Annotated in this window: 44 protein-coding genes and 5 pseudogenes; 29 read left to right on the top strand and 20 right to left on the bottom strand. The window is 71.5% G+C overall.

Translation table 11 applies throughout. The annotated features are described in order from the left end of the window. Positions 1 to 243: 243 nt before the first annotated feature. The 7 genes and pseudogenes from AB0G32_RS28430 to AB0G32_RS28460 all read left to right on the top strand — a co-directional run bounded on the left by AB0G32_RS28430 (position 244) and on the right by AB0G32_RS28460 (position 8,113). Positions 244 to 1,389, top strand: a complete 1,146-nt coding sequence (locus tag AB0G32_RS28430) for an NUDIX hydrolase (protein ID WP_361169255.1) — start codon at positions 244 to 246, stop codon at positions 1,387 to 1,389. Positions 1,390 to 1,436: 47 nt separating this feature from the next. Further along, positions 1,437 to 2,915: an NUDIX domain-containing protein gene (locus tag AB0G32_RS28435; RefSeq protein WP_361169257.1), complete on the top strand. Its 1,479-nt coding sequence runs from the start codon at positions 1,437 to 1,439 to the stop codon at positions 2,913 to 2,915. 65 nt (positions 2,916 to 2,980) lie between these two features. Further along, entirely contained in the window at positions 2,981 to 4,174 is a 1,194-nt protein-coding gene (locus AB0G32_RS28440) for a M15 family metallopeptidase (protein ID WP_361169261.1), read from the top strand. Between the two features lie 123 nt (positions 4,175 to 4,297). Continuing rightward, a complete protein-coding gene (locus tag AB0G32_RS28445; RefSeq protein ID WP_361169264.1) occupies positions 4,298 to 5,200 on the top strand; it encodes an NUDIX domain-containing protein in 903 nt (300 codons plus the stop codon). A 29-nt stretch (positions 5,201 to 5,229) separates the two neighbouring features. Then, positions 5,230 to 6,340, top strand: a pseudogene (locus AB0G32_RS28450) (bifunctional class I SAM-dependent methyltransferase/NUDIX hydrolase). Then, entirely contained in the window at positions 6,340 to 7,260 is a 921-nt protein-coding gene (locus AB0G32_RS28455) for a PIG-L deacetylase family protein (RefSeq protein WP_361169267.1), read from the top strand. The pseudogene AB0G32_RS28450 and the gene AB0G32_RS28455 overlap by 1 nt, the downstream one beginning before the upstream one ends. A 199-nt stretch (positions 7,261 to 7,459) precedes the next feature. Beyond that, positions 7,460 to 8,113 (top strand): GNAT family N-acetyltransferase, encoded by a 654-nt coding sequence (locus AB0G32_RS28460; protein ID WP_361169270.1) that lies wholly within the window; start codon positions 7,460 to 7,462, stop codon positions 8,111 to 8,113. A 143-nt stretch (positions 8,114 to 8,256) separates the two neighbouring features. On the opposite strand, the pseudogene AB0G32_RS28465 reads toward AB0G32_RS28460, so the two are convergent. From AB0G32_RS28465 to AB0G32_RS28490, 6 genes and pseudogenes are all read right to left on the bottom strand, one after another. Next, positions 8,257 to 8,527 (bottom strand): annotated as a pseudogene (locus AB0G32_RS28465) (IS5/IS1182 family transposase); the annotation flags it as partial. A 119-nt stretch (positions 8,528 to 8,646) separates the two neighbouring features. Further along, positions 8,647 to 8,858: pseudogene (locus tag AB0G32_RS28470) on the bottom strand (aldo/keto reductase); the annotation flags it as partial. 172 nt (positions 8,859 to 9,030) lie between these two features. Continuing rightward, positions 9,031 to 9,288, bottom strand: a complete 258-nt coding sequence (locus AB0G32_RS28475) for a phosphopantetheine-binding protein (RefSeq protein WP_361169273.1) — start codon at positions 9,286 to 9,288, stop codon at positions 9,031 to 9,033. Further along, on the bottom strand, positions 9,285 to 10,856 hold the full coding sequence (locus AB0G32_RS28480) for a tryptophan 7-halogenase (RefSeq protein WP_361169276.1): 1,572 nt from the start codon (positions 10,854 to 10,856) through the stop codon (positions 9,285 to 9,287). Before AB0G32_RS28480 ends, AB0G32_RS28475 begins: the two co-directional genes overlap by 4 nt. A 69-nt stretch (positions 10,857 to 10,925) precedes the next feature. Further along, positions 10,926 to 12,542 (bottom strand): AMP-binding protein, encoded by a 1,617-nt coding sequence (locus AB0G32_RS28485; protein WP_361169279.1) that lies wholly within the window; start codon positions 12,540 to 12,542, stop codon positions 10,926 to 10,928. Between the two features lie 130 nt (positions 12,543 to 12,672). After that, positions 12,673 to 13,761: a methyltransferase gene (locus AB0G32_RS28490; RefSeq protein WP_361169282.1), complete on the bottom strand. Its 1,089-nt coding sequence runs from the start codon at positions 13,759 to 13,761 to the stop codon at positions 12,673 to 12,675. 273 nt (positions 13,762 to 14,034) lie between these two features. Between AB0G32_RS28490 and AB0G32_RS28495 the strand changes: the two genes are divergently transcribed. Further along, positions 14,035 to 15,486 carry an MFS transporter gene (locus AB0G32_RS28495; RefSeq protein WP_361169285.1) on the top strand — a complete coding sequence of 484 codons (1,452 nt, stop codon included), beginning with the start codon at positions 14,035 to 14,037 and terminating at the stop codon, positions 15,484 to 15,486. A 1-nt stretch (position 15,487) separates the two neighbouring features. Here the strand turns inward: AB0G32_RS28495 and AB0G32_RS28500 are convergent, their stop codons facing one another. Continuing rightward, positions 15,488 to 16,264 carry a TetR/AcrR family transcriptional regulator C-terminal domain-containing protein gene (locus AB0G32_RS28500; RefSeq protein WP_361169288.1) on the bottom strand — a complete coding sequence of 259 codons (777 nt, stop codon included), beginning with the start codon at positions 16,262 to 16,264 and terminating at the stop codon, positions 15,488 to 15,490. A 377-nt stretch (positions 16,265 to 16,641) separates the two neighbouring features. On the opposite strand from AB0G32_RS28500, the gene AB0G32_RS28505 reads away from it, so the two are divergent. The 6 genes from AB0G32_RS28505 (at position 16,642) to AB0G32_RS28530 (ending at position 26,453) form a co-directional block, all read left to right on the top strand. After that, entirely contained in the window at positions 16,642 to 18,246 is a 1,605-nt protein-coding gene (locus AB0G32_RS28505; protein WP_361169291.1) for a radical SAM protein, read from the top strand. 256 nt (positions 18,247 to 18,502) lie between these two features. Beyond that, entirely contained in the window at positions 18,503 to 23,122 is a 4,620-nt protein-coding gene (locus tag AB0G32_RS28510; RefSeq protein WP_361169294.1) for an amino acid adenylation domain-containing protein, read from the top strand. After that, positions 23,119 to 23,886 (top strand): alpha/beta fold hydrolase, encoded by a 768-nt coding sequence (locus tag AB0G32_RS28515; RefSeq protein WP_361169297.1) that lies wholly within the window; start codon positions 23,119 to 23,121, stop codon positions 23,884 to 23,886. The genes AB0G32_RS28510 and AB0G32_RS28515 overlap by 4 nt, the downstream gene beginning before the upstream one ends. A gap of 20 nt (positions 23,887 to 23,906) precedes the next feature. Beyond that, entirely contained in the window at positions 23,907 to 24,353 is a 447-nt protein-coding gene (locus AB0G32_RS28520; RefSeq protein WP_361169300.1) for an SDR family NAD(P)-dependent oxidoreductase, read from the top strand. Between the two features lie 258 nt (positions 24,354 to 24,611). Then, complete coding sequence (locus tag AB0G32_RS28525) at positions 24,612 to 25,853, top strand: isochorismate synthase (protein WP_361169303.1); 1,242 nt, start codon at positions 24,612 to 24,614, stop codon at positions 25,851 to 25,853. A gap of 180 nt (positions 25,854 to 26,033) precedes the next feature. Continuing rightward, entirely contained in the window at positions 26,034 to 26,453 is a 420-nt protein-coding gene (locus AB0G32_RS28530) for a hypothetical protein (RefSeq protein WP_361169306.1), read from the top strand. Positions 26,454 to 26,789: 336 nt separating this feature from the next. On the opposite strand, the gene AB0G32_RS28535 is transcribed toward AB0G32_RS28530, so the two are convergent. After that, the gene (locus AB0G32_RS28535) at positions 26,790 to 27,674 is read right to left on the bottom strand and encodes a helix-turn-helix transcriptional regulator (RefSeq protein WP_361169309.1); all 885 of its coding nucleotides are present in this window, start codon (positions 27,672 to 27,674) and stop codon (positions 26,790 to 26,792) included. A gap of 211 nt (positions 27,675 to 27,885) precedes the next feature. On the opposite strand from AB0G32_RS28535, the gene AB0G32_RS28540 reads away from it, so the two are divergent. The 3 genes and pseudogenes from AB0G32_RS28540 to AB0G32_RS28550 all read left to right on the top strand — a co-directional run. Further along, positions 27,886 to 28,902, top strand: coding sequence for a zinc-dependent alcohol dehydrogenase family protein (locus AB0G32_RS28540; protein ID WP_361169311.1), 1,017 nt, complete (start codon positions 27,886 to 27,888; stop codon positions 28,900 to 28,902). A gap of 26 nt (positions 28,903 to 28,928) precedes the next feature. Then, on the top strand, positions 28,929 to 29,339 hold the full coding sequence (locus tag AB0G32_RS28545; RefSeq protein ID WP_361169314.1) for a cupin domain-containing protein: 411 nt from the start codon (positions 28,929 to 28,931) through the stop codon (positions 29,337 to 29,339). A gap of 31 nt (positions 29,340 to 29,370) precedes the next feature. After that, positions 29,371 to 29,508, top strand: a pseudogene (locus tag AB0G32_RS28550) (dehydrogenase); the annotation flags it as partial. A gap of 149 nt (positions 29,509 to 29,657) precedes the next feature. Here the strand turns inward: AB0G32_RS28550 and AB0G32_RS28555 are convergent. Further along, positions 29,658 to 30,356 carry a TetR/AcrR family transcriptional regulator C-terminal domain-containing protein gene (locus AB0G32_RS28555; RefSeq protein ID WP_361169317.1) on the bottom strand — a complete coding sequence of 233 codons (699 nt, stop codon included), beginning with the start codon at positions 30,354 to 30,356 and terminating at the stop codon, positions 29,658 to 29,660. Positions 30,357 to 30,468: 112 nt separating this feature from the next. Here AB0G32_RS28555 and AB0G32_RS28560 point away from each other — a divergent pair, with 112 nt between their 5' ends. Both AB0G32_RS28560 and AB0G32_RS28565 read left to right on the top strand, forming a co-directional pair. Next, positions 30,469 to 31,611, top strand: a complete 1,143-nt coding sequence (locus AB0G32_RS28560) for an NAD(P)/FAD-dependent oxidoreductase (protein WP_361169320.1) — start codon at positions 30,469 to 30,471, stop codon at positions 31,609 to 31,611. 47 nt (positions 31,612 to 31,658) lie between these two features. Continuing rightward, positions 31,659 to 32,858: a GDSL-type esterase/lipase family protein gene (locus AB0G32_RS28565; protein WP_361169323.1), complete on the top strand. Its 1,200-nt coding sequence runs from the start codon at positions 31,659 to 31,661 to the stop codon at positions 32,856 to 32,858. Positions 32,859 to 33,132: 274 nt separating this feature from the next. On the opposite strand, the gene AB0G32_RS28570 is transcribed toward AB0G32_RS28565, so the two are convergent. Continuing rightward, on the bottom strand, positions 33,133 to 34,335 hold the full coding sequence (locus AB0G32_RS28570; protein ID WP_361169326.1) for an MFS transporter: 1,203 nt from the start codon (positions 34,333 to 34,335) through the stop codon (positions 33,133 to 33,135). Positions 34,336 to 34,428: 93 nt separating this feature from the next. On the opposite strand from AB0G32_RS28570, the gene AB0G32_RS28575 reads away from it, so the two are divergent. Next, positions 34,429 to 35,034: a TetR/AcrR family transcriptional regulator gene (locus AB0G32_RS28575; RefSeq protein WP_361169329.1), complete on the top strand. Its 606-nt coding sequence runs from the start codon at positions 34,429 to 34,431 to the stop codon at positions 35,032 to 35,034. A 509-nt stretch (positions 35,035 to 35,543) separates the two neighbouring features. On the opposite strand, the gene AB0G32_RS28580 is transcribed toward AB0G32_RS28575, so the two are convergent. Beyond that, the gene (locus tag AB0G32_RS28580; RefSeq protein WP_361169332.1) at positions 35,544 to 36,404 is read right to left on the bottom strand and encodes a helix-turn-helix domain-containing protein; all 861 of its coding nucleotides are present in this window, start codon (positions 36,402 to 36,404) and stop codon (positions 35,544 to 35,546) included. A 222-nt stretch (positions 36,405 to 36,626) separates the two neighbouring features. Here AB0G32_RS28580 and AB0G32_RS28585 point away from each other — a divergent pair, with 222 nt between their 5' ends. Together AB0G32_RS28585 and AB0G32_RS28590 are read left to right on the top strand one after the other, a co-directional pair. After that, a complete protein-coding gene (locus AB0G32_RS28585) occupies positions 36,627 to 37,544 on the top strand; it encodes an alpha/beta hydrolase (RefSeq protein WP_361169335.1) in 918 nt (305 codons plus the stop codon). Between the two features lie 344 nt (positions 37,545 to 37,888). Further along, the gene (locus AB0G32_RS28590; RefSeq protein WP_361169338.1) at positions 37,889 to 39,352 is read left to right on the top strand and encodes a DUF4041 domain-containing protein; all 1,464 of its coding nucleotides are present in this window, start codon (positions 37,889 to 37,891) and stop codon (positions 39,350 to 39,352) included. A 62-nt stretch (positions 39,353 to 39,414) separates the two neighbouring features. Here AB0G32_RS28590 and AB0G32_RS28595 read toward each other — a convergent pair whose 3' ends face one another. The 7 genes from AB0G32_RS28595 to AB0G32_RS28625 all read right to left on the bottom strand — a co-directional run bounded on the left by AB0G32_RS28595 (position 39,415) and on the right by AB0G32_RS28625 (position 47,593). After that, the gene (locus AB0G32_RS28595; protein WP_361169341.1) at positions 39,415 to 40,296 is read right to left on the bottom strand and encodes an anchored repeat-type ABC transporter permease subunit; all 882 of its coding nucleotides are present in this window, start codon (positions 40,294 to 40,296) and stop codon (positions 39,415 to 39,417) included. Beyond that, positions 40,293 to 41,042 (bottom strand): anchored repeat-type ABC transporter ATP-binding subunit, encoded by a 750-nt coding sequence (locus AB0G32_RS28600; protein ID WP_361169343.1) that lies wholly within the window; start codon positions 41,040 to 41,042, stop codon positions 40,293 to 40,295. The genes AB0G32_RS28595 and AB0G32_RS28600 overlap by 4 nt, the downstream gene beginning before the upstream one ends. Further along, a complete protein-coding gene (locus AB0G32_RS28605) occupies positions 41,035 to 42,627 on the bottom strand; it encodes a TIGR03773 family transporter-associated surface protein (RefSeq protein WP_361169346.1) in 1,593 nt (530 codons plus the stop codon). The genes AB0G32_RS28600 and AB0G32_RS28605 overlap by 8 nt, the downstream gene beginning before the upstream one ends. Continuing rightward, positions 42,624 to 44,150 carry an anchored repeat ABC transporter, substrate-binding protein gene (locus tag AB0G32_RS28610; protein ID WP_361169349.1) on the bottom strand — a complete coding sequence of 509 codons (1,527 nt, stop codon included), beginning with the start codon at positions 44,148 to 44,150 and terminating at the stop codon, positions 42,624 to 42,626. The genes AB0G32_RS28605 and AB0G32_RS28610 overlap by 4 nt, the downstream gene beginning before the upstream one ends. Before the next feature lie 69 nt (positions 44,151 to 44,219). Beyond that, positions 44,220 to 45,905, bottom strand: a complete 1,686-nt coding sequence (locus tag AB0G32_RS28615; protein WP_361169352.1) for a choice-of-anchor M domain-containing protein — start codon at positions 45,903 to 45,905, stop codon at positions 44,220 to 44,222. Next, positions 45,902 to 46,546: a choice-of-anchor M domain-containing protein gene (locus AB0G32_RS28620; protein WP_361169355.1), complete on the bottom strand. Its 645-nt coding sequence runs from the start codon at positions 46,544 to 46,546 to the stop codon at positions 45,902 to 45,904. The genes AB0G32_RS28615 and AB0G32_RS28620 overlap by 4 nt, the downstream gene beginning before the upstream one ends. Positions 46,547 to 46,675: 129 nt before the next feature. After that, positions 46,676 to 47,593, bottom strand: a complete 918-nt coding sequence (locus tag AB0G32_RS28625; RefSeq protein WP_361169358.1) for a chlorophyllase — start codon at positions 47,591 to 47,593, stop codon at positions 46,676 to 46,678. A 136-nt stretch (positions 47,594 to 47,729) separates the two neighbouring features. Here AB0G32_RS28625 and AB0G32_RS28630 point away from each other — a divergent pair, with 136 nt between their 5' ends. Then, positions 47,730 to 48,359, top strand: a complete 630-nt coding sequence (locus AB0G32_RS28630; RefSeq protein WP_361169361.1) for a TetR/AcrR family transcriptional regulator — start codon at positions 47,730 to 47,732, stop codon at positions 48,357 to 48,359. Here the strand turns inward: AB0G32_RS28630 and AB0G32_RS28635 are convergent. Next, positions 48,348 to 48,803 (bottom strand): MarR family transcriptional regulator, encoded by a 456-nt coding sequence (locus AB0G32_RS28635; protein WP_361169364.1) that lies wholly within the window; start codon positions 48,801 to 48,803, stop codon positions 48,348 to 48,350. The genes AB0G32_RS28630 and AB0G32_RS28635 overlap by 12 nt on opposite strands. Positions 48,804 to 48,967: 164 nt before the next feature. On the opposite strand from AB0G32_RS28635, the gene AB0G32_RS28640 reads away from it, so the two are divergent. From AB0G32_RS28640 to AB0G32_RS28660, 5 genes and pseudogenes are all read left to right on the top strand, one after another. Beyond that, the gene (locus AB0G32_RS28640; protein ID WP_361169366.1) at positions 48,968 to 49,312 is read left to right on the top strand and encodes a hypothetical protein; all 345 of its coding nucleotides are present in this window, start codon (positions 48,968 to 48,970) and stop codon (positions 49,310 to 49,312) included. Between the two features lies 1 nt (position 49,313). Then, a complete protein-coding gene (locus tag AB0G32_RS28645) occupies positions 49,314 to 50,201 on the top strand; it encodes an amidohydrolase family protein (protein ID WP_361169369.1) in 888 nt (295 codons plus the stop codon). A gap of 11 nt (positions 50,202 to 50,212) precedes the next feature. Then, positions 50,213 to 51,757, top strand: a complete 1,545-nt coding sequence (locus AB0G32_RS28650) for a long-chain fatty acid--CoA ligase (protein WP_361169372.1) — start codon at positions 50,213 to 50,215, stop codon at positions 51,755 to 51,757. A 51-nt stretch (positions 51,758 to 51,808) separates the two neighbouring features. Then, positions 51,809 to 51,874: pseudogene (locus AB0G32_RS28655) on the top strand (hypothetical protein); the annotation flags it as partial. A gap of 171 nt (positions 51,875 to 52,045) precedes the next feature. Beyond that, positions 52,046 to 52,528, top strand: coding sequence for a VTT domain-containing protein (locus tag AB0G32_RS28660; protein ID WP_361169375.1), 483 nt, complete (start codon positions 52,046 to 52,048; stop codon positions 52,526 to 52,528). A gap of 27 nt (positions 52,529 to 52,555) precedes the next feature. Here the strand turns inward: AB0G32_RS28660 and AB0G32_RS28665 are convergent, their stop codons facing one another. After that, positions 52,556 to 55,645, bottom strand: coding sequence for an AAA family ATPase (locus AB0G32_RS28665; protein ID WP_361169378.1), 3,090 nt, complete (start codon positions 55,643 to 55,645; stop codon positions 52,556 to 52,558). Positions 55,646 to 55,785: 140 nt separating this feature from the next. On the opposite strand from AB0G32_RS28665, the gene AB0G32_RS28670 reads away from it, so the two are divergent. Beyond that, positions 55,786 to 57,465 (top strand): heme peroxidase family protein, encoded by a 1,680-nt coding sequence (locus tag AB0G32_RS28670; protein WP_361169381.1) that lies wholly within the window; start codon positions 55,786 to 55,788, stop codon positions 57,463 to 57,465. The last annotated feature ends 26 nt before the right edge of the window (positions 57,466 to 57,491 follow it).

Below are 57,491 nucleotides of genomic sequence, written 5' to 3' on the forward strand. Positions count from 1 at the left end.
CCGCTACGAACGCAAGCCCGAACACTTCCTCGCCTTCACCGCCATCGCCGCGACCCTCATATGCCACCGCAGACTCACCAAATGAAATGACGTCTAAGCCGTACCTAAGCCGTACCTACGCCCAGCTCACCCGGGACCCGGGCTCTTCCAGTCCCTGTGGGAGCTGCAACGCCGGATGGGCGGTGACACAGTCTGATCCGTGCTGGATACCCGCTCGCCCACCGTGACGAAAGGCCAGGCCACGTGAATTCCCCCGTCTCACCTTCGGATCCTGTCGCACGGAGTGCCGCCTCCTCCGCAGCGCAATACGCCGCGTCTCGGCATGCGGCGTGGCTCGGCGCCGCCGCGATCATCACCGACGAGGTCGGCCGGATTCTGCTGGTGCGCCCCACCTATCGCGAGGACGGCTCGTGGCTGTTGCCTGGAGGCGTCGTCGAAGCCGGCGAACACCCGCACATCACCTGCCGGCGCGAGATCACCGAGGAACTGGGCCTGGATCTGCCCCTGTCGGGCGTGCTCGCCGTCCATTCCTTCTCTCCGCACCACCCGGACCTCCAGCCCGGCACACACTGCCCCGGCGAGGTCCGGTTCGTCTTCGACGCGGGAACGCTGACCGCCGAGCAGGTGCGGGCGATCCGCCTGCCGCGCGAAGAGCTGTCCGAGTACGGCTTTTTGGAGACCTGGGACGCGGCGCAGCGGCTGCGCCCTGCGGACGGGCGGATCATGCTGGCCGCCTACCGTGCCCGACTCGGGAACACCGCGACCGCGCATCTCGCCGACGGCCGGCACCTCTTCGACGTGCCGGTACTGGACCGCCGTGACATCCACGTCCGCTACCGGCCTTCATGGAACAGCCCCCTCAACCGCGGTCCCATTCCCGGGCGGCTGCCCGTGCGGCAAGCCTGGGCGTGGTGCTTCGTCCCCGACGGCCGGGTCGTCGTCGTGGCCGACCCCGGCCCGCGGGGCTCGCTGCCGATGCTGCCCGGCGGCGCCCTGGAAGCGACCGACGCGACGCCGGAGGCCACCCTGCACCGCGGAGCCGCCGAGGAGGCGCAACTCACCCTGGCCGATCCGGTGCGACTGGGCTGGGTGCTGGACAAGACTGGTGAGGTTTACGGCGGAAAGGGTCCCAACGTCCGGCTCGGCCTGGCCGCCCGGGTCACCGGCATCGGGCCGGCGGCCGTCGACCCCGCCACCGGCCGTCCCTTCGCCCGCCTGCTCGCCGCCCCCGCCCAAGCAGCCGCCCTGCTGGGATGGGGCCCGCAAGGAGCCCGGCAAGCCCGACTCGCTGCGGAGACCGCCCGGGAGCGCTGGGCCCTGTCCACCGCTCGCGCCACCGCTGTCGAGGAGATCCCTGCGGAGGGGATGCGGCTGAGCCGACCCGAATGATCGATCCGCCTAGACTCGAGCCGCTCCACGCACCTCCGAGGAACCCCATGCCGTTGTCCCCCGACCACATCCGAATCGCCGTCGAGACGTATCTCGCTCGCCACCCTCACGAGCGCACTCAGCTCGGCGCCCTCCTGGACGCCCTCGACCATCCCACCGACAACACCAGTCGCTCCGCCTTCACCGGGCGCGTCACCTGCGGCGCGATCGTCGTCGACCCGCTCGGTCGGGTGCTGCACGTGCGGCACCTGGCGAGCGGGAAGGTGCGCGTCCCCGGCGGACGCACCGAGCCCTCCGACGAGTCGCTGGCAGACGGGGCGCTGCGGAAGCTGCACGAGGAGACCGGAATCCCGCCCCAGGCCGTGACGCCGTGGCCCGGCCACGAGACTGTGCCGTTCCACATCGACGTCCACCCGGGCGAAGGTGGACTCGGCCGCCAGCACTTGTACCTCCGGTTTCTCTTCCGCCTGTCCGCCAAGGCAGAAGTACCGGTGGTGTCGGAGGAAGAAGGGATCGGCCGCATCGAGTGGCGTCCCGCGGACGCGGTGGCCTTCCCCTTCCTGCGCGAGAAGCTGCTCAAGCTCCCGGCCAGGACCGAACCGGCAACGGCCAACGCCTCCGCGCTGATCTACAACGACTGCGGCGAGTACCTGCTTCACCTGCGCGACTACTTCCCCGGCCGGATCTGGGAGCCGGGCATGTGGTCGCTGCTGGGCGGCGGGCGAGAGCCCCAGGACGCCACCCCGGAGGACACCGTGCGGCGCGAACTGGCCGAAGAAGCCGGCCTCGATATCGCCGACCTGACCCCGTTCGGCACCGAATACGCCTCCGACGACGCCGGCACGAGCGTGCACATCGCCATCTACGCCGGCCGCTGGAACGGCGATCCCAGCGAACTCCATCTGACGGAAGGGGTGATGCTGGCCTGGTTCGCCCCCGGCGACCTCCACCGCCTGCGCATCGCGCCCACCACCAGCGACCTCGTACGGCGACACGCCGCCGGCCACCCGGCCGGCGCTTCCGGCACTGCTTCGCTAAGCGGGCCCGCGTCGTGCGAGGAGCGCCGCCCGGCCGCGCCGCGCGGAACGGTTCCCAACATCGTCGGCGTCCACCTCTACCTGGAGCGGTCCGACGGGACGGTGCTGCTCGGGCTGCGCCACCCTGACTCCGCGTTCGCGCCGTCCACCTGGCACGTCCTGGCCGGCCACTGCGAGCAGGAGAGTGCCGTCACCTGCTTGATCAGGGAGGCGCGCGAGGAAGCCGGCCTGCGCATCGAGCGCCGGAACGTCGAACTCGTCCATGTCATCCACCACGTCGACAAGGCCCGGGACCGGCCCCGCATGAGCCTGTTCTTCCGCGCCCGCGCCTGGAGCGGCGAGCCGGAGCTGCGCGAGCCGGACAAATGCACCGAGTGGAGGTTCTGGGACCCCTCCGCGCTTCCCGACAACCTCGTCTCGTACACCCGGGTGGCCATCGCAAAGATCCAGAACGGGGAGCTGTACAGCGAGACGGGCTGGCCCGCATGACCGGCACACCGAGCCGCGCACACCGTCGCGTGTCGACCGCGGCCGGACGCGAGGACACCCGTCTCGTGGTGATCCGCGGCAACTCGGCGTCGGGCAAGTCAAGCGTGGCCCAGGGACTGCGAGACCGCCACGGCCGCGGTGTGGCGATCGTGAGCCAGGACGTGATCCGCCGGAACGTGCTCAGGGAACACGACACCGCGCGTGGCGCCAACATCGCTCTGCTGGGCAGCATCGCACGCGAGGCACTGAACGCCGGCTTTCACGTGGTCCTCGAAGGGATCCTGTACGCCGACCGCTACAGTCACATGATCACGTCTCTGGTCCGGGATCACCGTGGCTTCTCCCGTTGCTACTACCTGGACGTGCCGCTGGAGGCGACGCTGGTCCGGCACGCGTCGAAGGCGGACGCCGCGTACCTCGCGCAAGTCACCGACCACCACCTCACCTCCTGGTACCGCGAGCTGGATTTGCTGCCCGGCGGTCTGGAGACCGTGATCCCGGCCGGCAGCACGCTGCAGGACACCGTCGCGCGCGTCCTGCGCGAAACCGGCCTGGCCTGTGCCTCCGCCGTCCCGCCACCGCAGTCCGTGCCGTCACAGGAAGACTCGATGAGCACTCCGGTGTTGATGTCCGATCCGCAGGTCGCCGCGGTCCCGGTGCGCGAGTGCGGGGAGCCGCTCGTCGACGTGCGAGATCACAGCTTCCGCGTCGATCCTCGCAAGCACGATCCGCTGGGCGCGTGCGCCCACGTCCGCGAGAGCGTCCTGGCCCGGCTGGAGCACGCCCGCTCGCTCCTGCCCGCCGGCACCGACCTGCTGTTCATCGAGGGCTACCGGCCACCGGCCCTCCAACGGCACTATTTCATCAAGTACCGGGACGAGCTGGCCGCTGCTCACCCCGACTGGACTGCTGAGCAGCTGCACCAGGCCACCAGCCGGTACGTGTCGCCGCCGCAGATCGCTCCGCACTCCGCGGGCGCGGCCGTGGACGTCACCCTCGTCGACCAGGACGGCCACGAACTGGACCTCGGCACTCGCGTCAACGCCTCCCCCGAGGAGAGCAACGGCGCCTGCTTCACTCACGCCCCGAACCTCAGCGATCACGCGCGCCACCACCGCACGCTGCTGCTCAACGCCATGGAGAAAGCGGGGTTCACGAATTACGGAACGGAGTTCTGGCACTTCTCGGCGGGGGACCGCTACGACGCGCTGATGCGGCAGGATCCACACGCGCGCTACGGACCGACCGAACTGCCCTGACGCACCGGCACCCTCGCCGCCCGCGCCGCTTCGAAGCACAGGAGCCCGGCCACCGCTGCCTGGCACGGTCGCGATCCCACATTCGCACCGGACGAAACGCATCGACATCGAACGGAGGCATCCATGCCCGACGACACCCAGCAGGCGAACCCAGCCGTCCCGAGCCCGGCGGCCGGAGACGAACCACGAGAGCACGACATGACCCTGCTCGGGCGCTACTACCGCCAAGTGGAAGCAGGCCGCAAGACGCTCGAAGTGCGGGTGGCCACCCCGCAGAAGAGCGCCGTCGCAGTCGGCGACACGATCGTCTTCCACGACCGGGACAGCGGGCGGGAACTCGACATCACCGTACGGCGGATCACCCGGTACCTCTCCTTCGAGGACCTGCTCAGCTCGGAGGACATCGCGCGCATCGATCCTGACGTGCCGCCCGGACAACTGCTCGCCGGCCTCCGGAGTATCTATCCGCCGGCCAAGGAAGACCTCGGCGTCCTCGTCTTCGCATTCGACCACCGCCCTGCGCGGCCGGGCCGTCCCATGCCGATGACGCCCACGCAGTATGCGCAGACCATTCCCCACCACACGGTGTACGGGTGCTTGTACATCCGCGACGAGGACGACCGGCCGGTCCAGCTGCGCTCGGTCTACGGTTCGCGCCCCTGGCAATTCCCGGGCGGGAATCTCGACGCCCAAGGAGAAGACCCGCTGCAGACCGCCCGCCGCGAGGCGGTCGAGGAGACCGGCCTGGAACTCGGCCTGGAGGCGCCGAGTCTGCTGCTGACGCACTTCCTGCACGCCGGGCCACGCCAGCCGCTGAACAAGGTGGGGTTCGTCTTCGACGGAGGACAGCTGAGCGCGGACCAGCTCGACCGGGTCCGGCTCGACCCCGCCGAACACGACATGTGGGCGGTCCACGACCTCTCCACCTGGCAGGAGCTGATGGCGCCACTCGCCTTCGCCCGGCTCGACGCCATCGAGCGAGCCCGCCGCGGTGTGGGGCCCTCCTACCTCGTCACGCACACCTGACCCCCAAGCACGGCAACCCAGGAGGTTTCATGTCCGCCGAGGACATCAACACCCGAGCATGGCAGGTCTACGGCCGGCGACAACTGGCTCGCGCCGTTACGCCGCCCGTCCCCAGCCAGATCGCCTGGACGCCCTGGAAGGGGGTCGGACCGGGAGCTGAAGTCCTCGGTGACATCGCCCGACGTCGCATTCTGGACATCGGCTCAGGGGCCGGTCACCACGCCGTCCATCTCGCACAGACGCACGGCGCACGCGTCACGGGGATCGAGCAGTCCCCGACCCAGCACGAACGCGCCGTCTCCGCCCACGCGGGCGTTGAGGGTGTGGATTTCAACCACGGGGACGTGGTCGAGTACCTGGCCGGGGCTGAGCCGTTCGACGCCGCGTACGCGATCGGGACGCTGGGATTCATCGACCCGCGCCGATCACTGCCTGCCCTGCGCGACGGACTGCGTCCCGACGCACCCTTGATTCTGTCGCTCCTGCACACCGACCTGCACGGCCGTGGTCCGTCCACGGAGGTGACACCGCGAGAGCAGATGATCCTGCTGCGCGACGATCCGCCTCTGCCGACGCAGATGTGGGTGCTGGCACCGCAGTTGTGGGAGAACCTGCTCACCGAGTACGGCTTCCGCGTCGAGGCCATCGACCTCCTGCCGCACCCCGACGAAAGTGCCTCGGCTGTCCAGCAGCTCATCCGCGCCCGGCGTCTGCACGAGCCGCCGGTACGGGCCTCCAGCCGCATCGTCGCGGAACCCTCGAACTGCCGGGCGGGAGCGTGGAGGCCGGGGAGTCCTTCGAAGCCACGGTCGTCCGCGAACTCGGTGAGGAGACCGGTCTGACCACGCGCACCGAAGACGTCAGGCTCTGGGAACTCTCGTCGACCAGGTCGGTGATGTCCTGCGGGTCACCGTCGGGGCACTCCTCCACGCCTGGCAGGGCGAGCCGACCACGCAGCCGAACGAGAGCGTCGGTGACTGGGCGTGGTACCCACTCGATCAGCTTCCCGACGGCCTGTTCGTGTGCAGCGCCCAGATCCTCACGGCATGGCGGCCCGACCTGGCCATCGACCACCCGCCCGCGCACTTCACGCGCTTCGTCCCCGGCACGTCGGCCCCCCTGGTTGACGGACCGGCCTGATGCCGACGTTTTGCAATGGAGACCGCACCTGGGCGCTCCATGCCGGACAGCAGGCAGTCAGCCTCCCCGCGCCGAGCGACCCAGCAGCGCACTCCGGCCCCGGCCTCGGCCTCGCTCAGAACCCACTCCGTGTCCAGCTGAGGAGACCCGTGCCCCCACAGCCCCCTTCCTTGCTCGCCGTATTCGCCCACCCCGACGACGAGTCCCTGCTCGCCGGCGGTGTACTCGCTCAGCACCGAGCGAGCGGAGCACGCACAGGAGTCGTCACCACCACGTGGAGTCCCGTCAGCCACCGGGCAGATGAACTCCGCGATGCGCTGGCAGTACTTGGTGCCGGCTCCCCTCGCATGCTCGGATACCGCGACGCGCGCAACGAGTCATCTGCACCCGACCGGTCTCGCCTGTGCGACACCCCCGTCGGAGAGGTCGTCGAGGACCTGGTCGTCTGGATCCGCCGCTTCCGCCCCGACGCCGTGGTGACCCACGATGCGCTCGGCCAGATGACCGGACACCCCGACCACCGCAGCACGCACCAGGCCACGGTTCTGGCGGTCGAGGCCGCGGCGATCGGCAGCTTCCTCCCCGAGCACGGACGGCCCTGGCACACCCGGGCCCTGTACTTCGCCACCCACACGGAATCCGGCGCCGACCCGCTGGCCGCAGTGCTGGCCAACGTGGGCAAAAGCACGCTGACCGTCCCCGACGCCTACGCCAGCGTGACCGTGGACGTGAGCGAGTGGCTGCCACTGAAGTGGCAGGCGATCCAGGCCCACCGGAGCCAGGTCGCGGCGGCACGTCCGCTGCCCGGACTTCTGGCAAGGATGCCGTCCGCGCAGCGCGAGGACATCTTGCGCACCGAGGTCTTCACTCGGATGTCCCTTGGCCCCGTGCCGGCGAGTTCCACGGTCCTGACGTGCTGAGGGGCGAAGAAAACATATCGCCCAGCGTTGCCCGTTGGCACTACTTCGTTCCGCCATGTCCGTCTCGGTAGGTGGGCCTTTCGGGAGGGGGTGAGGCAGGGCCTGCTGGTCAGAGAGTTGCCAACTGATGCTTCCTGGCATAGCTGCCCGCGTAACATGCAGTCACATTCTCCACCTATTACGAAAGGAAAGGATCCGGATGGACGCCGAACTCGTACGTTCATGGGTGGAGGGCTGGGTCGTCTCACGCGGAGCCGCACCGCCAGTGGTCGAGCCCTGGGGTCTAACCGTCGACGTCGGGCTGATTGGCCAGGTCACCCGGCACGTGCTGTTCGATGCCGACGAGTCGCTGGTCCGCAAACTTAGCGAGACGGCCACCGCCCCGGGCACCTGGCTCAAGCTCTTCTTGCCACCGCAGACCGTCGCCCCGTGGGTAGTGCCCGGCTGGCGCTTCGGCGACGACGGCTTTCTGATGTCGGTACCACTGCACCCAACCGCCGCCGATGCCCCTGACGGGTACCAGGTCCGCACTTGGGCGCGGGGCGGCGTTACGTGGTTGCTCGTTCTGACTGAGGACGGCGAGTTCGCGGCACGTGGACAGCTCGCTGTGCCCAGCCCCGGGCGTACTGCCGTCGTCGACCAGGTCGAGACATCCCCGGCCCACCGCCGCAGGGGACTTGGCGGCTTCGTCATGCGGACGCTTGAGAACGCTGCCGTTGCCGCTGGCTCCTCGACTGCTGTACTGGCCGCGACGACCGAGGGGCAGGCGTTGTACGAGTCCGTAGGCTGGCGCACCCACGGCCCGCTGACCAGCCTGGTCCGCGACGGTTCACCACAGACAGCGGGAACCTGAGTAGAAGTTCGTGGGCTGATGTTCTTTTCCGGAGCAGAATATGGGCAGGGCAGCTGGTCAGCATGCCGCCGGCTACTGCTTCTTGAAGAGGAGGGGGCTGTGCTCGTAGTCGCGGACCAGGCGCCGGTGCAGTAGACGGTCGCGACGTCGATCCCCAGGTCGGCGCCGTGCGCGACAACCTGGTTCTTGAAGCCCTGATAGACCAGGGCTTTGCGGACGTTTCCGCCGGCGTGCTCGGCGCCCTGGTCCAGCAGGCCGATGCCCGCGGCGTTGTCGTGGGTGATCGCGGCGCGGACGACGACCGCGACGACCAGTCCGAGGACGTCCACGGCAAGACCCCGCTTGGGGGTCGGGTCCTCTAATCGTCCAATCGTCTAATCGTCGGGCGCGATCCCTGACCTGGCAGTGCAGGAGTCGTACGGGGCACGCCGCAGGCGGCCGGAGCGGTGGTCGTCATGTGGCCTCGCCGCGCCGGCCGCTGCCTGCACGATCTCTCTGCACCGCGGCGACGGGCGCACGTACTTGACCACCTACCGGATGTCCTCGGGTGTCACCTTCGACAGGCCGATGTGCCCGATCTTTCCCTCGTCCCGCAGGGCGTGCAGTACGGCGATCTGGTCGTCCCGCGTGGCGATCAGCACGTGCCACGTGCCACGTGCTCGGGGTAGGGGTGGAGCGCCTCGCGGATGAGGTGTTCGACGGTGTGCGGGCCGTAGGCGTCGGTGGTGTCGATGTGGCTGATGCCGTGGCCGTACAGCGATCCGGCCGACGGCTGTGCCCGACACCAGCGGGACGGCGAGCGCGGCGACCGGGACGGTAGTGACCGCGCGGCCCTGGTGGCGCAGCAGTGACATGTCCAATGCGCAGCCGAGGGAGAGCATGAACAGGGAGGACGCTCGCGGAGATCCGCTCTGATTTCACCCCTGCTCCCGCCCGCCGGACAGGCCCAGCGCCTCCCACCAGCCCCCGAGAGTGGGGTTCGCCGAGAGGTCCTGGAGGGTGACCTCGACGCCGTAGCGATGCCACAGGACCATGAGGTGCATCATCCTGATCGAGTCGAGGCCGAGGGAGACGAGGTCGGTGTTCTCGTCGAGTCCTTCGACGTCCTCCTCCAGCGTCTCCGCGAGGTCCCCGAGGACCTGCTCGCGGGTCAGCTGCCGCGCAGGCGACGTCATGCGACCGGGCCTCCGTTCGTGAGGGCCGACCGTGCGGCGTTGTCCGCCTTGGTGGATTCCGCCGACAGCTCGATGCCGTCCGAGGACGGTACGGTCCAGCCGAGACCGTCGGTTGAGGGGACCAGGCCGTCAGGGAAGAGGGGGCGTTCCAGCGCGGTCGCACCGCCGAGCGAGGCGCGGGCCTGGATCTCGTTCATGCCCTGCATCACCTCCGTCACGACGCCGGTGCCGAACAGCTCGCCCATCTGCTCGCCGCTTGCCGTCTGCGCGGGCCCGGTCCTGGTGACGGCGTCCGCCAGGTCGCGGGACGAGCCGGCGAACCGCTCCCTCAGGGCGTCGGCGTCCGTGAGCGCCGATTCGCCGGAGGAGACCCCGCCGACCAGTTCGACGAAGGCGCGCAGGTCGGTGGCCTCGGCCTGGGAGACTTTGCGGGCCTGCCAGAAGTAGGAGTCCTCGCCCTGCTGCATGTCGTAGAAGGCGAGCAGGAATTCGTAGAAGACGCCGTACTCGCGGCGGTAGCGGCGTTCGAACTCGCCGAAGGCGCGCTCCTCGTCGAGGTTGCCCGACAGCGTGCTGTTGATCGAGCGGGCGGCGAGCAGGCCGCCGTAGGTGGCGAGGTGGACGCCGGTGGAGAAGACGGGGTCGACGAAGCAGGCCGCGTCGCCGACCAGCACCATCCCGGGCTGCCAGAAGCGTTGCATGGCGTAGGAGTAGTCCTTGCGGACGCGGAGTTCGCCGTAGGGGCCCTCGGTGACGCGGGTGGCGTCGGAGAGGTAGTCCTTGATCATGGGGGCGCGTTCGATGAACTGGGCCATCGCGGCCTCGGGGTCCCGTGAGAGGGTGCCGGCCTGGGAGCGGTTGACGACGGCGCCGACGCTGGTGAGGGTGTCGGTGAGGGGGATGTACCAGAACCAGCCGTCGTCCCAGGCGCAGCACAGGATGTTGCCGGAGTCCGGCGCGGGGAGCCGTTTGCCGCCCTCGTAGTAGCCGTAGAGGGCGACGTTGCGGAAGAAGTCGGAGTAGTCGCGGCTGCCGACCGTGCGGGCGAGTCTGCTGTTGCTGCCGGAGGCGTCGACGACGAACCGGGCGCTGGTTTCGTGGGGTTGGCCGTCCGAGTCGGTCCAGCGCAGGCCGGTCACCCGGTCGTCCTCGGTCAAGGTGGCTACGGCGGTGCACTGTTCGCGGACGTCGACGCCGACCCGGCGGGCGTTGTCGAGGAGGATCTTGTCGAACTTCATCCGCTCGACCTGGTAGGCGGTGGAGGTGGGTCCGGACATCAGGGGTGAGTAGGCGAACAGGAAGTTCCAGGGTTCCGGTTTGGCGCCCCAGCGGAAGGTGCCGCCGCGCTTGGGCATGAACCCGGCCTTCTCCACTTCCTCGGTGACCCCGAGGAACCGACATATTCCGTGGATGGTCGCGGGCAGCAGGGACTCGCCGATCTGGTGGCGCGGGAAGGACTCCTTCTCCAGGAGCAGGACGCGGTGGCCGGCCATCGCCACCAGGGCGGCCGTGGTGGAGCCGCCGGGGCCGCCGCCGACCACGACGACGTCGTACGAAGGGTTGGGCATGGGCATATGAGCTCTCCCTGGAGCTGGAGGCGGGGGCGGGGGCGTGCGAGGGGGCCTACGAAAGGGGGCCTACGAGGACACCGGGTTCGTTCGCAGGGCCTTCTTGGAGACCTTGCCGACGCCGGTCAGCGGGAAGGCGTCGACGAACTTGAAGCGGTCGGGGACCTTGTAGGCGGCGATGCCGCGCGCGTGCAGGAACGCGGTGAGTTCGGCGGCGCTCGGCTCGACGCCACTGGGGATGACGTAGGCGCAGGAGCGCTCGCCGAGGAAGAGGTCGGGCAGGGCGACCACGGCGGCGTCGTGCACGGCCGGGTGGGCGAGGAGGTGGTTCTCCACCTCCGCGGCGGCGATTTTCTCGCCGCCGCGGTTGATCTGGTCCTTGGCCCGGCCCTCGACGACGAGGTAGCCGTCGGGACGCAGCCGGACAAGGTCTCCGGTGCGGTAGTAGCCGTCCGGTGTGAAGGCCTTGGCGTTGTGCTCGTCGGCCCGGTAGTAGCCGCGGATGGTGTACGGCCCCCGGGCCAGGAGCTCGCCCGTCCCACCCTCGGACACGTCCCTGCCCTCCGGGTCGACGATGCGGAACTCGTCTCCCGGTGAGATGGGTCGGCCCTGGGTGTGCACGACGACCTCCTCGGGGTCGTCCAGGCGGGTGAAGCAGATCAGTCCCTCGGCCATGCCGAACGCCTGCTGCAGGGTGCAGCCCAGCGTGGGCCGGATCCGCTTGGCGAGCTCCGCGCCGCACTTGGCGCCGCCCACCTGGAGGACCCGCAGGCTGGACAGGTCGTGCCGTTCGGACGCGGCTTCCAGCCAGATCAGGGCCAGCGGCGGGACGACCGAAGTGTGGGTGACGCGTTCGGCGGCGATGAGCGCGAACGCCACGTCCGGGCTGGGCAGCGGGGCGAGGACACAGGTCGCGCCGACGGCCACGGCGCCGATGACGCCCGGTGAGACCAGGGGGAAGTTGTGGGCCACGGGGAGGACCGCGAGATAGACGCTGTCCTCGTCGAAACCGCTGGCCCGCGCGCAGGCATGGGCGGTGTAGAGATAGTCGGCGTGGGTGCGGGGGATGAGTTTGGGCAAGGCCGTTGTACCGCCCGAGAGCTGGAGCAGTGCCACGTCGTGCGGTGCGGGGCCCTCTTCGTCCGCCGGTACGGGATCGTCGTACAGCTCGTCCAAGGGGTGACATCGGCCGTCGTCGGGTGCGTCCCCGGCGGCCAGTACCCAGGTGAGGCTTGGTACGGCGGTCCGGACCTGCTCCGCCAAGGCGAGGAAGTCGAACCCGCGGTCCGCGGCGGGCACCACGTAGGCGACCGCCTCGGTGGAGGCGCACAGGTGGGTGATCTCGCTGCTGCGCAGCGCGGGGAGGGCCATCACGGGGACGGCCCCGATGCGGAACAGGGCGAAACACACGTCGTGGAACTCGGCGACGTTGGGAAGCTGGACGACCACCCGGTCGTCCCTGCGCACACCGAGCCGCCGTAGTCCGGTGGCCAACTGATCCGCGCGATGGTCGAGTTCGTCGTACGACACTCTGCGGGTGCCGCAGACCACTGCTGTTTTCGCACCGCGGTGTCGGGCTTGGTCGCGCAGTACCGAACCCAGGGTGTGGTCGCCCCAGAATCCTGCTGATCGGTAGCGCTCGGCGAATTCCTGCGGCCAGGTGGGACAGCCGGGGAGCACTCGCATCACCTCTTGTCCGGACCGCTCCGCACGAGCGGAGCGATGTGGGGCGGACGAGGTCGGCGTCGGCCTCGCGGAGGTGGTGATGGCGAGGGTTACCTTAGCGAGCGCCCTGTGCACGGTCAATGACGGGAAGCTACTTGGCAGGTGCGGGAGTGGCAGCCAAGTCGGGGCTGCATTCGATGAGTTGGCGGCCGGAGGGGGTGCGGCCCACCGTCACGGCGCGTAGCCCCGCAGCCGCCGTCAGCGCGGTGAAGTCGGCGAGTGAACGCTCCCGTCCGCCGAGCGTGACCAGCATGCGCAGGTCCACGTCCGTACGGGGGTAGGCCACCTCCTCGTCGTCCAGGACAGGCTCCACGATCAGCAACTTGCCGGTGTCACCCAGGGCTTGGGCGCAGCGCTGGAGAATCTCCGCCGCCTTCTCGTCGTTCCAGTCGTGCAGCACCCGGGAGAGCAGGTACAGGTCCGCGCCGCAGGGCAGCGGGTCGAAGAAGCTGCCGGGGTGGACGCCGACGCGGTCCGTCACGCCGGCCTCGGCCAGCACGGGGGCGGCCTGGGCGGTCGTCGCGGGCAGGTCCAGGAGGGTGCCGCGCAGCTTGGGGTGCGCTTGCAGAATCGTGGCCAGCTGCCGGCCGTTGCCGCCGCCCACGTCGACCACATGGGTCACGCCGTCCCAGGCGTACGCCTTGGCGACCTCGTCGGCGACCACCCGCAGTTGGGTGCTCATCAGGGCGGCGAAGGCGGCGCCCCGCTCGGGCTCGGCGGCGAGGTCCTGCCAGAAGTCGCGGCCGAACAGCCCGTCGAAGGCCGGCCGGCCGGTCAGAACCGAGTCGAGCAGACCGCTGAACGCCTGGTCCGAGCGGCCGAGCCCGCCCCGCAGGTCGAGCCAGTCCCGCAGCCTCGACGCGTGCCCTGTGCCCAGCAGCTTGCCGAGCGGGGTCATGGCGAAGACGCCGGGCTCGGGTTCGGCCGTGATGCCCCGGGTCACCAGATGACGCAATACCCGCCGCAGCGCGTCCGGTTCGGCGCCGGTCCGGGCGGCGAGATCGTCGGCCGGCGCGCTCCCGCCGTCGAGCAGGTCCGGAATGCGCAGGGTGGCCACGACCCGTACGGCGAAGGGGGTGACGACGTCGGACAGGGCGTAGAGGCGAGCCAGTTGATCGCCCTCGTCGGGGGCGCCGAAGGTGTGGGCGAAACGCTCGCCCGGGTTCTCGTCGGTGGGCATGGCGTGCTCCTCGAAGGTGTCGTGGGGAGCCGAGCCGGCCGGGTCCGGCGCGTCGCGCCAGGGGCGTGGTGAGCGGGGCGGCCTCCGGTGGGCGGTGCGGCGGTGGTTCTCCCGGCCGGGCCGGTGCGGCGAAGTCACACCCTGACCGGGGCCGGTCGTGACGGCAACGGGGCCGGGTGATCGCCCTGGCCTGAATCCCTTCTTGCGGACACTGTCCGCAAGCTCGTAGTCTGTCGGAAGAACCGACAGTCGCACCAGGCCTGAGGAAGTGACGTGACCGCCCAGCAGACACAGGTGGAGAGTCCGGCCGGAGCCGGACCGGGCGGCCGCGCGGTGGTGGCCGCGCTGCTGCTGGCGGCGTTCGGCGCCAGCCTGGCGCAGACGGTGGTGGTCGCGGCCCTGCCCAGCCTGCAGGCCGACCTCGGTACTTCGTCGACGGGCGTGGCCTGGGTGCTGACCTCGTTCATGCTCGCCAGCGCCATCTCCGTGCCGATCGCCGGCCGGCTCGGGGACGCCCGCGGCTACCGGCGGGTACTGGTCGGCTGCCTGGCCTCGTTCGCGGTGGGCGCGCTGGTGGCGGCGCTGGGTACCCATATGGGATCCCTCGGCGTCCTCGTCACCGGGCGGGTGCTCCAAGGCCTGGCGGGCGGTGTCTTCCCGCTGGCGATGGGGATCGTACGGAGTTCGGTCGCCCCGGCCCGGATCCCTCAGGTGGTGGCCGTGCTCAGCGCGATGTTCGGCGTCGGCGGCTCCGCCGGCATGGTGATCGCCGGACCGCTCGTGGAGGCCTTCGGCACGGAGTCGCTGTCGTGGCTGACTCTCGTCCTCGCGGCAGCCGCGCTCGCCGGAGTCCGGTTCCTGCCGGCCGGCAGGGGGGTGTCCGGTGGCCGGATCGACCTGGTCGGTGCCGTGATTCTCTCGGGTGCCCTGGTCTGCCTGCTGCTGGCGATCAGCGAGGGCAACATCCGGGGCTGGAAGTCGGCCGGAATCATCTCCCTGTTCGCCGCCGCCGTCGTCCTGCTGGCGGTGTTCGCCGTGGTCGAACTGCGCTCGGCGGACCCGCTCATCGACCTCCGGCTGCTGAAGGTGCGCGCGTTCGCCGCCGCCAACCTGATCGCCTTCATCATCGGCGCCGCGATGTTCGGCTCCATCACGCTGATCCCGCGCTTCGTCGAGACGCCCGAGGCGAGCGGCTACGGCTTCACCCTCTCCGCCGCCGGCGCGGGCCTCGTGATGCTTCCGGTGGGTGTGTTCACCCTGATCGCGAGCCCGCTGTCCGGTCGGCTGACCGCCCGGTTCGGGCCTCGGCTGCCGCTGTGCGTCGGGGCCGGATGCGCTGCCGTGGCCTTCGCCTGGCTCGCCGCCGCCCACGGCAGCGTGTGGGACTTCTACCTGACCGGCGTGCTCGTCGGAGCGGGATACGGGCTGGCGTTCGCGGCCCTGGGCAACCTGGTCGTCGCCTCCGTGGAGCCCCGTCACACGGGCGTGGCTGTCGGTGTGAACACCATCGTCCGTACCGTCGGCGGCGCCCTCGGCGCGCAGATCGCCTCAGCGTTGCTCGTGGCCTCGCCCTCGCGCCGAATCCCCGGGCTGCCCGACGTGTCCGGCTATACGCACGGATTCGTCCTGTTCGCGTTTGTCGCGGTGGCCGCGCTCGTCGCCACGCTCGCCATGCCTCGCCGGGTTGGTGAAGCGTCACCGGAACCGGAGACGGCACCGGTCTGAATCAGGAGGCCGCGGGGGGCCGGGGACTCTCGCACAACGGACAGCCGACGGGATGGCCGTCCTCCGGGTCGGTCGCGGCGGGGCTGGATCCGGAGCAGCGGTCGCGTCGCTGAGGGGCGGAGCGGAGGCCCCCGATGAGCAGTTCGACCTCTGTCTCGTAGATCTCGTCCGCGGTGACCGTCTGCAGATGCGGACCGACCTCCCGCAGTCGCGGCCACACCTGTGCCGGATGCGCCAGCGCGGCGGCCGTCATCCGCTCGGCCCGCTCCGGGCTGGTCAGAGCGGAGTGCAGCTCGCGGTGGACGCGCCCGACCAGGACGTCCACGACGGACTGGTAGTAGCGGGCCGCCCAGTGCGCGTCGAAGCCCGCGTCGTCGAGGATGGACAGGATCGCCTCGGTCAGCTTCAGCACGCTGGGTCCGCGGTTGCCACGGGTGACGATCAGCTCGGTCAGGCCCTTGTACGCCAGCAGCTGGGAGCGCATCGCGCGAGCCAGCGTGCGCAGCCGTTCCTCCCAGGAACCCTCGTATGCCTCCGGAACCGCCAGGTCACGGTCGGCGATCGCGTCGGCCACCAGGTCGAGCAGATCGTCCTTGTCGGAGATGTGGCGGTACAGGGCCATGCGGGAGACGCCGAGCCGGTCCGCCAGCCGCCGGATGCTGAGTGCCTCCAGGCCCTCGTCGCGGGCGATGCCGAGCGCTGCCACCACGATCTGATCGCGGTTCAGCGTGCCCCAGGGCAGCGGGGATCGAGTGTGCGCGTCTTCCTGCCGGTCCATGACGGGGAACGTACCCGACCCTGCCGGTGCGGGATGACCCCGGGGGCCGTGCGGGTGGGGCCGACGGGTGAACCCGCCCGTCTGGCGGAAGATTCTTTCGAGCGCAACTTGCGGACGGCGTCCACGTCTCGTACATTTGCTCGCGGTGATGGCACACCTTGATCAACTGCACTGTCCCTTACTGCCGCTTTCCGGACGCCTGTCCTGTCGTCCGGTGAAGATACTCCCGAGCGTCGGGGGCGGCGGGTTTCCTGCGGTTGAGTGTCCGCTGCGGGACGGGATGTACCGGATACGCGGCAGATTTTTCCCCTGTTCGCACAGATATTCTGCTCTGTTCTCGCGTTCTTTCGTGCCGTTTTCGATGCGGGGTGCCTGAAATGCGCGTACTCCTCCTGAGCGGGCTCGGTCCTGCCTACATCAACGCAGCCTATCTCCGGGGTTCGCTCTTCGAAACCCAGTGGAATGATCGGGTACGGGAAGTGGTACGCAGGGCCGGTCATTCGGACCTCTCCCTGGACGACCTGGCCTTCACCTACGGCGGAAAGCGGTACGCGCTGCTGCGTTCGCACAACACCTCCATTCCGCACCTCACCACCTTCACCCTCAACTCCATTCTCCAGAACTCCAACCACGAATTCGCGTCGGTGAGCCTCCAGGACGTCTGGCAGCAGCAGGCCGAGGTGCCCTCCGGCGACTTCGACGCCGTCCTGCTGTCGACTACGTACATCTGGAACGCGTCCATCCTGTCCGCTGCCGTGCGCTGGATCACGGAGAACCTCCCGGATGTGCCCGTCGTCGCCGGCGGTCAGTTCACCAACCTCAAGTTCCCGCAGGTCATGAGGGACCATCCGGAGATCGTCGCCGTGGTGCGCGGGGACGGCGAGGAGGCGCTGCCGCGCACCCTCGACGTCCTCGAACGCCGGGGTGGTCTCGCCTCGGTCCCGGGTGTCGTCTGGCGGGACGGCGACCGCGTCCGTGTCAACCCCGTCGCATACGTGGACATCGACGCCTTCCCGTCTCCAGGATTCCCGGGAAGCGCGCCGGTCGTGCCGTACGAATCCATGCGGGGCTGTCCGTTCGACTGCAAGTTCTGCTCCTTTCCCGCAGCCTCCCCGAAATGGCGCTACAAATCCGCTGAGAAGATCCGCGACGACTGGCTCTCCTACGGCGACACGAACGGCGCCCGGATGATCTCCGCCATGGACTCGACGTTCACCATCCCGCCCACCCGGCTGCGGCGGCTCCTGGAAATCCTGCCGGGCTCCGGAATTCCCCGATGGGAGGGATACAGCAGGGCGAACACCATCAGTTCGGTCGGACTCGTGGATGGTCTCGTCAAGTCCAACTGCGTCCAACTGCATCTCGGTTTCGAATCCATGAACGACGAAACCCTCAAACGGATGAGCAAGCGGGTGAGCGTCGGACAGAATCGCCGGGCGATGGATCTGCTCAGTGGCAGCGGGCTGTCGTACGAGATCTTCTTCATCGTCGGGTATCCCGGTGAGACTCCCGAGATGTTCAGGGACACTCGTGACTATCTCGTGGACGAATTCGTCGGATACTTCCAGCTGAGCCGGTTCTCCATCACGGACGAGACGATGCCGCTGTGGCAGGACCGGCAGGAATTGCGGATCGAGGCCGACGATCCCAGCAACCCCGCGTCGGCGTGGTCGCACATCGGGATGGACAGCGCACAGGCCGACCGTCTGCAGGCCGACACCCTGGACCGGGTGCGGCTGCGCAACGACAAGGCGGTGTACCTGCTGTGGCAACGCCAGTACCAGCACGAGCTGATGCCCGACCGCGACCGCTGGACCAACATCGCGGTGGAGAAGGCCGTCGATCGGCTCGCCATGGCGCCCCGGGACCACGACGACCTCGACCGGGCCGCCCACGAGGTGCGCGCCCAACTGGCGCGACTTCGTGACCACGGTGTCGAACTGGTGCCGGACGGCCGCGAGTTGTGCCGCAAGGCGATTTGATCACGGTACCGATCGGACCACTTCCGCGTGCCTCGGCCGCCCCAGCTCCCTGCCCCAGCTCCCTGCCTCAGCTCCTTGCCTCTTGCCGTTCCCGCTCTGCGGCGCGTCCCCGTCCCCCCCCACCCGCCGGCCCGCCGGCCCGCCGCACGGAGCAGTACGGCCTCGTGCCGATGGCGCGTGCCGCCGGGCCGTCGGCACATCCCCCCCCCGTACGCCCCCCCGTACACGTGACTGACGTAACCATGGAGTGACGTAGATGACCGAGAGCATGTCCCGCGACCGGGCCGAATGGGAGGCCGTTGTCCGCCGGGCCGTGGCCGAGTACGTGGACAGCGCGGTCGACGACGTCGGACCCGACGACAGTTTCATCAGCCTGGGTCTGGACTCCCTTGCCATGATGCGGGTGGCCGCGCACTGGCAGAACCAGGGCATCGAGGTGGCCTTCGCCGACCTGGCGGCCAAGCCCACGCCGCGCGGCTGGGCCGAGGTGCTGCACCGGCTGACGAGCGGCGGGGCGCGAGATGCGCGCCAGCAGGGCCTGCAGCAGGACGTGGATCCGGCGGCACCCTTCCCCCTCACGCCCGTGCAGCAGGCGTACTGGATCGGGCGCCGCGACGGCGTCGAGATGGGCGGGGTCGGCTGCCACGCCTACTTCGAGTTCGGCTGCCAGGACCTGGACCCCGAGCGCCTCGACCGGGCGGTGGCCGCGCTGATGGATCGGCACGACATGCTGCGGGCCACCTTCCTCGACGACGGGCACCAGCGGATCCTGCCGCCCGGCCGGTGGCCCGGGCTGATCGTCGACGATCTGCGCGACCTCGAAGAGGCCGAGCGGGCCCAGCGACTGGTGGATCTGCGCGACGCGCTCTCCCACCGGCGCCCGGCGGTGGAGCGGGGCGAGGTCTTCGGCGTACGGCTCGCCCTGCTGCCCAAGGGCCGCAGCCGGCTCTTCGTCGACGTCGACCTTCTCGTGGCCGACGTGCTCAGCGTCCAGATCCTGCTGTCCGACCTGGCGAGCCTGTACGCCGCTCCCGGCACGGAGCTGCCCGAGATCGGCATCACCTTCCCCGCCTACCTGGCGGACCAGCGGACCCGACGCGACCCGGAGCGGGCCCGTGCCTACTGGCAGCGCCGCCTGCCCGCGCTGCCGCAGGCCCCGCAGCTGCCGTTGGCGGTCGACCCCGGCCGGATCACCGAGCCCCGGTTCGTGCGGCGATCGGGCCGGCTGACCGCGGACGAGTGGCACCGCGTGCGCGAGCGGGCCCGCGCCCACGGCCTCACCCCCTCCATGGCGGTCGCCACCGCCTTCGCCCACGTCCTCGCGGCGTGGAGCGGCCGTCCGCGGCTGCTGCTGAACCTGCCCCTGTTCAACCGGCGCAGCAGCCACCCCGGAGTACCGCACATGGTGGCCGACTTCACCGACCTGGTCCTGCTCGACGTCGACCTCGCCGGCGAGGACGGCTTCGCCGACCAGGCCCGGCAGGTGCAGGAACGATTCCAGGAGAACACCGCCCACGCCGACTACTCCGGCGTCGACGTGCTGCGCGACCTGGCCCGCGGTCATGGCGGCGCGTTCACCGCGCCCGTCGTGTTCGCCAGCAACCTCGGCCGGGAACTGGTCGACGAACGGTTCCGCAGCCACCTCGGTGAACTCGACTGGATGATCTCCCAGACCCCGCAGTGCTGGCTCGACCACCAGCTCTACGAGGACGCCGAGGGCATGGAGGCGGTCTGGGACGCGGTCGAGGCGCTCTTCCCGCCGGGCCTTCTCGACGACATGTTCGACGCCTACCTACGGCTCCTGCGGCAGCTGGCGGCCGAGGACGCGGACTGGGACCGACCCGCCGTACCCACCTTGCCGCGGCGGCAGCTGAGGGTGCGCGAGGAGGCCAACGCCACCGCTGCTCCCGTCCCCGCGACGCTGCTGCACGAGGGGGTCCTCGCACAGGCCCTGCGCACCCCCGAGCGGCCCGCCGTGATCAGCGGCGACCGGGTGCTGACGTACGGCGAGGTGGCCGCGCGGGCGGCGGCCGTGGCCGAGGCCCTGCGAGCGGGCGGCTGTGCGCCGGGTGACCGGATCGGCGTCCTCATGGACAAGGGCTGGGAACAGGTCGTCGCGGTGCTCGGCGTCCTCATGGGCGGCGGTGCCTATGTGCCGCTCGGGCCGGAGCAGCCGCCCGAGCGCCGGGACCGGATGCTCACCGACGCCGGCATCAGCCAACTCCTCACCCAGTCCTGGCTCGCCCTGCCCGGCAGCGAGGCGCTGGAGCGATGTTCGACCGTGCCGGTCGACACCCTCGCCCCGGCCGTCCCCGCCACACCCCCCGGCCGCCGATGTTCCCCGGACGACCTCGCCTACGTGATCTACACCTCCGGCTCGACCGGAACACCCAAGGGCGTGATGATCTCGCACCGCAGCGCGGTCAACACGATCGAGGACATCAACCGGCGCTACGCAGTGGGCGAACCGGACCGGGTACTCGGCCTGGCCGGACTCGGCTTCGACCTCTCCGTGTACGACGTCTTCGGTCCGCTCGCGGTCGGCGCGGCCCTCGTCCTGCCCGACCCCGAACGCCGGGGCGACCCCTCCCACTGGGCCGAACTGATAGCCCGTCACGACATCACGCTGTGGAACTCGGTCCCCGCCCAGCTGCAGATGCTCGATCACTTTCTGCTCGACGCACGCGAGCTGCGCCTGCCCAGCCTGAGGCTGGCACTCCTCAGCGGCGACTGGATCCCGGTCGCCCTGCCCGACTCGATCCGTGGCAAGCTGCCGTCCCTCGCGCTCCACAGCCTCGGCGGTGCCACGGAGGCGGCCATCTGGTCGATCGAGTACCCCATCGGCAAGGTCGACCACGACTGGCGGAGCATCCCCTACGGCAAACCGCTCGCCAACCAGCGCTTCCACGTCCTGGACGGCCGCCTGCGGCACACCCCCGAGTGGGTGCCCGGCGAGCTGTACATCGCGGGTGCGGGAGTCGCCCTCGGCTATCTCGGCGACCGGGAGAAGACCGCCGCGCGGTTCCTGGACCACCCTGTCACCGGCGAACGGCTCTACCGCACCGGCGACTTGGGGCGCTATCTGCCGGACGGGACCATCGAGTTCCTGGGCCGCACCGACTCCCAGGTGAAGATCCGCGGTCACCGCATCGAACTCACCGAGATCGAGGCCGTGCTCGAAAGGCATCCGGACGTCGCCGAGGCCCGCCTCGTGGTCGACGGCACGGAGGCCTTCGACCGTCGGCTGGTCGCCTTCGTGACACCGGCACGCGCGTCCGTGGACGCCATGACCGACCTGCCCGGGGCGGCGCACGCCGAAGCCTCCCGAATCGCGCCCCTGACCGGCACCGACGATCTGCACACGTTCGCGCGAACCCTCAAGAAGGCGGTGCTGCTGTCCATCGCCGAGTGCCTGCACCAACTGCTGCCGGGCGCGTTCGCCCCCGGGATGCCCGCTCTCACCAGCGACACCATCGCCGGACGCGCGGGCGCCGACCCCCGCCACCACCGGTTGCTGCGCCGCTGGCTGGCCACCCTCACGCGCGCCGGTGTACTCCATCAGGACGGGACGGAGGGCGGCTACCATTCGCTGCGCGCGGTGGCCGCCGAGGACGTCGAAGTGGCGTGGCAGCGGGTGCTGAGCGCTCCCGACCTGCGGCTGTGGCCCATGGACGTGCTGCGTCTCTTCCACACCAGCGCCCGTCACCTGCCCGCCCTGCTGCGGGGCGAGATCGACCAGGTGCACCTCCTCTTCCCCGAGGGCAGCTCACGGACCGCGATCGCCGCGTTCACCGAGAGCCTGATCGTGCGGTACCTCAACCGGGCGGTGGCCACCGTCCTCGGCGAACTGGCCCGACGCCACCAGGGCCCCGGCCCGCTGCGGATCCTGGAGATCGGCGCCGGTGTCGGCGGCACCAGCGCGGACGCCTTCGAGGCTCTCGACGGCTACGACGTCGAATACCTGTTCACCGACGTCTCGCCGTTCTTCCTCGGCGAGGCCCAACAGCGCTTTACGGACCGGAAGTTCGTGCACTACGCGCTCTACGACATGGAGCAGGACCCCTTGTCCCAGGGGCTGCGGCCGGGCTCCTTCGACGTCGTCGTGGCCGCGAACGTCCTGCACAACACCCGTGACGCCGACGAACTCCTCGTACGAATACGCGACTTGGCCGCCCCGCAGGGGCACCTGGTGTGCACCGAACTCACCGCCGAGATACCGGAGATGCTGATCTCCATGGAGTTCCTCGCCGGGGCCGCGGACCACGGCGGCGACTTCACGGACGTCCGGGCCGGTTCGGACCGCTTCCTGTTCTCCCGCGCCGAGTGGCGCGACCTGCTCGCCGCGGCAGGCGGCACCGAGCTGTTCAGCCTCCCCGCCGAGTCCGACGCCCTGGCCCGGCTCGGCCAGAGCATGCTGGCGGCCCGCTTCAAGGCCGACCGCGCACGGCTGTCGGCGGACGAGTTGCTGGAGCACGTGGCACGGCGACTGCCCGGCCACATGGTCCCCGAGCGGCTGGAGATCCTCGACGCGGTCCCGCTCACCGCCAACGGCAAGGTCGACCAGGCCGCCTTGCGTGCCCGCCTGGGCACCGAGAAGGAAGGCGAGGCCACCCGCGGGCAAACCCCGCCCAGGGGGGACCTGGAGGTCCGTGTCGCCGCACTGTGGGCCGACTGCCTGGGCCTCCACGGGGCGCCCCGCGACCGGGACTTCTTCGCCCTCGGCGGTGACTCACTGCTCGTGACCCGGCTCGTCGGCAAACTGCGCACCGAGGTCCCGGAACTCGCGGGGCACGACTTCGACACGCTGCTGCGGGCACTGATGGACCGCACCACGGTGGCGGGTCTGGCGGCGCTCGGGACGGAGGGCCCGCGATGACCGCGCCGGCCTCCACCGTCCAGCCCCTGCTGACCTGTCACGCCCACCACGGCCCGGCACCGCGGACCAGGCTCGTGTGCTTCCCGCACGCAGGCGCGCCCGGCACCTTCTTCTCGTCCTGGCTCCATGCTCTCCCCGCCCACGTCGAACTCGTGACGGTCCGGTACGCGCCACACGGGCCCGAGGAGAACCTGACCGGCCTCGCCGCTCGTGCCGCCCGGGAGCTGGCCGGGCTCCCCGGGCGCCCCTCCGCGCTGTTCGGGCACAGCATGGGGGCCGTGGTGGCGTACGAGACGGCCCGCGCCTGGGAGGGCCTCGGCCGGCTCCCGCTGCCACTGTTCGTCTCCGGTGCGCCGTCCCCCGGCGGCCACCGTCCCGACGATCTGCATCTGCGCGAGGAGGACGAACTCGTCCGCGTACTGCGCAGGTTGGGAGGGACTGCCGCGGAGATCCTCGACGACCCGGAGCTGCGTGCGGTGTGGCTGCCCGACATCCGCCGGGACTTCCGGCTCCTCGACACCTACCGCCACCTCGAGGGACCGCCGCTGCGCTGCCCGGTGACAGCCCTGACCGGGCGGGAGGATCCCGAGGCGCCGCTCGACAGTGTCCGGCGCTGGCGGTCGTACACCGCGTCCTCCTTCGAGCTGTGCACCTTTCCCGGCGGCCACTTCTACCTGGTCGAGGAGAAGGAGCGCCTCGTGGGCGAAGTGCTGCGCCGGCTGACTCCGGGCGGGGCCGCCTCGGCCGGGCAGACGGCGCCGTGACGGGCGGGGAGGTGCCGCAGGTGAACGGTTCCTGCCGCGAGTTCGCCGGCCGCGTCGTGCCGGCGACCGGCGCGGCCGGTGGCAGCGGCGCCGCGCAGGGCGCACGGGACGCCCTCGCCGGCCGGGACACGTCCGGTCCGGAGGCCCTCGCGGCCGGCCTCGCCCGGGAGGGGCGTATCGCACTGGCCGGTCCGCCGGACCTGCGGAACGCGGACGCCACGGCCGTGCGGGAGACCGCCGCCCGCACCGAGCGCGAGCCCGGCCCCGCCGCCGTCCTCGTGAACGGCGCCGGAGCCCTCGGCGCCCAGCCGGTGGCCGAGACCGGCGAGGAGGACGGGGAGCCCGCCCGGGCCGTCCACGCGACCGGCGTGTTCCACGTCGGCCGTGCCGTGTCCCGGCGGACGACCCCGCGCCACCGTGGCGTGATCGTCACCGTGGCGTGTGGGACGGCGAGCAGGCGCGCGTAGCACCGGCCGTCGCCGGTGACCCGGCCGCGTACCGGACCGGCATCCCCCTCGGGCACGTCGCCACCCCGCGGGACGTCGCCGACGCCGTCCTCTTCGTCGCCACCGCGTGCCCGCCACATCACTCCGCACGACCTGTACGTCGACGGCGGCGCCGGTCCGCGCGCCCGACATGCCGTTCCCGCGCGCCGCCCCGCGCCCCGGAACGGGCCCTCGCACAGCAGGCCGGCATCAGCCGACCGCAACCGGAAAGGGACCCCTGTGTCCGCACCAGGAAAGCCGCTGCCCGGCGACCGCGTTCGAGACATCCGGACCTCTCGCACCGTCACCCCTGCCCGCACGAGCTTCTACTTCGCCTCCCCCGACACGGAGCTGATCGTCGACGAGACCGCGTCGCCCGAGCCCGTCACCGATCGCGTCACCGATTCCGTCTCGACCGGTCTCGTCACCGATCCCGGCGCCGGGTCCGTCGCCGCGGTCGTCGAGCGGCTGCGGGCCGCCGCCGGGTCCGGGCGTCCGGAGACGGCCGCCGTCGGCATGCTGCCCTTCCGCCCCGACACACCGCCCCGGCTCACCGTGACGGCCAACGTCCGCATGTCCCGGGCGGCCACCGCACCCCTGCCCGCCACCGTCTCCGCGCCCCGGCCCCGGTTCCACACCGCTCGGTCCGAACCAGCCGAGGAGCACTACCTCGCCGCCGTCCAGGAGGCACTGCGCAGGCTGGCCGACGGGAAGCTCGACAAGGTCGTGCTGGCGCGGACCCTGCGCCTGATCGCCGACGCTCCCGTGGACCTCCCCGCGCTGGTCGAGTCGTTACGGCGCCACAACCCCTACGGGTACGTCTTCGCCGCCCCGCTGCCGGGGCCCGGGACCCTGGTCGGCGCGAGCCCCGAGCTGCTGGTGGCGAAGAGGGGCCGTACGGTCCGCTCGCACCCGCTCGCCGGCACCGTGGCCCGCAGCGCCGATCCGGCCGAGGACGCGCGCCGCGCCGAGGCACTGCTCGCCTCGGCGAAGAACCTCCACGAACACGCCCTCGTGGTCGAGGCGGTCACCGCCACCCTGCGCCACTACTGCCGGGACGTCGACGCCCCCGCCCGCCCCTCGCTCACGCACACCGAGACGCTGTGGCACCTCGGCACCCCCGTCCGCGCGATCCTGCGCGACCCCGCGACCTCGTCCCTGGAACTGGCCGCCGCGCTGCACCCCACCCCGGCTGTCTGCGGCACCCCCGCCGACCCGGCACGGGAACTGATCAGCGAACTGGAACCCTTCGACCGCGGCTTCTACGCGGGGGCCGTCGGCTGGTGCGACGCGCGCGGCGACGGAGAATGGGCCGTCACCATCCGCTGCGCCGAGGTCGAGGACCGGTCGCTGCGGCTGTACGCCGGCGCGGGCATCGTGCCGGGCTCGACGCCGGCCGGTGAACTCGCCGAGACCACCGCGAAGTTCCGCACCCTCCTCGACGCCCTGGGGCTGGCGACCAGATACCTCGGCAGGGACTGACCCATGCCCGTCATCTCCCCGATGGCGTCCTGTCCGCTGCCCGGCGACAGCGTGCGACGCCTTCATGCGGGACTTTCAAGGCAGTTGGAGTCGTGACGAGACAAGTTGCGGACACTGTCTGCTAAGTTAGCCTTGCCTAACTCATATTTTCTTCGTGACAGTGTGGGAAACGGGTGACGCATGCCGACCGAGACCCGCTGGGACCATTGGCCTCTCGTGGAAGTGCACGGCGAGACCGCCTCGAAGGCCGAGCACCACGCCGCCGTACTCGACGCGCTGCGGATCGCGCTCGACCGGGTCGAACCCTTCGCCCTCGTCGTCGTCCAGCCCACCGTGGCCAAGGACGAGCCGATGCGCGCTCCCAAGTCGGGACTCGTGCGTTTCCTGCGCACGCACCGCGCGCAGATGGGGGAGCGGTGCCGGGGTGTGGCGATCGTCGCCGACCCGTCGGTCCTGCGTCGGGCGGGGAGGCTGGTCAAGGCGGCCCCGCTGATCCTCGGTTGCCCGGCCGCCGCGTTCGACCGCGCGGCGGCCGCCCGGGACTGGGCCGATGGCCGCCTGCGTCCCCGGACGACGGAGGCGGGAGGCGGCCCGTGCTGATCGCGATAACCGCGGCGTGTGTGGCGGTGGCCGGCTGGATCCGCCGACTGCGTGTCCGCCGCAGACACGACGCCGCGGCCCGGCAGCCGCCGGTCGCCGCGACCACCGAGGGCGCCCCTGAGGCTCCTCCCGGGGGAATACCGCTTCAGTGACGACCTGCCGGGCGCCATGCCGAGGCGCGCTCCCAGTCGTCGTCCGACGCCGCACGCACGCGGCGACGGCGGTTGTCCCGGGAGGCCGGCGCGCGGCGCGGTACTGGACTGGACAGCCCGGTAGGCGTGGTGCGGCTGGGCCCGGTCGCCCGCAATCTGAGATCTCTACCGGATCCGGGGCGGTTCAGCCGGCGGGGTGCCGTGTCGCCGGGGTGTTGTCTTGCGCGGCGGTGAGCGAGGCGAGCAGGCGCAGGCCGTCTTCGGAGGGGGAGCCGGGTTCGGCGGTGTAGATGGTGAGGGTGAGACCGGGCTCGGCGGCCATCTCCAGCCCTTCGTAGGCGAGGGTGAGGTCGCCGACGGCGTGGTGGTGGAAGCGCTTGGTGCCGCTGCCGTGGTGGCGGACATTGTGGGCGCCCCAGCGGGTGCGGAAGTCGTCGCTGCGGGTGGAGAGCTCGCCGACGAGGTCGTGCAGGCCCTTGTCGTGGGGGTTGCGGCCGGCCTCGGTGCGCAAGATGGCCACAGCGGTGTCCGCGGCCTGGTCCCAGTCGGAGTAGAACCGGCGGGAGGCGGGGTCGAGGAACTGGAAGCGTGCCAGGTTCGCCTGGTTGCCCGGCACCGCGTAGACGTCGTCGTAGAAGGCGCGGGCGAGCTGGTTCGCGGCGAGGAGGTCCATGCGGCCGTTGCGGACGAAGGCCGGGCCGGCGGTGACGGCGTCCAGCACCCACTGCATGCTGCGATGCGGTGCCCACGGGCGGCTGCGTCGGCGAGGCCGGGTGAGGGCGTCGGATCCGTCGGCGGCCTGCGCCAGGTTCAGCAGGTGGGCACGCTCGGCGTCGTCGAGCTGGAGGGCGCGCGCGACGGCTTCGAGGACGGCCGGGGAGACACCGGCGAGGCTGCCGCGCTCCAGCTTGGCGTAGTACTCCACGCTCACATCGGCGAGCGCGGCGACCTCGCTGCGGCGCAGGCCCGGTACCCGCCGGCGGCTCCCGGAGGGCAGGCCGGCCCGCTCCGGAGTGATCTTGGATCGCCGCGAGGTCAGGAACTCGCGGACCTCTGCTCGGTTGTCCACGCCTTCGACGGTACGTCCCGCCCGCGTCCATAGGGATGTACTGGCAGTACACCCATTGATGGTGTCTCGCTCCCCGCGCGAAGAGCGGGTTACCTGGGTGACGTGGTGCTTTTCGCCCGGTCCGCACGACGGGAGCCCGCGCCTCACCCTGTACTCGGCGACGGCCCCGGCGTCCGGGATCGCCGCCTCGGCACGTGAAGGAAACCTCCTCATGCACGGCGCAGTCATGTACGCCCCCGGCGACGTCCGCTTCGAGTCCCTGGACGACCCGAAGCTGCTCCACCCCACCGACGCGATCATCCGTACGGCCGTGACCTGCGTGTGCGGATCCGACCTGTGGCCCTTCCGGGGCGCGGAGCCGATCGGCGACCCGCACCCGATGGGTCACGAGTACGTCGGCTTCGTGGAGGAGGTCGGCTCCGAGGTCACCTCGGTCGAGCCGGGCCAGTTCGTCGTCGGCTCCTTCGCCACCTCGGACGACACCTGCGCGAACTGCCGGAACGGCTTCCAGTCGAACTGCCTGCGTCGGGAGTTCATGTCCACCTGCCAGGCCGAGTACGTGCGCATCCCGAACGCCCAGGGCACTCTGGTCGCCACTGACGAGGTTCCGGGGGAAGAGTTGTGGCCCGGCCTGCTGGCCGTCTCCGACGTCATGGGCACCGGCTGGTGGGCCGCGGACGCCGCCGAGGTCAGGCCGCACTGCACCGCCGTGGTGGTCGGCGACGGCGCGGTCGGCCTGTGTGCTGTGATCGCCGCGAAGGAGATGGGCGCCGAGCGGATCATCGTCATGTCCCGGCACGCGTCCCGGCAGAAGCTCGCGCGCGAGTTCGGCGCCACCGACATCGTCACCGAACGCGGCGAGGAGGGCGTCGAGAAGATCAAGGAGATGACCGGCGGGATCGGCGCCGACTCCGTGCTGGAATGCGTCGGCACCGCCCAGGCCATGCAGCAGGCCCTGCACTCCGCCCGGCCCGGCGGCAACGTCGGCTTCGTCGGCGTCCCCCACGAGGTCGCCATCGACGGCCAGGAGCTGTTCTTCTCCCACGTCGGCCTGCGCGGCGGCCCCGCCCCCGTACGCCGCTACCTCCCCGACCTCATCGGCCGCGTCCTGGCCGGCCGGATCGACCCGGGCAGGGTCTTCGATCTGACCCTGCCCCTCGACCAGGTGGCCGAGGGCTACCGCGCGATGGACGAGCGCCGCGCCGTCAAGACCCTCCTCAAGCCCTGACCCGCCCCGCCGGACAAGGAACAACCATGCAGATCACCCGCAGTTCGATCGACACCGCCAAGGGCCCGGCCGACTGGTTCACCGGCGACGTCTACATCGACGCCGTCGCCGCCGCACCGGCCCCGTCCCGGGTCACCGCCAACCTGGTGCACTTCATGCCCGGCGCCCGCACCCACTGGCACCGCCATCCACTGGGCCAGACCGTTTTCGTCACCGAGGGCGTCGGCCTGTGCCAGCGTCGCGGCGGCCCGGTGGAAGTGATCCGGCCCGGTGACCGCGTCCTGTTCGAAGCCGACGAGGAGCACTGGCACGGCGCCGCCCCGAACCGGCTGATGGTCCACCTCGCCATCAACGAGGGCGACGACGACCACGACGTCGTGCACTGGCTGAACCCCGTGACCGACGAGGAATACACCGCCGCTCCCGCAGCCGGCTGATCGGGCGCCGGCCTGGCCCGGGGCCGGCATCCGGCTGATCATCCCCGGCGCGATCCGCCCGGACGCCGAACACTCCAGCCCCGGCGTCCTGGCTGGGCGCCTGTACGCCATCCACGCCCAGCGCGGCGCCTTCCGGCACTACGCGGAGCCCATGATGGGGCTGGGGTGAGGTCCGGTGCTTTCCGTTCGGGTGGGGCGGGTGCGGTCGCCAGACGTGGCCGGCCAACTGCCGGGTTGGCCGCGGTGCGCGGCGGCGCGACGGCGCGGCGCGCGGACGGCCGGGAGATCGACTCCGCACCACCGCCGTGCACCGCGGTGTCATGCGGGCGGTCGCGGGTCCGCGGTCGTGTTCAGGCCGTCCAGGAGCATGTCGAGACCGGCGAGGAACTGGTCACGATCGGCATGGTCGCGCAGGTGCCGGGTGGTGCGGGTCAGGAAGGGGTAGTCGGCCGGGTCGAGTGCTTCCCAGCGTCGGGCGGTCCCGGCGAGGAAGTCGTCGCGGCTGACGGTCGCGTCGTGAGTGGTGCGCGGGGCGATGATCTGGGCGCTGACACCGGTGATGTAGTAGGAGATCGCGGTGGCGACCTCGAAATGCCGTTCGGCCGGCAGTGCGGTTCGTGCGACCAGGGTGCCGACGCGGTCGAGCAGGCGCAGCGCGTTCGCCAGCGTGGGCGGCGCGGAGACGTGGGACGCCGCCCACGGGTGCCGGTCCAGGGCGTCGAAGACGGCGACGGCGAGCGCGCGCAGCCCGGAGCCGGCTTCTTCCCCAGGGCCCGGGTGCGCGGTGAAGGCGTGGCCGAGCACCTGATCGGCGGCCAGGTCGACCAGCTCGTCCTTGTTCGACACGTGCCAGTACAGCGCGCCGGGCCCGGTGTTCAGCTGTTTGGCCAGCAGCCGGAAGGTGAGCCCCCGCTCGCCCAGCTCGTCCAGCAGCGCGACGGCCGCGCCGACGATCAGCTCTTGTGAGAGGGCGCCGGCCCGCCCCCCGGTGGGTGCTCTTCCTCGCGTCCGCTGCATGACCTCATTTTGACACACCCTGGACCGGCGTTCCATATTGTTTATGGAACGCCGGTCCATTTAGATGTCGGGCACGTGCCCGACGCTGTGCCGCGCGGAAACGAGGAAACCCATGAACATCAGCCACCACCCGATCGCCATCGTCGGCGCCGGCCTCGGCGGCCTGACTCTCGCCCGGGTCCTGCACGTCCACGGCATCCCGGCGACGGTCTACGAGGCCGATCCCTCGGAGCAGTCCCGCACCCAGGGCGGCCAGCTCGACATCCACGAGGCCGACGGGCAGCGCGCGCTCGCCGACGCCGGCCTCACCGACGAGTTCCGTGCGATCATCCACCGGGGTGCCGAGGCGGCGCGGGTGCTCGACCAGCACGGCAGGCTGCTGTTCGACGCCCCCGACGACGGCACGGGGCAGCGTCCCGAAGTGCTCCGCGGAGACCTGCGCCGCGTCCTGCTCGGCTCCCTGCCCGATCGGACCGTCCGGTGGGGACACAAGGTCACCGGTGTCCGATCCCTCGGCGACGGCCGGCACGAGCTGGCCTTCACCGACGGCACGACCGTGACCAGCGGTCTCCTCATCGGCGCCGACGGCGCCTGGTCGAAGATCCGCCCCCTGCTCTCCGACGCCGTACCCCGGTACACCGGCACGACCTTCATCGACATCTACCTGCGCGACGCCGACGAGCGGCACCCCGCGGCGGCGAAAGCGGTCGGTGCCGGTGCCATGTACGCGCTGGCTCCGGGCAAGGGGATCATCGCGCACCGCGAGGCGGGGAACATCCTGCACACGTACGTCGAGCTGAAGCGCTCCGCCGAGTGGATCGCCGCCGTCGACTTCACCGACGCCGCCGCCGCGACCGCCCGGATCGCGGCCGAGTTCGACGGCTGGGCCCCGGAGCTCACCGCGCTGATCACCGACGGCGAGTCCGCTCCGGTCGCCCGCCCGATCCACACCCTCCCGGACGGACACCGCTGGGAGCGCGTGCCCGGAGTGACGCTTCTCGGCGACGCCGCGCACCTGATGCCGCCGTCCGGTGACGGCGCGAACCTCGCGATGTTCGACGGCGCCGAACTCGGCAAGGCGATCGCCGCTCACCCCGACGATGTCGAGGCGGCTCTCATCGCCTACGAGGAGGCGCTGTTCCCGCGCACCGAACCCGTCTACGCCGAGGCGCACGACATGCTGGACCTCATGATCGGCGACCACGCACCGTCCGGTTTCATCGGCCTCTTCACCGCCGCCGAGCAGGCGGAGTGACAGCGACACCCGACAGCCGACCCCCGGTAGACACCCAAGAGGCCAGCGTGAGCACACACGAGACCGATGACGGCATGGGTTGGGCGCCGACGTGGACCCAGGCCATGACCGACTTCCACGGCGAGGACGACGAGCCGCCCTTCGACGATGTCACCGTCCGCATGAGGGTGCCCGCGAGCATCGGCGGCAGCCGTGTCCGGGCGGAGCTGTCCAATCTCTTCGGCGACGGCCCCGTTCGGATCGCACGAGGTGCCATCGGAGTCGGCGGACGGTTCGCCGAGCTCTCCGTCGACGGGCAGTCGTCGATCGAGATCGCGGCCGGCGCATCGCGCTGGACCGACCCGGTCGACCTGACCGTCAGCCACGGCGACGAGGTCGTCGTCGACCTGTATCTGCCCGAGTCCACGCCCTGCACATCAGCGAACGGGTTCACGTTCGACCGGTCCCTGCCGGGCGACTTCGCAGGATCGCGCACGTTCCCGCTCGAAGGATCGACGCCGGTGGAGGCCGACGGATCGCGCGAATTCCCCGCCCCCAACACCGGCAGCGGACCCGAGCCCGACGGGACCGGCTGGTCCCTGCCTCCGGGAGGTCCCTTCCTGCGCACCGTCGAGGTAGCCGGAGCCGAGGCGAAGGCGGTGGTCGTATGCCTGGGGAGCTCCAGCGCGGTGATGGGGTGGCCGCAGTACGCCGCGGCCCTGCTTCCCGCTGATGCCGGGATCGCCGTCGTCAACCGAGGCATCGCAGGAAACCGGATCCTGCTCGACGCACCGTCGACGACTCCGTCATGGGGCCGGGCCGGGTTGTCCCGGTTCGACGAGGACGTGCTCGAAACCCACGGCGTGACGCACCTGGTGATCGCCTACAACAACAACGACTGGAGCCTTCCCGGCAGAGTCACGTCGCTGGCGGAGATGCCGACCCTCGCCCAGTTGATCGACGGCTACCGGGAGCTGGTCAACCGGGCCCAGAAGGCAGGACTCACCGTGCTTCTCGCCACTGTCACACCGCTCGCCCCGGAGCTCGCGGGCGACCCCGGCCGAGAAGGCATGCGCCTTGCCCTCAACGAGTGGATCCGCACATCCGGGCACGAATTCGTCGACTTCGACGCGGCGATCCGTTCCGAAGCCGACCTCTCCCTCCTCGACCGCGAATACGCCGCCCCCGACCACACCCATCCCAATGTCAACGGGTCGAAGCGCCTCGCCCAGGTGATGGCCGAAGCTCTGACCCGGTTGCGGCTTTGACCGGGGGCTCCTTCAGGACGAGGCCGGCATGATCCCGGGTCACGCCTGAACCCGGCCCGGCATCCGTGTGCCCGTCGCGGCGATCATCTTCGGCATCGGAACGTTCGAACCGCAGGTCGCGGCCGGCACCTTCTCGGCGAAGGCCGCCACCCACGTCTTCGCCAAGGGCCCGTCCCAGTAACCGGCAACCAGGCCACGCCTGGCGCCCGGCACAATGTGACGCTCGCTACGCGTCCCCGGTGGGGCCCGGCGAAGGGCTCGGTGAAGGGCTTGGTCAGCGAAGGGCGTCGTCGGTGCGAGCGGTCCAGACCGCCAGGGCGGCGATCAGGGCGCAGGCGCCGCCGAGCCACAGCACGCCCTGGAGGCCGAGCGCGTCGACGATGACGCCGCCGACCAGCGCGCCGAGGCCGATGGCCAGGTTGAACACCGCCACCCACAGCGAGGAGGCCGCTTCCACCGTGCGCGGGGCGGACTTGATCGTCCAGGTCTGGAGGCCCACGGACACACCGCCGTAGGACAGACCCCAGACGATCAGCAGGATGGCGCCGCCGACCGCGGTCTGGCCCAGCAGCAGGAAGAGCGGCATCGCGACCGCGAGGGCCACGGCGATGACCAGCACGCTCCGGTGCACCCGGCGGGAGAGCGCCGCACCGGCGGCGAAGTTGCCGATCATGCCGGCCACACCGAACCCGAACAGCAGCGGACCGACGTAGCGCTCGTCGATTCCCGACAGCTGCTGCAGTGCCGGGCTCACGAACGTGTAGGCGGCGAAATGCCCGAACACGATGAGCACCGTCGCGATGATGCCAACCCGCACACCGGGGTTGCGGAACTGCTCCATCAGCAGCTTGGGACGGATGGCCTGCGAGGCGACCAGCCCCGGCAGCACCGCCAGTAAGGCGATGAGCGTGACCAGCGCCAGGGCGCTCAGCGCAGAGAAGGCGGTGCGCCAGCCGGTGAGGTCGCCGACCAGTGTGCCGAGCGGGACACCGAACACGTTCGCGGCTCCGACGCCGCCGAAGATGACCGCGGTGGCCCGCGGCACGTCCGCGGGGGCGACGAGCCGGACGGCGAGGCCGCCGGCGACGGCCCAGAAGCCGCCGATCGCGATACCGACCAGCACCCGGGAGCCCACCAGGACAGCGAAGTTCGGCGCCAGGGCCGAGGCCAGGTTGGAGACGGTCATCAGGGCCATCAGGCCGAGCAGCAGGAGGCGCCGGTCCATCGACCCGACGAGCATCGGAACCAGCAGTGCCGCGAACGCGGCGACGATGCTGGGCACCGTCACCATCAGCCCCGCCGTCCCCTCGGAGACCGACAGCGCGGACCCCACGGAGGTCAGCAGACCGATCGGCAGTTGCTCGGCGGTCACCAGCAGGAAGGTGCCCAGAGCCACCACGGAGACCGCCGGCCAGCGGCTTTTCTCCGGGGCAGCTGGTTCTTGTGTCGGGGCGGGGGTCTGTTCTGCGGTCGTCAACGGAGCCTCCTCCAACAGTTCGGGAGCGATCGCTCCCATACTGGCGACCCTAGTATGGGAGCGATCGCTCCACAAGTTGGGTAGGCTGAACACATGGCACGCCCCCGACAGTTCGACGAGAAGAACGCGGTCACGTCGGCGACCGAGCTGTTCTGGCGACGCGGTTACCACGCCACCTCGGTGCGCGACCTGGGTGACGAGCTGAAGCTCACGCCCAGCAGCCTGTACCGCACGTTCACGGACAAGCGCACGCTGTTCCTGCGCGCGCTCGACCACTACCGGGCAACCGAGTCGGCTCAGGCCCGGCAGCGGCTGGACGCGGCGGACCGTCCCGTCCGGGAGGTGCTGCGGGAATGGATGCTGTGGCTGGTCGGCTGCCCGGCCGACGGCGCAGCCGGCCGCGGGTGCTTCGTGGTCAACACCGCCACCGAGCTCGGCACCACCGACGAGGTGGTCCACCAGCGGACCGAGGCCGCCTTCGAGGTCACCCGGCAGGCCCTGCGCTCCGTGCTGGCCGAGGGCCGTGACCGTGGCGAACTGTCCGCCGGTCTCGACATCGACGGCGCGGTGGAGCTGTTGTTCACCACGGTGCTCGGCCTGCGGGTGCGGGAACGCGCCGGCCACGACATCGAGCGTCTGACCACCGCGATCGATCTCGCGGTCCACGCCCTGGGGCCCACGCCCACGGCACCCGCCTGACGGCACCGGGGTGGGCCAGCAGCGGGCCGCAGTAACCGGCGACCCGCGTGTGTCTGGTGCGCACTCGTACAGGATGATCCCGGTACGCGTGACCAGAAGGGCTGTCCGACTGACTGCCCGGGGATCAGCTGGCCCGGTTCGTCGCTGCAGGGGGGGCGGCGAGGGCCCGCAGCACCATGCGCCCGCCTGCTCGGCCGACTGCCGGCTGTTCTTCCGGGCGACCGGGGCCGGCATCCCGCGTACGTAGTCACGCATGCGACGCCGAAGCTCCACCTGGCCGAAACGATGGCCGATGCCGATGAAAAGGTCGTCGAGCTCCAGCTCCCATTGCGCGGCAGAACGCTCGGTCATCACGAGGAGACCTTGCCCTCGTCGCTGTCGTTACCGGCGGCGTTGTCGCACGTTCGAGGGGCGGCCCCCGTGAGACCGTCCCCGACCATGCCCCGGCCCGCCGCACTCCGGCCGCCCAGCCAAACCCACAGGTCAGACAGCGAAATCCTGCCGGAGTATTAGATCGGTTGGTCGGCGGTTTGCGCGGCCCGTGAGGCGAGGATGCGCAGACGGTCGTGGCTGGGTGTGCCGGGCTCGGCGGTCAGGGTGATGAGCTGCTGGTCGGGGTCGTCGGTGGAGGTGAGGAAGGACCAGTCGAGGGTGAGTGGGCCGACAACCGGATGGTGCAGCGTTTTCGTGCCCGATCCCTGCGTCGCGACGCGGTGCGCGCCCCACCAGCGTCGGAAGTCGGGGTCCTGAAGCGACAGCTCGCCCACCAGTTCGGCCAGCTGCGGATCTTTCGGATCGCGGGCGGCTTCCATGCGCAGCTGCGCCAAGGTCATCTGCGCTACCCACTCCCAGTCCGGGTACAGCGCTCTGACGGCGGGCTCGCGGAAGACCAGCCGCACGAAATTGCGCTTCCCCTCCGGGATCCGCGCGAAGTCGGTGAACAGGCCGGCCGCCATGGCATTCCAGGCAAGGATGTCCGTGCGGCGGCCGAGGACGACGGCCGGCGTGGTGGGCAGGTCATCCAGGAGGCGTTGCAGCTGCGGCTGGACCTTCTGCGTGTTGCGCCGACGCGGCCGGGCGGCGTCCCGGCCGGACAGTTCGAACATGTAGGCACGTTCGCCGTCATCGAGTCGGAGGACACACGCGAGGGTGTCCAGCACCGGTTCGGAAGCCTGACGCCGGCCCTGCTCCAGGCGCGTGTAGTAGTCGGGGCTGATCGACGCCAGCAAGGCCACCTCCTCACGGCGCAAGCCCTTGACCCTGCGCCTGCCGGCCGAATCGGGCAGCCCCGCTTCGGCCGGGCTCAGCTCTGTGCGTCGTGCCTTCAGGAAGGCGCCCAGTTCGCTGTCGCGGGAGTCGCTGCTGCTCATGGGTACAAGTCTTACAGCCCGCCGGGCCCCTGACAGTGGGCCTGCCGTGTCCCAGGACCACGGTGTCCGAGGACAGAAGAAGCCCCTTACCCGCCCACATGACGCGTGCGACTGTCGGTGACGTGGTCGGCGGACGGACTGTCCCGAGGTCAAGGTCCCGCCGGAAAAATCCGTGCCACCGCGAACACAGCACTTCGCCACCTGTACCAGGAGACACAGACAGTGAAGACCCGCGTCACCTTCCCCAGCGACGATCTCGCCCTCGCGGGGATTCTCTTCACCCCCGACGACTATGTCGACGGGTCACTGCCGGCCATTGTCATCTCCCATCCGGGAGGCGGCGTGAAGGAGCAGAGCCCGAGCGTCTACGCCGAGCGCCTGGCCCGCGCCGGATTCGCCGCGCTCGTCTTCGACGCCGCGTACCAGGGCGAGAGCGAGGGCGAGCCGCGCGGCATGGAGAACCCCTTCCAGCGCGCCGAGGACATCAAGTCCGCCGTGACCTACCTGACCTCCCGTGCCGACATCGATGCGGGAGGCATCGGAGCCCTGGGTATCTGCGCGTCCGGCGGTTACGTCCCCTACGCCGCTCAGACCGACCATCGCGTCAAGGCCGTCGCCACGGTCAGTGCCGTGGACCTCGGGTCGGTGTTCCGTGAGGGACTTGGCCGCACACAGGACCCGGCGATCCTCCAGGCCCTGCTCGACCAGGCCGGTGCGGCGCGCACCGAGGAGGCACGCGGCGCGGCCCCGCAGCTGGCGGCATGGATTCCCGACCAGGCCGAGGAACTGCTGGAGACCGAAACCAGGCAGTTCCGGGAGACGTTCGAGTTCTACTGCACCCCGCGCGGCTACCATCCCCGCGCGGTCCAGGGATGGGTACTGCGCAGCGTGGACCAGCTCGCCCAGTACGACTCGTACGCGATGATCCGGCTCATCTCACCCCGCCCCCTGCTGATGATCGCCGGTTCGGAGGCGGAGAGCGCCTACTTCAGCCGCGAAGCGATCGAGCGGGCAGCCGAGCCCAAGGAACTGGTCGTCATCGACGGTGCCACGCACATAGACCTGTACGACAAGGACGAATACGTCACCCCCGCCGTCGCCGAGCTCACCGAGTTCTTCGGCAAGCACCTGGCCGGGTGACTAGCCGCCGCTCCGGACCCGGGCAGTAGAGGCCGCCATAGGGTCTGGGGTCTGTCTTGCCCCCGGTTTTCCGTTGAGATGACCCGTTGGTGTGAACGCCGTCAGTTCATACAACCATGCCGACCGTATGGCAGTCGTACTCCCCGCACGTGTAGCACTGGCCTCGGGAGGCCCGCCGTGACAGGGCGTTTCCCCCGGGTGCCGCGGCCCTCGGGGAGCAGATCCGCATGACGTACCGCTTCAATCCTCCGCCAGGCTGGCCGACTCCCGCCCCGGGGTGGGTGCCGCCGCCCGGCTGGCAGCCTGACCCGTCCTGGCCCGTGCCTCCGGGGTGGCAGTTGTGGGTGCCGGAGCAGCCGGCGGTGCAGCCCGCCGCACCGGCGTCCCACGGCACGGCGACGGGCGCGGCTCCTGCCGGCCTGTTCGGGCGGCGGCGCAAGCAGGCCGAGGCGGAAGCCGAGCGATTGGCGGGGGAACTCGCGCACAGCGAGGAGCGTGCGCGGGCGCTGCAGGCGCAGGTCGACCAGCTGACGGTTCAGCTGAGCAGGGTGATCGGAGCCGACAGTGCGACGATCGCCGCTGAGCAGGAGAGGCTGCGGCAGTCCCATACCGAGAAGCTGGCGGAACTTCAGCGGATCGACGGGCTGCTGGACACGAAGGTGGAGCACGCCGCGGAGCGGGCCGCGCAGGCGCTGGTCGATGTGCGTGCCCAGGCGCAGGCGCTGGCCCAACAGGCGGAGCACGCCCGGGCGCAGGTCGCCGCGGCGCAGGCGGACCTGGTGGTCATCGACGAGGTACGGATGTTGCAGGAGGCCGGTGTCTACGAGTACCGGCACCCGTTGGCCGACGCGGTGGCGTATGCCGGTCAGTTGGAGCGGCTGAAGGCCCGGTACAAACAACTGGTCCGTGACAACGGCGCCGTGCTGGCCGCGCAGGACTGGACCGTGAACGGTTCGCTCACGCAGGGCCGCAAGATGGTGCGCGACTTCTCCAAGCTGATGCTGCGCGCCTACAACGCCGAGGCGGACAACGCGGTGCGCGGCATGAAGCCGCACCGGTTGTCCTCACTCATCGACCGGCTCGGCAAGACGCGCGAGACGATCGCGCGGCTCGGGGCCACGATGCACATCCGTATCAGTGACGAGTACCACCGTCTGCGCGTCCAGGAACTGGAACTCACCGCCGACCATCTGGCCCGCAAGGAGGCGGAGAAGGAGGAACAGCGGGAACTGCGGGCCCGACAGCGTGAGGAAGAGCGCCTTCAGCGGGAGATCGAACGTGAGCGGCAGCGTCTGGAGAAGGAGCGCGGGCACTACGAGAGCGCGCTGCGGCGGCTGCGTGCCGGGACCGGTGACCCGGCGGGCATCGCCGAGCTGGAGGGCAGGCTGCGGCAGCTCGACGACGACCTGCGGGCGGTGGACGCCCGGGAGGCCAACATTCGCGCCGGGTATGTGTACGTCATCTCCAACATCGGCGCCTTCGGCGAACGCATGGTCAAGATCGGGCTGACGCGACGGCTGGACCCGATGGACCGGGTCATCGAACTCGGCGACGCCTCGGTGCCCTTCCGTTTCGACGTGCACGCGCTGATCTTCAGTGAGGACGCGGTGGGCCTGGAGCGGCGCCTGCATCAGGAGTTCGAGGACCGGCGCGTCAACCGCATCAACGCACGACGCGAGTTCTTCTACACCACCCCCGCTGAAGTGCGTGCCGCATTGCAGCGTTTCGCCGGTCAGCACCTGTTGGAGTTCACCGACACCGCGGAGGCACCGGAATGGCGCGCGAGCAGGGCACTCATGCCCGGTTGAGGGTGCCCGCGCCGACTGCGACGTGCGGTACACGATGTGCGATGTGCGATACGGACCGGATCTCAGCCGCCGTCCGCGACCGGTGGTGCGGTGTCCGGGCGGCGGAGCGGCTTCGCCAGCAGTCCGTGGCGGGGTGCCAGCAGCCAGGTCAGGACGAACAGTGCGGTGAGTACCACGACCACCGAGCCGCCGGCCGCGAGGTCGTAGGCGTAGGAGACGTAGAGGCCGGCGGTGCTGCCCAGGCAGCCGATGGCCGAGGCGAGCAGGGTCATGGCCCACAGCCGCTCGGTGAGCATCCGGGCCGTGGCGGCGGGTGTGATGAGCAGGGCGAGGACGAGGATGTTGCCGACCGCTTCCAGGGACATCACGATCGTCGACGTGACGAGGACGTACAGGGTGAGGTCGAGGCGGAAGACCGGCAGCCCCGCGCTGCGCGCCGTCTCGCGGTCGAGGCTGACGGCGACGAGTTCCTTGCCGATCGCCAGGACGACCAGGACCAGTACGGCACCGATGCCGGCCACCGTCCACACATCCGCGGCACTGACCGCCAGTACCTGGCCGAACAGGAAGGACGAGAGGTCCGTCGTCCAGCTGTCGCGGGTGGAGACCAGGACGATGCCGAGCCCGAAGGCGAAGGCGAAGAAGACACCGATGACGGTGTCCTCCTTGAGCCGCCGGTTCTGCGAGACGAAGGCGATCAGCACGGCCGTGGTGACGCCGGCCGCCGCGCCGCCGAGCAGCAGGTTGCCCTGGAAGGCGTAGGCGAGGGCCACGCCCGGGAACGCGGAGTGCGCCACGGCGTCGCCGATGAACGCCATGCCGCGCAGCACGACGTAGACCCCGACCACGCCGCACACCGCGCCGATGATCGCAGCCACGGCGAACGCCCGTTGCATGAAAGGCAGTTGCCAGGGATCGGTGAGGAAAGCGACGAGGGCGTTCACGGTGCGGCCACCGTGCCGATCGCGCGGTCCAGGCCGAACGCCCGCAGCATCTGGTCCGGGTCGGCCAGCAGTTCCGGGCCGCCCGCGGCGACCACCGTGCGGTTGAGCAGCACCACCCGGCCGCAGGTGCGGGCGGCCGCCGCCAGGTCATGGGTGGTCATCAGCAGCCCTCTGCCTTCCGCGGCCAGCCGGCCGAACAACTCGTTGAGCAGTTCCTGGGTGGGGACGTCGACTCCGGTGAACGGCTCGTCCAGGAGCAGGACCCGGGGGCCGGCGGCCAGCGCCCGGGCCACCAGCACCCGTTGCCGCTGACCGCCGGAGAGCTCACCGACGGGCCGGCGCCGCAGCGCGGTGAGTCCGGTCAGCTCCAGCGCCTCGTCGACCGCCGCCCGGTCGGCGGCGCCCGGCCGGCGCAGCCAGCCGATCCGCCGGGTCCGGCCGGTCAGGACCGCGCCCGCGATGTCGATGGGGAAGTCCCAGGCGAACTCGTGGCGTTGGGGCACGTAGCCGACGCCCTCTCCGGCCCGGCGCCCGGTCCGGTTCGCCACGGTCACCTCACCGGAGGCCAGCGCGACCAGGCCGAGGGCGGCCCGCAGCAGCGTCGTCTTCCCGGCGCCGTTCGGGCCGATGAGACCGACCAGTTCCCCGGCGCCCACCGACAGGTCGGCCCGCTCCAGCACCGTGCGTCCGCCCAGGGCGACCGTCGCGCCGGTGATCCGCAGCAGCGGGTCCGTGCCGTCAGCCACGCCTGGTCCCGCGACGCCGGGCGGCCAGCACGGACAGGACGCCCGCCGCGGTGAGCGCGGCGGCGCTGCCGCCGGTGAGTACGGCGCCACCGGCACCGGTGGAGGCCATCGCGCCACCGGCGCCCTCCGACGCCGAGCCGTCCTGCGAGCCGCTCGTCGAGCCGGCACCGGACGTGTCCGAGGACCCCGGGTCGCCGTTCGAGGACCCGGCGGAGCCCTGGTCCGTGCCCCCGCCCGGTGACACCGTCGAGGGATCGGTGTCACCGACCACGAAGGTCACCGTCTCGGTGTCGCTCACGGCCTTTCCGCCGGCGAGCTTTCCGCTCATCCTGAACGTCAGCCGGTAGGTGCCCTGCGCGGTGAACGCCCAGCCGCCGTGGGCATGGGTGTTGGGGGCGACATCGAAGGAGTCCGGCACTCCGTCACCGCTGTCGAAGAGGACGTCGGCGCCGGACATGGCGTCGTAGGTGTACAGGGCGTAGGCGCCGGGACCGTCGACCGCGGTGAGGGAGAACCTCACGTTCCCCTCGGTCGCACCGGCGGTGATGTTGTCGGTCGACCAGCCGGGCCACAGCAGGCCCTCCTGCTGCACCTGGTCGAGCAGCCAGACCGGGGCGCCGGCCTGGCCCAGGAAGGTGAACTCGTCGTTGTCCGGGACGGTGTTCCTCGCGGCGGGCTTGACGTGCAGGACGACCGAGGACGGCTCGCGCCAGATGGTCCGCCCCGCGACCGTGCCGTCCTTGAGGTGGATTTGGAGCTTGCCGTCGACCACCCGCGCGGCGAAGTCGACGTGCCCGTCGTCGAGCACCTTCTTCTCCGACACGACGGCACTGTCATCGCCGTTGTCGTCGGCGGCGGCGGTGAGCGTGGTGGCCGTCGCGGTCTTCGCCGCCCGGGACCCGGCCTCCGACTCGTCCGCGATCGCGGCACCGGGCTGCTCGACGGCGCCCGATGACGCCGGGGTCTCGGGGAAGGGCACCTCCTGCCCGGCGGACGACTCGTCGGCCGCGGCCGTGTCTCCCACCACCACGGTGTACACGGTGCCCACGGACAGGTCGCGCCCGTCGGCCGCCGTGGCCTCCGCGTTGAAGATGACCTGGTAGGTGCCGTCCGCGCTGAACTCCCACCGTGTGTCGGCCCGTGCGCCGACCGGGAGCCGTCGTACGTCCGGCTGTCCGTCCGCGCTGTCGAAGAGCGGCTGGTCACCCTCCGTGCCGTACACCTTCAGCTGGCCCGGGCCGTCCACCCCGGCGAGGGACCACCGCACGGTGTCCCCGGCGACCGCCGACCCGGGGACGCCGGTGGTGTCCCAGCCGGGCGCCGAGTCGTCCCGCGTCCCCGCCCGGCCGACGCGCAGCAGGTGCGCGGTGTCCGCCGGGTCCAGGGTGAGGGTTCCGTCGGTGTAGGCGATCCGGCCCAGTTCCGTATCGGCGTCCGGCCCGTCGTCCGCGACGGCGGATCCGCCCTGCGCCACGGCCGCGGCGAGGACCACGGCCACGGCGATCCGCCGGTTTCTGCGTGTGCTGTCGTTGCTGACAGTGCTGGCAGTGCTGTTCGTACCGTTGGCACATTTCGTGCTGTTCATCGGGTCGTTCCCCCCAGGCACTTCGCGAGTTCCCGTGCGTTGTGCCGCATCATCGATACGTAGTCGTGGATCCTGTCGTCGAACGAGTCGCCGTAGAGGGTGCAGATGGCGACCCGCTCGTCCTCGGCGACCCGGCGCAGCACGTCGGCGCGGGCCGCCAGGTTCGGCTCCAGGAAGACGGCGGGCACCCGCTTGTCCCGGATGGTGTCGCCGAGCTGCTCCACTTCGGCGGCGCTGGGCTCCTGGTTCGGTACCGGCACGACGAAGCCCACCACCTTCATGCCGTACGCCTTGGCGAGGTAGCCGAAGGCGTCGTGCGTGGTGACGAGTTCGCGGTTCTCCTCGGGCACTGTCGCGAGCGTCCTGGCGACCTCCTGGTCCAGGGCGCCGAGCGTCCTGAGGTACGCGGCGGCGTTCTTCTGGTAGACCGCCCGGCCCCGCGGATCGGCCTCGGTCAGCTCGGCCTCGATCCGGCGGACGTACGCCTCGGCGTTGGCGACGTCCTCCCAGGTGTGCGGGTCGAGGTCACCGTGCACATGCTTGCCGATCACCGCCTGCGGCAGCACCCACAGCTCGTCGCCGGGCGCGCCGAGGAAGGCGTACGGCTTCTCCTCGGGCACCGTCTCCCTGGCCCGGTCGGGGACGTCGAGTACGACGTCCCCGGCGGCGATCCGCCGGGTCTCGCCGCTCTCGTCGCCGGCGCGGACGTACACCTTCCCGGTCTCCGCGTCGAGCGCGACGTCGGCGTGCCCGCCGTCGAGCACCTCGGCCCCGGCGGGCGCCTCGGCAGCGTCGCCGACGGTGAAGGTGAAGGTGCCGCTGCCGATCTTCGTGCGCTGTCCGTCCAGGGTCTCGGTCTGTCCCTCGACGGTGAGCCGGTAGGTACCGGGCGCGCTGAAGGCCCAGTTGACGTGGGTGTGCGCCTCGGGCGGCAGGGTGAAGGAGTCGCTCTCGCCGAAGCCGTCGGAGGAGTCGACGTACACCTGGGGTCTGCCGAGCGTGTCGGTGAGGTAGACCCGCAGCTCACCGGGGCCCTCCAGCTTCGTGGCCGTGGTACGGACCTGGGAGCCGGCGCCGGTGACCTCGCCCTCCACGGCCCAGCCGAGCCAGAGGACGTCCAGGCCGAGGTCCTCCTCCAGTTCGAGCACGGTGCCGCCGTACTCTTCGAGCCGTTCACCCAGTTCGATCTTCGGGACGGACTCACCGGCGTTGCTGTGGACCATCTTCATGATCCCCGGCTCCTCGAGCAGCAGGCCGTTGCCGAAGACGATGTCGGCCCGGGTGACCCCGGTGGCGTCCCCGGGGCTCGGCTCGTAGGAGTGCGGGTCGCCGTCGCGCGGCACGATCGAGGTGACGTCGACCCGGTCACCGCCGACCCGGCGGACCAGGTCGGCCACGACGGCGGTGGTGGTGGAGACGTTCAACTCCGCGTCGGACCGGCTTTCTTCGAGCCCGCCGCAGCCGCTGAGCAGGGCGGCCGTCACGAGTAACGCGGCGGTGAGACCTCTCGGGTGCCCCCGCATGGGGCTCCTCCTTCACTGGGGATTTGGCTGGTCTGACTGATGTGGCTGACCCGGCTGAACTCGGCGCTGTCATGGGGTTGTACGCCGGCGGCGGCGCACGAGGAACACCGTTCCGCCGCCCAGCACGAGGGCGGCGACCGCGATACCGGCGACCACCGTGACCCGTGCGCCGGTGGTGGCGAGCGCGCCGGCGTTCCCGGAGGACGAGCCGCCGGCCGTGCCCGATGACGTCGATACCGCGCCGGTCCCCGATCCGGTCCCGTCCGCAGCGCCCGCCGCGTCCGACGAGGCGGACGCGACGGACGACGGAGCGGGCGAACCGCCCGGTGCCGCGGAGGCGGTGCCCGACGAGGTCGCGGTGGGTGTCGTACCGGGTGTGGTGGTCGGTGTCGCCGTGGGCTCGTCGCCCGCACCGGGCGCGACGGCCGACGGATCGGTGCCGTCGCCCACCACCCACGCCAGGGTCCCCGTGTCGGACACCTCCGTACCGTCGGCGAGGGTGGCGCTCAGGGTGAAGGTGGTGCGGTAGACGCCTTCCGCGGCGAAGGCCCACACGGTGTGCCGGTGGGTGGGCACCGACAGGTCGAAACGGTCCGGCAGCCCGTCACCGCTGTGAGCGTGGGTGATCACCGAGCCGACCGAGCCTTCCGTGAAGACACTCACCGAGCCCGGTCCGCGTACGGCGTCGAGCGAGAAGGTGACCCGTCCGTCGATCTCGGAGCTCGTGAACTGGTCCGTGCTGAACCCGGGCCAGACCAGACCGTCGACCTGCTGGATGGGCAGCCACCACACCGCGTCGCCCACCGCCCCGAGGAACTCGTACCCCGCGGTGATCTTCCGCCGGGCCCCCGGCTTCACGTGCAGTACGACCGCGTCCGGCTCGTGCCACTCGTACGACTGCGTACTGCCCTCCTTCACCTGGAACCGCAGGGCGCCGTCGACCGGCCGGGCGGCCAGGTCCAGGTGCCCGTTGTCGATGACGTGCGCGGCGGGTGCCGGGGACGGCGGGCCGGTGTCCGGCGGGGGAGTGGTGGGTGCCGGCGTGGAGCCGTCGCCCGGCAGGACGTCCTCCGGGGCGACGTCGTCACCGACGACCACGGTCAGCGTCTCGGTGTCGGCCGTGCCGCCGCCGCGCACCGTGAAGGTCAGCCGGTAGACGCCCTCTGCGGTGAACTGCCAGGTGGGCAGCAGCCGTTCGGTGCCGCCGGGGAGGGTGAAGGAGCGCGGGACGGAGGCGGCGGTGCCGAGGTACGGGACCGCCGGAGCGTTCACGTCGTCCATCTCCGGCGTGTAGGTGGCCATGCCGAAATCGCCGGGTCCCTCGAAGCCGGACAGTGTGATGTCGGTGTCACCGCCCGCCTCGGCGCCGTTCCAGCCGGGTTCCGGCGCGAAGATGTTCGCGGCCTCCCAGCCGTTGAGCTGCCAGCTGTCCAGAGTGGTGGTGCCCAGTGCGGTGGCCAGCGGATCGACGGTGTACTGCAAGGTGGACGGCACCGCGTGCAGCACCACCTGGGACGGCTCCCGCACCACCGGCGTACCGCCGCTGCGGTCGTCGATCAGCAACTGGAGCGCGCCGTCGACGGGACGGGGTGTGAGGTCGAGTTCGCCTTCGTCGAGGACGACGGCACCGCCGGCGGCGCGGGCGTCCCCGCTGCCGCCGGCGACCAGCCCTGCCGCGCCCAGGAGCACCGCGGTCGCCACGGTCAGCACCGCGCCGGTGAGAGCGCGTCCGTTGCGCGCCAGGGCCGGGGTCACGGGCTGACGACCACCGTGTACGTCTCGGTGGCGGACTCGGTCACACCGCCGGCCGTGCCCTGCACCTGGAAGGTGAGCCGGTAGGTGCCGGCCTCCTCGAAGGCCCAGTTGGCGTGGTTGTGCGCGCCGACGGGGAAGGTGCGGGACTTGTAGGAGGTGGTGGCGGTGTCGCTGTCGTACCAGCGGACGCCGTTCCCGGTGTAGATGCTGAAGTCGTCGGTCGCGGCACCGTCGCGGGTGGCGGTCAGGAGCCGGTAGCCGACGGTGTCGCCGGTGAAGACGCCGGTGGTGAGGTGCTCGGTGGAGACGCCGGCGAACAGGACGCCGGCGGCGTCCGCCTCCGCTTCGGTGTCGGGCAGCAGCCATATCTGGCCGCCGGCGCCCAGGAAGCCGTAACCGGGGTTGGTGACCTTGGCGGCGGCCGGCACGGACAGTGTGACGTCCGCCGGCTCGTACTCGGTGTCGGTCTCCTCGTCGTGGACGTGGAGGTGCAGGTCGGCGCCGTCCCACTCGGCGTCGAGGACATCGACGTGGCCGCTGGTCAGAGTGGTGGCGGCGAAGGCGGAGGTGTTCAGACCGGCGGTGGCGATCGCGGCGGCGGCGAGGCCGGTGACGGTGAGCAGACGTCTGTGGGTACGCAAGGGAGAACCCCCTAGGTCATGTTCATGCCCCCTCGGACACATTCAGAGACGATAATCGTTTTCATCAAGCTTTCGCAATGGCCGGCGTGCAGGCATCGAAGGGATGTGACTGGCTGACTGGGTGTCAGGTCATTTCGAGTCCACCCTTCCCAGTGGTTCGGCGGCCGTGGTCAGGGCGTGGCGGGCGGTGGGCCAGGCGTCGTCGACGCCCATCGCGGTCCGCAGGTACGCCACGGTGGCGCGCTGGACGAGGGCGACCCGCTCGGGGCTCTCGTCGGTGGTGCGGGTGTCGTGGGCGCCCTGGATGCCGCCGAGGCCGTGTTCCGCGCCGAAGAGGGTCAGCAGGTCGGTGGCGCCCGGGCTCAGGCGGTAACCGTCGGTGAACCAGTCCGGGCCGCGCACCGTCAGCGGCGACTGGTCCCGGTCGCCGGCGACCACCAGGCTCGGTGTCTTGAGTTCGGCGAAGTCCGGGCTCATGAACGGGAAGTACTGGGTGGCGAGCGGGCTCAGGTCGGTGCCGCCGGTTCCCGGCAGGCAGAGCAGCACGGCCGCCCCGACGCGGGGATCGGCCATGCTCGCACCGGGCGTGCCGTCGGGGCCCAGGACCCGGGCGCCCACCAGTGTGCTGGCGGTCTGCGCGCCCCACGAGTGCCCGGCGACCGCGACACGGTCGTGGTCGCCGCGACCGGTCAGCCCCTGCACCTGGGCCTCGATGGTGCCGAGGTGGTCCAGGGCGGCGGTCAGGTCGTCGGTCCTGATCCGCCAGATGAGCGCGGTGCGCGGGTCGTCGGGCGGCAGGCCCAGCGAGTCGAGGTGGGTCGGCTGCACGACGACGAACCCGTGCGCGGCCCAGAAGCCGGCCAGTGGCGCGTAGTCGTCCATGGTCAGCGTCGCGCCGTGCGAGAAGAGGACGACGGGCAGGTCGCGTCCGGTCGTAGGCGCCGTGACCCGTACGTGCAGGTCCTGGCCCCGGCCGGGGGCGGGGAGCGCGACCGGCCTGACGGTGACGGTCGGGGTGGCGGGGGTGTCCGTGGTGGTGCCGTGCATGAGGAGAAGACCCTTCTGGGCAGGCGTCGGAGACCGTAAGGCGCGATGAGCTGCCATAATGGCAATGCGGAGCGCCGCTCCGGATGGGTCCCACAATACGGAGCGCCGCTCCGCTTCGCAACCAGGGGTGTCCTCGATGTCCACGGACGAAACGTCGTCGTCCTCCACCGGCCGACGCAAGCGATCCGATGTCCGCCGCAACGAGCAGGTGCTCCTGGACGCCGCCGCGGCCGTCTTCGTCCGCACGGGGGTGGATGCCCCGGTGCGGGAGATCGCCGCCGAGTCCGGCCTGGGTATGGGCACCATCTACCGCCACTTCCCCACCCGGGCGGACCTGGTGGTCGCGGTCTTCCGGCACCAGCTCGGCGCGCTCGCCGCCGCCGCGCACACCCCTCCCGCCGCCGGTACGCCGTACGAGGCTTTGCGGCTGTGGGTGCACCAGTTCGCGGACTTCCTGGTGACCAAGCACGGCCTGGCCGAGGCGATGCGCTCGGACCAGTCCGGGTTCGAGAGCCTGCACAGCGAGTTCGTCGAGCGTCTGCTGCCGGTGCTGGAACAGTTGCTCACGGCGTCGGCGGCCGCCGGCCACACCCGCGCGGACGTACGCGCCTACGACCTCATGCTCGCCGTCGGCAACCTGTGCATCGGGGTCGGCACCTTCCCCGACTACCGGGCCCGCCACATGATCGACGTACTGCTGGCCGGCCTCGCGCGGGCCCAGGAAGCGGGTGGCACCGCTCTCGGGGCGGGGCCCTCAGGACAGTGACCGGTGCGCGCTCTTCAGGGCGTCCCGGAAGCGGTCGACGTCGGCGGGTTCCAGCTCCTGGACCATACGGTCCTCCAGTCGCCGGGCCGGCTCGGCGTAGTCGGCCAGCAGCCGGCGGCCGGGGGCGGCGAGGCGGATGACCTTCTCCCGCCGGTTGTCCGGGTGCGGCTCGCGCCGGACGAGGCCGCGGCTCTCCAGTGCGCGGACCATGTCGGCCATCGACTGCGCGGTGACGAAGGAGTCCCGGGCCAACTGGGCGGCGGACACCCCGTCGTGCCGCTCCAGCACGGTCAGCGCGGTGTACTGGAGCGCGGTGACCCCGGCGGGCTTGAGGAGTTCCTCCAGCCTGGCCCGCACGACGAGTTCCGCCCGCTTGAGCAGGTAGAGCAGGGAAGGTCCCGCCGTCACCCCGGGTGCCGCCGCGGGCGGTGCCGTCTCCGTCATGCCGTGCCTCCGCTGGCAGCCGTTCCGCCTGTCACAGCGGCCCACCCTAAGTCATTGACAGGAATCCTGTTGAACCAGAACACTGAGCCAATCGACAGGAATCCTGTTGTTTGCGGCGGGTGGCAGCCCTGTCGGAACCGCTGCTCACGGGAAGAGGCGCAGTCATGGAACCGCACGGCAGAGCCGCCGTCGTCACCGGAAGCGGCCGCGGACTGGGACTGGCGTACGCCCGGGCGCTCGCCGCCGCCGAGGTGACCAGCACCGTTCCGGCGCTCACCCCGGTCATCGAGGAGGCCGAGCACACCGGCGCACCGCTGCCCGACCGGCTGCGCGAGGACGGGAACCTCGGCACCGTCGAGGACGCGGCGGGCCTCATCACCTTCCTCGCCTCCGACCGTGCCAAGGACAGCACCGGGCGCGCGGACATGATCGCCGAGCGGTGGCACGACCGGCGCCGGCGCCGGGCCAGAGACGTACGGCAGCCCCGCCCCGAGGCCCCGGAGGTCTGAGATGAGCGACCAGGCGATCGATGTCACCGCGCTGACCGCCATCGACGTGCACACCCACGCCGAGATCTCCCGCAGCGGCCACGGCGCGCTCGGTCCGGAACTGTTCGGTGCTTCCGAGGAGTACTTCAAGGCGTACGGCCACCGGCAGCCGGCCATCGACGAGATGGCCGCGTACTACCGGGAACGCCGGATGGCGGCCGTGGTGTTCACCGTGGACGCCGAGCACGCCACCGGTCACCCCCGCATCGCCAACGAGGAAGTCGCCGAGAACTGCGCCGAACACGCCGACGTCCTCGTCCCGTTCGCGAGCGTCGACCCGCACAAGGGCCGGGCGGGCGTGAGGGAAGCACGGCGGCTGGTGGAGGAGTACGGGGTGCGCGGGTTCAAGTTCCACCCCAGCCTCCAGGGGTTCTCGCCCGACGACCGGATGGCGTACCCGCTCTACGCGGTGATCGAGGAACTCGGCGTGCCCGCGCTGTTCCACACCGGGCAGACCGGCATCGGCGCCGGTGTGCCCGGGGGCGGCGGCATCCGGCTGAAGCACTCCAACCCCATGCTCGTCGACGACGTGGCCGTGGACTTCCCCCAGCTGCGTGTCATCCTGGCCCACCCCTCCTTCCCCTGGCAGGACGAGGCGCTCGCGGTCGCCACCCACAAGCCGCACGTGTACATCGACCTGTCGGGCTGGTCGCCGAAGTACTTCCCGCCCCAACTGGTGCGCTACGCCAACTCGCTGCTGAAGGACAAGGTGCTCTTCGGCTCCGACTACCCGGTCATCACCCCCGACCGGTGGCTGGCCGACTTCGAGAAGCTCGACCTCAAACCCGAGGTGCGGCCGAAGATCCTCAAGGACAATGCCGCCCGGCTGCTCGGCCTGACCAGGGACTGAGGGGGAACGCCGTGCGCAACGAGGGCATCGGCTCCTGGCCCGCCCGCCGGGCCCGCAGGACACCCGGACGAACCGCCGTCATCCACCACGACACCCAGCTCACCTACGCGGACCTGCACGAACGGGTGCTGCGGCTGGCCCACGCGCTGCGCTCGCGCGGAGTGGCGCGCGGCGACCGGGTCGCCTACCTCGGCCCCAACCACCCGGCGTTCCTGGAGACCCTGTTCGCGGCCGGTGTGCTCGGCGCCGTCTTCGTGCCGCTCAACACCCGGCTGGCCACACCGGAACTGGCCTACCAGCTCGCCGACTCGGGCAGCACCGTACTGATCCACGACACCGGCCACGCCAGGACTGCCGCGGCGGCCCTCGCGGACGGGCCCGTCCGGCACCGGATCACCCTCGGTACGGCCGCCGCCGGCGCCCTCGGCTACGAAATGCTGGTCACCGGCGCCACGTCCGAACCCCTGGACGAACCCGTCGCCCCCGACGACCCCTGCGTCATCATGTACACCTCGGGGACCACCGGACGTCCCAAGGGCGCCGTACTCACCCACGCCAACCTCACCTGGAACAGCGTCAACGTCCTCGTCGACACCGACCTGGCCGCCGACGAGGTGACACTGGTAGTCGCCCCCCTGTTCCACACCGCCGGACTCGACATGACCTGCCTGCCCACCCTCCTCAAGGGCGGCCGGGTGATCCTGATGGAGACCTTCGATGCCGGGCGGGTACTGGAGGCCGTCGAACGCCACCGCGTCACCTACATGTTCGGCGTCCCCACCATGTACGACGCGATGGCAGCTCAGCCGCGGTGGCCGTCGGCCGACCTGTCCAGCCTGCGCTCCCTGATCTGCGGGGGCGCACCCGTGCCGACGCGCACCATCGACACCTACCTCGCCCGCGGCCTGGCCTTCAGCCAGGGCTACGGCCTGACCGAGGCGTCCCCCGGTGTGCTCTTCCTGGACCGGACGCAGGCGGCGGCGAAGGCCGGGTCCGCCGGGGTGCCGCACTTCTTCACCGACACCCGGGTGTGTCTGCCCGACGGACGCGCCGCCGGCCCCGGGGAGCGCGGCGAGATCCTCGTGCGGGGTCCGAACGTCATGCGCGGCTACTGGCACCGGCCCGGGGACACCGAGGCCGCCTTCACCGACGACGGCTGGCTGCGCACGGGCGACGTCGCGCGGACGGACGACGACGGATTCGCGTACATCGTCGACCGCGTCAAGGACATGTTCGTCTCCGGCGGGGAGAACGTCTATCCGGCCGAGGTGGAGGACGCGTTGCTGAGTCATCCCGCGGTCCGCGAATGCGCGGTCGTCGGCGTACCGGACGCCGAGTGGGGGGAGACCGGCCACGCGGCCGTCGTGCTGCACCCCGACGCCCGCGTCGACGGTCGGCAGCTACTCGCGCATCTGCGCGGCCGGCTGGCCAAGTACAAGATCCCGAAGAGCGTCGTCTTCGTCGCCGACCTCCCCCGCACCGCCTCCGGGAAGATCGTCAAGCCCGCGGTACGTGACACCTGCCCGCCGGGCCCCGCCACGTCCGCCCACCCGTGAACCCCATGACGTCCGGCGGCGACGACGTGATCAACCGCCGGCACGAGAACGGGGTGTCCCCCCGACTGCCCGCAGCGCGACGAACGCCTCGGCTGGACCGGCGGCATCCAGGTCTCGCCCCCAACGCGCTCCGCGTGGCCGGTCCCGCTTCCCCCGGCGCTGCTTCGTAGGACCGGATGCGACAATGAGCGCCGGGGGCCGCAACCGGGGCAGCAGTGGACCGCAGGTGAGACATGGAGACCAGGCTCGTGCCCGTCCAGGGCCCGGCGGAGCCGAGGGCGTGGCGTCATGGATGAGGTCGCGCTCACGGCCGCCGGCCTCTACGCCATCGTGCTGCTGCGGGCCGGCGGGACCTACGCCGTGGGCCGGCTGGCCGGCGCCGGTGCCCGGCGCAGCAGGTTCGCCGGGCGGTACTCACCGGACCGGTTCCGGCGCGTCGAACGGGCCATCCAGCGCTGGGGCGCGCCGGTGGTGGCCGTCTCCTTCCTGACCGTCGGTTTCCAGACCGTGGCCAACTTCCTGGCCGGGAGCATGCGGATGCCCTTGCCGCGCTATCTGCCCGCGCTGTTCGTGGGCGGAGCGGCCTGGGCGCTCATCTACGCGACCGCCGGGCTCGGGGTCCTCGAACTGCTGGAGCGGCTGTTCGCCGAGCAGACGGCGTTCGGGGTGGCCGCCGTCGCCGTCGTCCTGCTCGCGGTGTGCGGGGCGGTGGTGTACCGGCGGCGGAAGGGCTCGCCGGAACTCCGTGACACGGTGGCCGAGGAGCACTGACGGCGCCCCGTTCTCCCGTGGCGGTCGTCATCCCGTCACCCCCGCCCGGGCCAGGCACCGGGCCAGGTCCGAGCGGGAGCGGACGCCGAGCTTGCGGTAGACGCGGGTCAGGTGCGACTCGATGGTCTTGCGGGACAGGAACAGGGACGCGGCGGCCTCCCCGTTGCTGAGGCCCTCACCGATCGCCCGGGCCACCTGAAGCTCCTGGGGAGTGAGGCGGGTGAGCGGCAGCGGCGCGTCGCCGTGGACGGCGCGGTGACCGGTCGCGGCGGCCTCGCCCCGGGCCCGCAGCGCCCACGGCGCCGCACCCAGCGCGGTGAACGTCCGCTCGGCGAGCAGCAGCGGTTCCCGGGCCGCCGACGGCCGCCGGAAGCGACGCAGCACCTCACCGGCGGCGAGCAGAGTCCGGGCCCGCTCGTAGCCCGGTTCCCGACCGCTGTGGACGCCTTCCGCCACGGCCAGCCAGTCCCCGGCCTCCTCGGCGGACCGGGCCAGCAGCACCCGGCAGCGGGCGTGCGCCGCGGCCGGCCAGGCCAGCCCGGTCGCCCGCGCCCGCTCCCGCAGCCAGTCCGCGACGCCGACCGCGCCCGCCCGGTCCCCGGTCCGCAGCCGTGCCTCCGCGAGATCCGCCACCCAGGGCATGAGGACCGGGTTGACCAGGCCCGACTCGTGCGCCAGGGCGAACGCCGGGTCCAGCTGCGCACGTGCCGTGTCCGGGTCGCCGGCGGCGAGGGCGCAGGTGCCGAGCGCGCCCCGCGCGAGCAGTGTCAGGCCGCGCAGCCGGCCGCCGCACCCGTGCTCGTACCCGGCCACCCGCTGCCGGCAGTCCGGGCCGTCGCCGCGCAGCGCGGCCAGCCGCGCGAGGTGCAGCAGCGCGTACCCGGTCAGCGCCAGCTGCCCGGACTCCCGCGCCCGGCGCAGCGCCTCGGCCGCGTCCGCCCGGGCCGCCGGCCAGCGCGACCAGATCTCCGCCTCGCAGCGCGCCAGCAGGGCGTACGGCAGCAGGGCCGGGGAGCCGTCCCGGCGCAGTCCCTCGATCACCGGGTCCAGCACTCCGCGGGCGAGGGCCCCGTCGCCGGTCCAGGCCAGGCCCTGCCCGAGCTCCGTGGCCGCCTGCCGGTCGGCGAGGTCCGGTCCGGCCGGGCCGGCGGCCCGTTCCAGCAGGGCGAGCAACGCCGCCCGGCCCGCGCGCACGTCACCGCCCAGGAGGTGCGCGCGGGCCTGGGCGACGGTGGCGTGGGTGCGGACCGGACCCATTTCCCGGGCGGGGCGGTCCGGGTGTCGCGTGCTGTCCCCCGCCAGCTCCACGCAGCGGGCCGCGAGCTCGCACACGTCGCGGATCCGCCCGTCCATCGCCGCCGCCACCGCGGCCGCCCCGTACAACCGCCCGGCCCGGGTGCGATCCGCCCGTGCCACCGCCCGGGCGGCGTCCGCCAGCGACTGGTGCGCCCGGGCCGGGTCGCCGAGGCAGGTACGGGTCCGGCCGCGCAGCAGTTCGACGTCCGCCGTCAGCAGCGGGTCCCGGGTGGTCGCGAGGGCCTGCTCGCACCAGCGCGCCGCGTCCCGTGCCGTACCGCCCGCGAAGGCGTCGCGCGCGGCCTCGAACAGCCGGTGGGCCGTGTCCTCGGGGTCCGCCGACAGCTCGGCGGCCCGGTGCCAGGCGCGGGCGGCGGCGGCCGGCGCGCCGTCCTGCCGGGCCCGCCGGGCGTCGGCCACCAGGCGGACGGCCACGGACTCGTCCGGGCCGGGGGCGGCGGCGGCCAGGTACCAGGTGCGCAGTTCGCCGGAGCTCACGGCGGCCAGCCGCCGGTACACCGCCAGCCGCCGTACCGTGGCGCACTGCCCCAGTACCACCGGCCGCAGCACCGGATGCCGCAGCTCGCACCCGCCGTCCCGGACACGCACCAGTCCGGCCGCCTCGGCCGCGTCCAGGTCGGCGGTGGTGAGCCCGCCGGCCGCCAGCGCGCGGCGCAGCGAGGACCAGCGCGGGGTCCGGCCGGCGGCGACGTACACCAGGGCCTCCAGGCTGCGCGGCGGCAGGGCGCGCAGCCGCCCCTGCCAGGCGCGCGCCACGAGCGGGCCGGGCGTCTCCCAGAAGTCGTCCCGGGGCTCGGCGCCGCCCGCCCGGACCCGGACCAGTGCCGTCGCGTACTCCACCAGCACCAGCGGGTTGCCGCCCGCCAGCCGTACGATCCGGTCCGCCGCCGGGTCCGCCCGGTCGAGGCCGTGGCGGCCCAGCACCGCCCAGCAGCCGTCGTCCGTGAGCGGTCCCAGTACCGTGTGCGGCACACTCTCCCGGAGGCCGTCCTGGTCCGTACCGCTCGGGGTGGCCAGGACCAGGGCGACCCGGAGCGCGGCCAGCCGCCGGGCCACGAACTGGAGCACCTGCCGGGAGGCCGGATCGGCCCAGTGCAGATCGTCGACGAGGACCAGCAGCGGGCGCTGCGCCCCGGCGGCGGCCAGCACACCGAGCGCGCCCGCGCACACGGCGTACGGGTGCGGCCCGGCCGGCTCGGTGAGCGCGAGCGAGCCCTCGACGGCGTGGCGCTGGACCGGTGGCAGCCCGGCGAAGTGACGGCGCAGCGGCAGCAGCACCTCGGCCAGCACCGCGTACGGCAGCACCGCCTCCGCCCGCGCGCCGCGCGCCCACAGAACCCGGGCGGCGCCCTCGCAGCGGGCCGCCGTGTGCCGCAGCAGCGCGCTCTTGCCGATGCCCGGTTCGCCGCTCAGCAGCAGGGCACCGCCCCGCTCGGGCAGGGCGTCCACCAACGCGTCCACCCGATGCGCCGCCGGGTCCCGTTCGGCATCCCGGCCGGCGAGCCCGTGCGGCCCGCCACCGGACGCGCCGGGCCGCACGAGACAGTACGTCCCGTGGACATGCGATCCCGTGGCGCTCGTCGCCCCCCTGGTCTCCGCGGTCCTGCTGATCGCTTCGTTGCCCGTCCCGCTCACGACGCCCCCGTAGGCGATGCGGCCGCTCCCCAGCAGCCGTTCGCCACCTGCCCAGAGTGCCCCCGCGAGGCGGCCGGCCGGAAGGGCCGGAGCGTTTTGCCGACACCTTGTCCGGAAACCGGGCCCGTCCGCGGCAAGGGACCTACGGCGGTCCGCGCACGGCACCCCGGCCGATGACGTAGCCGTACCCGCGCACCGCCCGGCCGGGGCCGACCGGGCGGGCGGAGGCAGGGAGTTCCCCGATGCCGGGGCCGGCGCGAGCGGGACATACTCGCCTGTTCCCAGACCACGGAAGGGGCACGGGCATGGCCGAACAGGGGCAGATCCGGCGGATGATCACCAACCTCACGCACGGCGGGCACTCGATTCTCGACAGCGCCGATCCGCAGGAGAAACAGAGCCAGCTCAGCGCGGTGGTCCAGGAGACCGCCACCGCGGCGGCACGCGTGGGCACCACGTCCTTCCAGTACTTGTTCGCCGACCTCGCGGAGAAGTTCCCGGACCGGCACCTGCCGCAGGGCGACGACGAGACGGTCGCGAAAGTCGTCAAGGCCCTCGACGACCTCGGCGCCGCGATGGTGGAGACCGGCGGTGACGCGCGCGATCCGCGGATCGACTCACCGATCCCGCCGGTGCACACCTACTGGGGCCAGTTCGTCGACCACGACCTGACCGCCGCGACCGACAACGACAAGAAGATCAGCATCACCGACGAGCCGCTGCCGCCGGTTGCGCCCGGCGAGGTGGTCCGGCAACTGGAGAACCTGCGGCTGCCCGCCCTCAACCTCGACTCGGTCTACGGCGACGGACCGTTCGCGGCACCGGTGGCGAACCGGGACGCCGTTCCCTACGACGGCGTCAAGTTCCGGCTGGGCCTGCTCTCGCCCGTCCCGGCGTCGGCCGGGGTGCTGATCCCCCCGGTCGGCGACCAGCAGCGGGACCTGCCGCGCAAGGCCGACGGCACGCCGCTGATCGGCGACAGCCGCAACGACGAGAACCTCGTGGTGGCCCAGTTGCACGTGGCGTTCCTGCGCTTCCACAACGCCGCCGTCGACTGGGTGCGCGACCACGAGCCCGAGCGGGAGACGGACGCCGAGGTCTTCCAGCGGGCCAGGTCCCTCACCCGCTGGACGTACCAGTGGCTGTGCGTCCACGACTACCTGCGCACCGTCGCCCGCCCCGACGTCGTCGACCAGGTGGACACCGCCGAGGGGAACCTGCTCGACCCGCGCCGCCGCGGCACCTACATGCCGGTCGAGTTCTCGGTGGCCGCCTTCCGCTTCGGCCACAGCATGGTGCGCGGCGCCTACGACTGGAACCGCAACTTCGGCCGCCCCGGCGACAACGTGGCGCCCGTCGCCACGCTGAACCAGCTCTTCCAGTTCACCGGCCGGGGCGGCTTCGCCGGCAGCCTGACCACCCTGCCCAGCAACTGGCCGGTGGAGTGGGACCGGATGACCGACCGCAACAGCCAGTTCGCCAACCGGTTCGCGCGGCTCATCGACACCAGGCTCGCGCCGCCGCTCGCCGACCTGGTCCTGGAGGGCACCGATCCCGGCCTGCCGGACCGGATCAGGGCCCTGCTCAAGCACCTCGCCCGCCGCAACCTGCTGCGCGGCTACCGGCTGGCGGTGCCCACCGGCCAGGCGGTGGCCGAGGCGCTCGGCGTGCTGCCGCTCAGCCGGGCGGAGCTGGAAGCGGGCAGCAGCCAGCAGGTCAAGGAGGCCCTGGCGGCCGGCGGCCTGTTCGAGGCCACCCCGCTGTGGTTCTACGTGCTGAAGGAGGCCGAGGTGCGCGAACTTGGCCGGCGGCTCGGCGAGGTCGGCAGCCGCATCGTCGCCGAGACCCTCGTCGGACAGCTCCGCGACGACAGCGGCTCGTACGTCAACCAGACGAGCTGGAGCCCCGCCCAGGGCGTCCGGCTGCCCAGCGGCCGGCCGGTCCGCACCATCGCGGACTTCCTGCGGTTCGCCGGCGTCCTCTGACCCCGCCCGGCACCGAGCGGTGTCCC

The organism is Streptomyces sp. NPDC023723 (assembly GCF_040639815.1).
Lineage (GTDB): Bacteria > Actinomycetota > Actinomycetes > Streptomycetales > Streptomycetaceae > Streptomyces.

Excerpts from the sequence above, each read along its gene's own strand:
- AB0G32_RS28435 (WP_361169257.1), top strand. The coding sequence starts at position 1,437 with ATGCCGTTGTCCCCCGACCACATCCGAATCGCCGTCGAGACGTATCTC.
- AB0G32_RS28445 (WP_361169264.1), top strand. The coding sequence starts at position 4,298 with ATGCCCGACGACACCCAGCAGGCGAACCCAGCCGTCCCGAGCCCGGCG.
- AB0G32_RS28455 (WP_361169267.1), top strand. The coding sequence starts at position 6,340 with ATGCCGACGTTTTGCAATGGAGACCGCACCTGGGCGCTCCATGCCGGA.
- AB0G32_RS28460 (WP_361169270.1), top strand. The coding sequence starts at position 7,460 with ATGGACGCCGAACTCGTACGTTCATGGGTGGAGGGCTGGGTCGTCTCA.
- AB0G32_RS28475 (WP_361169273.1), bottom strand. The coding sequence starts at position 9,288 with ATGACGTCGCCTGCGCGGCAGCTGACCCGCGAGCAGGTCCTCGGGGAC.
- AB0G32_RS28480 (WP_361169276.1), bottom strand. The coding sequence starts at position 10,856 with ATGCCCAACCCTTCGTACGACGTCGTCGTGGTCGGCGGCGGCCCCGGC.
- AB0G32_RS28485 (WP_361169279.1), bottom strand. The coding sequence starts at position 12,542 with ATGCGAGTGCTCCCCGGCTGTCCCACCTGGCCGCAGGAATTCGCCGAG.
- AB0G32_RS28490 (WP_361169282.1), bottom strand. The coding sequence starts at position 13,761 with ATGCCCACCGACGAGAACCCGGGCGAGCGTTTCGCCCACACCTTCGGC.
- AB0G32_RS28500 (WP_361169288.1), bottom strand. The coding sequence starts at position 16,264 with ATGGACCGGCAGGAAGACGCGCACACTCGATCCCCGCTGCCCTGGGGC.
- AB0G32_RS28505 (WP_361169291.1), top strand. The coding sequence starts at position 16,642 with ATGCGCGTACTCCTCCTGAGCGGGCTCGGTCCTGCCTACATCAACGCA.
- AB0G32_RS28510 (WP_361169294.1), top strand. The coding sequence starts at position 18,503 with ATGACCGAGAGCATGTCCCGCGACCGGGCCGAATGGGAGGCCGTTGTC.
- AB0G32_RS28515 (WP_361169297.1), top strand. The coding sequence starts at position 23,119 with ATGACCGCGCCGGCCTCCACCGTCCAGCCCCTGCTGACCTGTCACGCC.
- AB0G32_RS28530 (WP_361169306.1), top strand. The coding sequence starts at position 26,034 with ATGCCGACCGAGACCCGCTGGGACCATTGGCCTCTCGTGGAAGTGCAC.
- AB0G32_RS28540 (WP_361169311.1), top strand. The coding sequence starts at position 27,886 with ATGCACGGCGCAGTCATGTACGCCCCCGGCGACGTCCGCTTCGAGTCC.
- AB0G32_RS28545 (WP_361169314.1), top strand. The coding sequence starts at position 28,929 with ATGCAGATCACCCGCAGTTCGATCGACACCGCCAAGGGCCCGGCCGAC.
- AB0G32_RS28555 (WP_361169317.1), bottom strand. The coding sequence starts at position 30,356 with ATGCAGCGGACGCGAGGAAGAGCACCCACCGGGGGGCGGGCCGGCGCC.
- AB0G32_RS28560 (WP_361169320.1), top strand. The coding sequence starts at position 30,469 with ATGAACATCAGCCACCACCCGATCGCCATCGTCGGCGCCGGCCTCGGC.
- AB0G32_RS28575 (WP_361169329.1), top strand. The coding sequence starts at position 34,429 with ATGGCACGCCCCCGACAGTTCGACGAGAAGAACGCGGTCACGTCGGCG.
- AB0G32_RS28580 (WP_361169332.1), bottom strand. The coding sequence starts at position 36,404 with ATGAGCAGCAGCGACTCCCGCGACAGCGAACTGGGCGCCTTCCTGAAG.
- AB0G32_RS28605 (WP_361169346.1), bottom strand. The coding sequence starts at position 42,627 with ATGAACAGCACGAAATGTGCCAACGGTACGAACAGCACTGCCAGCACT.
- AB0G32_RS28610 (WP_361169349.1), bottom strand. The coding sequence starts at position 44,150 with ATGCGGGGGCACCCGAGAGGTCTCACCGCCGCGTTACTCGTGACGGCC.
- AB0G32_RS28625 (WP_361169358.1), bottom strand. The coding sequence starts at position 47,593 with ATGCACGGCACCACCACGGACACCCCCGCCACCCCGACCGTCACCGTC.
- AB0G32_RS28630 (WP_361169361.1), top strand. The coding sequence starts at position 47,730 with ATGTCCACGGACGAAACGTCGTCGTCCTCCACCGGCCGACGCAAGCGA.
- AB0G32_RS28635 (WP_361169364.1), bottom strand. The coding sequence starts at position 48,803 with ATGACGGAGACGGCACCGCCCGCGGCGGCACCCGGGGTGACGGCGGGA.
- AB0G32_RS28640 (WP_361169366.1), top strand. The coding sequence starts at position 48,968 with ATGGAACCGCACGGCAGAGCCGCCGTCGTCACCGGAAGCGGCCGCGGA.
- AB0G32_RS28645 (WP_361169369.1), top strand. The coding sequence starts at position 49,314 with ATGAGCGACCAGGCGATCGATGTCACCGCGCTGACCGCCATCGACGTG.
- AB0G32_RS28660 (WP_361169375.1), top strand. The coding sequence starts at position 52,046 with ATGGATGAGGTCGCGCTCACGGCCGCCGGCCTCTACGCCATCGTGCTG.
- AB0G32_RS28670 (WP_361169381.1), top strand. The coding sequence starts at position 55,786 with ATGGCCGAACAGGGGCAGATCCGGCGGATGATCACCAACCTCACGCAC.